Below are 57,671 nucleotides of genomic sequence, written 5' to 3'. Positions count from 1 at the left end.
GGTCCCCGTACTCAGAGTCGATCCCACTTCAGGAACCGTCTGAGGTGGGCAAACAGCATCTCAACCTTCTTGCGCTCGCGTTGCGAGGAGATCGGCCGATCCGCAGGCGCTGTCAGCGGCAACGCGATTCGCCTCGGCACCGCGGACCTGTTCCACGCAGCTCGAAAGGCGATCATCCCCCCGAGATTGGCGCCCGTTACCACTTCGAACGTGCTCGTGCGCAGGATCATCGCGATCGTTCCTTCCAGCCCCCGCGTTCGGTCATCGACGCGCAAACTGCGCAGTCACTTCGATCGAGGCCGATCAGGTCGGCCCGGTCGAGACGTCGGTTCAATGCGTCCGCGAATGTCGGAGCAAACGAGATCGTTACCTGAACCATCCGCGGACGACGAAAGTGCTCTCGTCTTCGCTGTCCGCACACGATATCTCGCCGCTTTGGCGTAACAACGATCCCTCGCGTCGGCTACATCTTGCCAATAAATCTAGAACCGAATGTGTTGTTTTCGGCGCCTTGCGATGATCTGTATTCGTGAAAAACTGCAGCAGACCGGAGATGCGCGGGAGGGAAACAAATGTTCTTGCCGGCTCGTCTGCGACTGAGCAGCCTCAAACGGCAATCACAACAACGGTAACGGACAAGGGGCTCCTCTGTCGGGATGGTGCAGATCTTCCACCCGGGGGCGGACACCGTCGCCCGCGTTGTCCTCGCGTCCATCGGTGCCGTTCCGGTTCTGGCGGTCGGCCTCGCCTACACGTTGTGGTGCTCCCCCTACGTGACGGCCCAGGACGTGACTCGTGAACAACCGGTGCCGTTCAGCCATGAGCACCATGTCGGCGGCCTCGGGATCGATTGCCGCTACTGCCACACCTCGGTGGAGAAGGCGGCATTCGCCGGCATCCCGCCGACCGAGACCTGCATGAGCTGCCACTCGCAGGAATGGACCAACGCGCCGATGCTGGCGCCGGTGCGCCAGAGCCTCGCCGAGGGACGCCCGCTGACCTGGAACCGGGTCCACAACCTGCCGGCCTACGTCTACTTCAATCACTCGGTCCACGTGGCCAAGGGCGTCGGCTGCTCGACCTGCCACGGCCCCGTCCAGACCATGAAACTGATGCGGCAGACGGCCCCGCTCACCATGGGCTGGTGCCTCGACTGCCATCGCGACCCCGCGCCGAACCTCCGTCCGCACGAGGCGGTGTTCGACATGGCTTGGAAGCCACCCGCCGATCAGGCGATGATCGGTGCCCGCTTCGTCGAGGAGCGCCACATCAAATCGCCCAAGCGGCTGAGCGAGTGCTCGATATGCCACCGCTGACGCCGCCCTCGCGCCGCGAGGCGCTGCGCCTCCTCGGCGCCGGCATCACGCTCGCCGCGGGCGGCTGCTCCAGACCGGTCGAGACCATCGTACCGTACGTGCGGGCGCCCGAGCAGCTCCTGCCCGGCGTGCCGGTGCGCTACGCCACGACCCTCTCGCTCAGCGGCTGGGCGCGCGGGGTCCACGCCATCGCCGTCGACGGGCGGCCGATCAAAATCGAAGGCAATCCGCTGCATCCGGCAAGCCTCGGCGCAACGGACGTGTTCGCGGAGGCCGCGATCCTCGACCTCTACGATCCCGACCGCTCGCGCACAGTGACCGAGCGGGTGGGCGGCATCGCCTCCTGGGACATGTTCGAGCGGGCGCTGAGCGGGCCGCTCGCGACGGTGCAGGCTGCCCGCGGGCGCGGCCTGCACCTCGTGACCGGCCGCGTCACCTCGCCGACGCTCGCCCGCCAGATCGATGCGCTGCTGCGCGCGCTGCCGGAGGCGGCGTGGCACGTTCACGAGCCGGTCGATGACGGGAATGCGGAGCGCGGAGCCGAACTTGCCTTCGGCCGACGCCTGCGCGCCCTGCCCCGGTTTGAGCGGGCCGAGACGATCCTGTGCGTTGGGGCCGACCCGCTGGGGGCCGGACCGGACCAGATCCGGCTCGCGAGCGCCTTCGCCGACCGCCGCCGTGACCGGGAGCGGTTCGGCCGCCTCTACGTCGCGGAGGCGGCGCTGACTCTGACGGGGGTCAAGGCCGACACGCGTCGGGCCGTCCATCCCCTCGATCAGCCGGGGGTGCTGGCGACGGTGGCGAACGCACTCGGCGCCGGCCTGCCCATACCTGAACTGCCCAAAGCGGCCCGGCTGTTCGCCGAGGCGGCCGCCGAGGATCTCGAAGCGCACGAGGGCCGCGCGCTCGTGCTCGCCGGGGCCGCACTCGCGCCGGAAGGCCACGCGCTTGCGCACTGGATCAACGCGCGCCTCCGGGCGCCCGTCGACTTCATCGTCCCGCCCGACGGGATCGAGGGGCGAGCGCCCGCGACCCTCGCTGATTTGGCCGGCGCGCTCGACCGCGGCGCGGTGACCTGCCTCGCGATCCTCGACGCCGATCCGGTCGCCACGGCACCACCCGAGCTCGACCTCGCCAAGCGCATCGTGCGCGCCCGCTTCAGCGTCCATGCCGGGCTTTACGGCGACGAGAGCGCGGGCGCCACTCACTGGCACCTAGCGCTGACGCACGAACTTGAGAGCTGGTCGGATCTCCGCGCGACCGACGGCACCGCGAGCCTCGTCCAGCCGCTTCTGCGTCCGCTCTACGATGGGCGCTCGCTCCACGAGATCGTGCCACTGTTCGCCGGCCGCACGGCGACGGCGGGCTACGCTCTCGTCCGGGCGACGTGGCAGCAGCGCGGGGGCGCGGACTTCGAGGGCTGGTGGCGCCGCTGCCTGCACGACGGGATCATCGAGGGGACCGCCGCACCGACCCTACAGCCCGGCGAGCCGCGCCTGATCCCGCTGCCGCAAAGCCGCCGGAGCGACAGCCTCACCGTCGAGCTGCGGCCGGATCCATGCCTCTGGGACGGGCGCTTCGCCAACAATGCGTGGCTTCAGGAATGCCCGAAGCCAATATCGAAGCAGGTCTGGGGCAACGCGCTCGCGCTCTCCCGCGCCGAGGCCGGGTGGCGCGGGCTCGAGGCCGGCGACGTGGTGCGCGCGAGCGCGGGCGGCCGCACCATCGAGGTGCCAGTGATCATCGAGTCCGGCGTCGCCAACGGCGTCGGCGTGCTGACGCTCGGCTACGGCCGCGAGCGGGCCGGCGCCATCGGCAACGGCGTCGGCACGGATGCCTACGGTCTGGCGAGCGGCGCTTCGCCCTGGCTCGTGACCGGCGTCGATCTCGCGAAGACGGACAGGACCGAGACGATCCTGCGCACGCAGAACTACGTCGAGCTCGAAGGCGAAACCCGAAAACTGTTCCGGCAGATCGACCTTGCCGCACTGGCGAGCGCCGAGCCGAAGGGGATCGGGGCAGATCAGCCGTCCCTGCTCGATGCGTGGAAGGGCGACAAGGACGGCCATGCCTGGGCGATGGTGATCGACACCGATGCCTGCATCGGCTGCAATGCCTGCGTAGTCGCCTGCCAATCCGAGAACAACGTGCCCGTGGTCGGCCCGGAAGAGATCGCGCGCGGCCGGATGATGCACTGGCTGCGGATCGACATCTACGACGAGGGCGGCCCGGAGGCGCCGCGCGCCGGGTTCCAGCCCGTGCCCTGCATGCATTGCGAGCACGCGCCTTGCGAGCCGGTCTGCCCCGTCGCGGCCTCCGTCCATGACGGCGAGGGCCTGAACCTTCAGGTCTACAATCGCTGCGTCGGCACCCGCTTCTGCGAGGCGAACTGCCCCTACAAGGTCCGCCGCTTCAACTTCTTCGGCTACGCGGACGGCCAGCCCTACGCGAACCTCGGCGCGGAATCGGTGAAGGCACAGCGCAACCCGAACGTCACGGTCCGCGCCCGCGGCGTGATGGAGAAATGCACCTACTGCATCCAGCGCATCGCCACCGAGCGGCAGGCGGCCGAGCGCGACGGCCGTGCGATGGGCCGCGTCACCACAGCCTGCCAATCCGCCTGCCCGACGCGGGCGATCCAGTTCGGCGATCTCGCCAAGCCCGGCAACGCCATCACCGAACTGCGCAAGGATCCGCGCCACTACGCGCTGATGGAGGAGCTGAACACCCGCCCACGCACGACCTACCTCGCGAACCTCCGCGCGCCGAACCCGGACCTGAAGGAGGACGATGCGTGAGCGGGAATGCCCAGCCCCATCGTTGGATCGCCCGCGAGCGCCTCGGCTATGGCGAGATCTGCGCCGCGGTCGCCGACCCGATCCAGCGGCGCGGGCCGGGCCGTGCCTGGGTGATCGCCTTACTCGGCGTGCTGCCGCTGGTGCTCGCCACCGTGATCGCCATCGGCGCGGTGCTGACCATCGGCATCGGCCTGTCGGGCGTGAACACGACGGTGGTGTGGGGCTTCTCCATCGCCAACTACGTCTGGTGGATCGGCATCGGCAATGCCGGAACGCTGATCTCCTCGATGCTGCTGCTGACCCGCCAGCATTGGCGTGCCTCGATCAACCGCTTCGCCGAGGCGATGACGCTGTTTGCGGCTGCCATCGCCGGCATCTTCCCGATCATCCATCTCGGGCGGCCGCTCTATTCCTACTGGCTGGCGCCCTACCCCAACACCATGGATCTCTGGCCGCAATGGCGCTCGGCGCTGGTCTGGGATTTCTGGGCGATCCTCAGCTACCTCCTATTTTCGTTGATCTTCTGGTTCACAGGTCTGCTGCCCGACCTCGCGACCATGCGCGACCGGGCGCAGTCGCGCCTCGGCCGGAAGATCTACGGCGCGCTGGCGCTCGGCTGGCGCGGCTCGGCCCGGCACTGGGCGGTCTACGAGACCTTCCACAAGACCATGGCGGCTTTGGCCGTCCCGCTGGTTTGCTCCGTTCACTCTATCGTCGGCCTCGACTTCGCCGCGAGCCTGATGCCCGGCTGGCAGGAATCGATCTTCCCGCCCTACTTCGTCGTCGGCGCGATGTATTCGGGTTTCGCCATGGTGGTAGTGCTGGCGATCGTCATCCGCTGGGGCCTCAACCTCCAGGCGGTGATCACCCCCGGCCATTTCGACGTCATGGCGAAGGTGATGCTGTTTGCCAGCATCGTCATGACCCTCTCCTACGCCACCGAGTGGTTCATGGGCTGGTACGGCGGCGATCACGCCGACCGGGCGGTGATCGCTTATTTTTTCACTGGCGACTACCGTTGGCTCTATTACAGCCTGCTGTTCTGCAACTGCCTCGTGCCGCAGGCGCTGTGGTTCGCACGCGTGCGGCTCAACCTGTGGGCGCTCGCGGTCATAGCGGTCGTGATCAACCTCGGGATGTGGCTGGAGCGCATCCTGATCGTCTGGAACACCCTCTCGCACGGCCACGCCGTCAGCTTGTGGCGGACCTATCACGTCAGCTTCTACGACGTGGTGATCCTGATCGCGCCGCTCGGTCTGTTCGCCTTCGGATTCCTGGTCCTAGCGCGGATCTTTCCGATCATCTCCATTCACGAGGTCAGCCAGCTCGCCCACGACGCGGGCGCGGCCAGAGGGGAGACGGCATGAGCGCCCCGCTGCTAGCCGAGTTCGACACGCCCGAGGCGCTGGTGCGGGCGATGCGGCTCGCCGCCGCCGACGGTCACCAGGCGCTCGACACCTTCACGCCCTTCCCCGTACCGGATCTCACGGACGCCTTCGCGCCGAAGCGCAACCCGGTGCGGCCGGTGATGGCGGTGGCTGGTTTCGGCGCGGCGGCGGCGATGTACGCCCTGCAATGGTATTCGTCGGTCATCGATTACCCGCTGAACGCGGGCGGACGGCCGCTGCATTCCTGGCCGGTCTTCCTGCTGGTGCCGTTCGAGTTCGGGGTGCTGATGGCCGCCATCGCCGGGCTCGTCGCAATGTTCTGGACCTGCGGCCTGCCGCGCCTGCATCATCCGCTCTTCGCGATCCCGCAATTCGAGCGGGCGAGCCAGGACCGATTTCTGCTCCTCGTCGCGCCGAAGGATGCGGACGCGACCGCCCTGCGCGCGAGCCTGGAACGGGCCGGCGCCCTGCTCGTCGCAGAGATGCATCCGTGAGGCGCCTCTTCCCGCTCCTGCTGCCGCTCCTCGCCTCGCTCGGTGCCTGCGAGGACCAGTCGATGCGCCGGCAGGCGCGCTACGAGGTCTACGGCAAGGCGCCACTCTTCCCCGACCAAGCCGAGGCCCGCCGCCCGCCCGAGGGAGCGGTCGAGGTCGGCGCGCTCAGCCGCGAGGCGTCCTTGCGCGATCCGCCGCCCTTGGATGCCGCTTTGCTGGAGCGCGGACGCCAGCGCTACGACGCGATCTGCACGCCCTGTCACGGCTATACCGGCCACGGCGACGGCATGGTGGTGCAGCGCGGCTTTCCCGCCCCGCCCTCCTATCACGAGGAACGTCTGCGGGCGGCGCCGGCCGCCTACTTCGTCGATGTTATCACCCGCGGCTACGGCGTGATGTACGCCTACGCCAACCGGGTCGAGCCGCGCGACCGCTGGGCGATCGCAGCCTATATCCGCGCTCTGCAGCTTTCGCAGGGCGCCCGCGTCGCCGAGGCTCCCGATCTCGCAGAGAAGCTGCCGTGAGCGATGCCCTGTTCCGCGGCTGGCTGCTCGCCTGGATCGTGTGGAGCGCGGTGCCGTTCGGCGCCCTGGTCCTCGCCATGATCCATATTGTGACCGGCGGGCGATGGGGCGCGGTCCTGGCGCCCGCCCTGCGGCCGGCGACCGCCCTCGTGCCGCTCGCCGCCCTCGCTTTCCTCGGTGTCGCCCTCGGGCTCCAGTCCGCCTACCCTTGGGCCGCCGGCACGGGCGCTAAGCCGGATGTCCTGCGCCTCTACCTCGACCCGACGCTGTTCCTCGTGCGCGCGACGGTCGCTCTTCTCGGCTGGTCGGTGCTCGCGGTGTTGTCCCTGTCCGGGCGCGCCGGCCCGCTCGTCGCCGGCCTCGGCCTCGGCTTCTACGGCCTGACGATCAGCCTCGTCTCCGTCGATTGGATCCTTTCGGTCGAGCCCGGCTTCAACGCCTCGGCCTTCGCCGCCGACGTCGCGCTGCACCAGATCCTGGCGGCTCTCGCCTTCGCAGCGCTGGCAAGCCCGTCGAGCCTCGACGCCCGCGGCGCCTCCGACCTCGCTGGCCTGATGCTCGCGGCTCTCCTCGGCGTGATCTACCTGGAGCTGATGTCCTACATCGTCGTGTGGTACGGCGACCTGCCGCCCAAGGCGACCTGGTACCTGAAGCGCGGTGCGAGCCCTTGGGGTGGCGTCCTCGTCGCGAGCCTCGTCCTCGGCGGTATCCTACCTTTCCTCGCCCTGCTCTTCGCGTCCGTCCGGAAGAGCCCGGCCCTGCTGCGCGGCGTCGGCCTGCTCGTGCTGATCGGCCTCGCCCTGCATTTCGCGTGGCTCGTTCTTCCAGCTTACGGGGCCCAGGCGGGCGGCGCGGCGACGGCGGCCGTGGTCGCCCTTCCCATGCTGCTACTCGTCTCGGGATTCGTGTCACGACTGATCTTGCGGCGCGCCGGGAGGCCCCGTCATGTCTGACGCGGCCCCCGGCCAGCTCCACAGGCGAGTCCACGACGACGTCGTCGGCCACGCCCCGCCCGGCACCGAGGCGCCGGATATCCGGCTCAAACCCCTGCTGCTGACCGGGTTGTTCATCGTCGTCTTTACCGCCGTCACGATCGGCGGCCTGCGATACTACTACAGCCGCCAGAACCTCGGCCCCCTGGTTCAGACGGCGCGGGTCTTCCCGGCGCCGCGGCTTCAGCAAAGCCCGCAGGCCGACCTCGCGGCGATGCTCAAGGATCAGCGGACGAAGCTCGACGGCTACGCCTGGATCGACCGCAAGAAGGGGATCGCCCGCATGCCGATCACGGAGGCGATTCGGCGCCTCGCCGAGCGCGGCAACGCGGCCTACGCGGCGCCGGTCCAACCGGAACGGACGCCCGCGCTCGGCAGCCGCGGCGGCGCCTCGAGCACCGTGTTCGCCCCCGGTGCCGGACCGGGCGCCGTCGACACACCCGCGGTCGCCGGGCCGGCGAGAGGGTCGCCCTGATGCTCGACGCCCTCATTCCCACCTTCTTGCGGCCGGAATCGGCCTCGGTTCAAGCGGCGAAGGTCGACGCGATCTTCATCGGCCTTCTCCTGATCTCCTCGGCGATCGTGCTGCTCGTGGTCGGGCTGGTCGTCACCTTCGCGATCCGGTACCGCCGCGGCTCCGCGGCCGAGCGCGGCGAGATGCCGAGCCTCGTCTCGCGGGAATTCGAGGTTGTCTGGACCGCCGCGACACTGTTCATCTTCGTCTTCATCTTCTGGTGGGCCGCCTCGGTGGAGATCGGCGCCTTCTCCCCGCCGAAGGACGCCATCGAGATCCACGTCGTCGGCAAGCAGTGGATGTGGAAGACGCAAGGGCCCAGCGGCACCCGCGAGATCAACGAGTTGCACGTCCCCGTCGGCGCGCCCGTGCGCCTGCTCCTGACCTCGCAGGACGTGATCCACTCGTTCTACGTCCCGGCTTTCCGCCTGAAGCGCGACGCCTTGCCCTATCAGCAGACGGAGACGTGGTTTCAGGCGACCAAGACCGGCACCTATCACCTGCTCTGCACCGAGTATTGCGGCACCGACCACTCGCGCATGCTCGGCCGCGTGATCGTGATGGAGCCGCAGGACTACGCCCGGTGGCTCACCAAGCAGCCGGAGCGCGACGGGCTCGCCGAACTCGGCGAGCGGCTGTTCTCCGAGCGGGGCTGCTCGGGATGCCACAATGCGGGATCGAAGGTGCACGCGCCCTCGCTCGCCGGCATCTGGGGACAGTCGGTGCCGCTGGAGGGCGGGCGCACCGCGAGTGTCGACGAGGCCTATGTCCGTGACTCGATCCTCCAGCCGCAGCGCGACGTGGTGGCCGGCTACGAGCCGATCATGCCGAGCTACGAGGGCAAGCTCTCCGACGGCGAGATCCAGGCGCTCACCGCCTATATCCGCCACGGCACCGACCGGTTCGACCTGATCGGCTCGCTCAACCTCACGCCGGCCCAGAACATCTGCGCACCGGGCCAGACGCCGCAGGATTCGTCGCCGAACCAATCCCTGCGCAGCCCGGCCCTGGTGCCCGGCGCACCCGCCTCGGGAGACACGCCGCCATGATGCGCATTCCACATCCTGCCGGGAGCCCTGCCCGATGAGCGGCGCCTCCTCCGACGCCTCGACGCTGGCCAACCCGCGCGAGCTGGATCTCGGCCTGCCGGTCAGCTACCTCGCCGAGGGGCGCAGCGTCGCGTCCTGGCTGTTCACCACCGATCACAAGCGCATCGCGATCCTCTACGCGATTTCGATCACGTTCTTCTTCTTCATTGGCGGCGCGGCGGCGACCCTGGTGCGGCTGGAGCTGTTCACGCCGCAAGGCGACGTCGTCGGCGCGGACACCTACAACAAGCTGTTCTCGCTGCACGGCATCGTCATGGTGTGGTTCTTCCTCATCCCGTCAATCCCAACGACGATGGGGAATTTCCTGCTGCCGCTAATGATCGGCGCGCGCGACCTCGCCTTCCCCAAGCTCAACCTGATCTCGTGGTATCTCAACCTCGCCGGTGGTCTGCTGACGCTGGCGGCCGTGCTGGCGGGCGGGATCGATACCGGCTGGACCTTCTACGTCCCCTACTCGACGGTGTTCTCGAACACTTTCGTCACGCTGGCCGTGCTCGGCGTGTTCGTCTCCGGCTTCTCGACCATCGCCACGGGCGTCAACTTCATCGCCACGGTCCACTTCCTGCGGGCGCCCGGCATGACGTGGTTCCGCCTGCCGCTCTTCGTCTGGGCGATGTACACGACGAGCCTGATCTTCGTGCTCGCCACGCCGGTGCTGGCCCTGACGCTCGTTCTCGTCATCGCCGAGCGCACCTTCAACCTGCCGATCTTCGATCCGGCCCGCGGCGGCGACCCGATCCTGTTCCAGCACCTGTTCTGGTTCTACTCGCACCCGGCCGTGTACATCATGATCCTGCCGGCCATGGGCGTGATCTCGGAGGTCATCACCTGCTACGCCCGGCGGCGGATCTTCGGCTACTCCTTCATGGTCTACGCCCTGGTGGCGATCGCAGTGATCGGCTTCTTCACCTGGGGCCACCACATGTTCACCTCGGGGATGTCGCCGTTCGCCGCCCTGGTGTTCTCGTTCCTGTCCTTCATCGTGGCGGTTCCCTCGGCGATCAAGGTGTTCAACTGGACCGCCACGCTCTACCGCGGCCAGATCGGCTTCGAATCGCCGATGCTCTACGCCCTCGGCTTCCTCGGCCTGTTCACCATGGGCGGGCTGACCGGCTTGTTCCTCGCCTCCGTGCCGATCGACGTGCACGTGCAGGACACCTATTTCGTCGTCGCCCACTTCCACTACATCATGGTCGGCGCCTCGGTGTCCGCCTACTTCGCCGGCCTGCACTTCTGGTGGCCGAAGGTGACGGGACGGATGTATCCGGAGAACTGGGCGCGCTTTGCCGCCCTGCTGATGTTCTTCGGCTTCAACCTGACCTTCTTCCCGCAATTTATCGCCGGCTATCTCGGAATGCCGCGGCGCTACTACAGCTATCCGCCGGAATTCCAGGTCTGGAACGTCCTTTCCTCCTCGGGCGCCGCCGTGCTCGCGGCGGCCTACCTGATGCCGCTCGGCTACCTCACCTGGTCGCTGTTCTTCGGACGCCGCGCCCTCAACGATCCGTGGAACGCCACCGGGCTCGAATGGCGCACGACCTCGCCGCCCCCGCGGCAGAACTTCTTCGGCAATCCGCAGGTCCTCGCCCCGCCCTACGACTACCACCCGGAGGCGACGCCGCCCGGCGACGAGCCGCGCATCGCCGAAGAGGGGGCGCTGACGTGAGCGCGGGCGGCGATGTCGTCGACACGGCCGCCAAGCGCCACCTGCGCGAGCCGTGGGACGAACTCCGCCTCGCGGAGGACCGCGCCTTCGCTCACCAGCGGGCTGGGGCGACCTTCGGCATCTGGGTCTTCATCGCCAGCGAGGTGCTGTTCTTCGGTGCGCTGTTCCTGCTCTACACCGCGATGCGGCTGGAGCACGCCGCGGATTTCGCCGCCGCCGCGCGCGAAACCAACATCGTCTACGGCACGCTCAACACCGCGCTCCTCCTCACCAGTGGCCTCTGCGCCGCGCTCGCCGCGCAGGCCTCTGAGCGGGAGGCATTGCGGCGCCTGACGCTCGGGTGTCTCGCCGCGACGGCCCTGCTCGGCCTTGCATTCATGGTCGTGAAGGGGCTGGAATACCGCGAGGATATCGAGAGGCACCTCGTGCCCGGCGCCGGCTTCGCCCTCGCGGCGCCCGCGACGCAGCTCTTCTTCGGCTTCTACTGGCTCTCGACCGCGATCCACGCCATCCACCTGTCGATCGGCATCGGCCTCGTCCTTCGCCTGATCTGGAAGGAGTGGCGGGCGCCGGGCTTCCTGTTCGAGAGCCCCCAGGTCGAGGTGGCGATGCTCTACTGGGGCTTCGTCGACATGATCTGGATCGTGCTCTACCCGATGCTCTACCTCGACGGACGTGGCGGATGAGATCAGGCACGCAACAATCCGTGGGGAAGATCTGGCGGCGCTGCCTCGTCGTCTGGGCCCTCTTGCTCGCGCTGACGGCTTTGAGCCTGTTCTCGGCCTACGCGGCGCCTGCTCCCTGGTCGACAGTCCTCAATTTCGGCATCGCCGCGACCCAGGCCAGCCTCGTGGCGCTGCTGTTCATGCGGCTCGACCTGGCCGACACCCTGGTACGCCTCGCCGCCGCCTCCGGCCTGTTCTGGCTCGCCATCCTGTTCGCTCTAACGCTGACCGACACGCTGAGCCGCCTCGCCAACAGCTGAGGAGATCGCACGGCGCGTCGGGCCGGATGCGTCGCGTGGTCCGGCGGCTCGCGGTGCTGCGTGACCGCTCCCGTCTCGTCCGCGGCTCCGATCCGCACGGTCTCCGACTTCGCGGCCGGCGTCTTCGAGGGCCCGTTGGGATGCTTGAAGAAAATGCGGAAAATTAGAAGCTGAAAGCGCTGAGGCAGCCGTCCGGCAGCGGGAAGGAAACAACCTTCAGCCCGAACAACGAACGCTCGACGCCGTCCTGCGCGTCGCCGACGAGAGAGACAGCCTGCCCCACCTACAGCTTCTCCGATTCGCCCTACAGAGCTGATCAACGAAGGCGACTTCGACGCTGTCGTCGATAGCCGCCTGCACGGTCTTGGCCAGCCGCTCGACCTGGGCGTGGTCATCGGCATTGGCCGGCGTGACATGCAGGGTCAGAAGATGGCCGCCGCTTACAGGTCCGCATCCTACTACTGCGCGGACTTCTGAGCCGACATGCTCGAAAGTCTGCAAGGGGTCATGAGTTCTCATGCTGATCATAAGCAAGATCCAGGCAGCGCCTTCTGAATGCCTCCGCTACTCTGCGCCGCCCGGCTCGGACATCTTCCTGTGCCGCTCCGCCTTTATCGAGTCGGGCAGGATGCGGTTCAGCACCGCAGCTTCGAACTGCGTCGCGATGCTACCAGCTACAACTTTCTCCCGGCCCTCTATCAACGCCTCGTAGCCCGCTCTGGCTACATCGGCCGGGTCGCTCTTGGGACCTGCCCCGATGCTGGTATCGTCCATGCCAGCGTGATGGAAGAAGTTGGTCTCCGTCTGACCCGGCAGGAGAGCTGTTACGGTGACGCCGGTGTCGCGCAGCTCGTTGCGAATGGCTTCGGCGAACGAGAGAACGAAGGCCTTAGATGCGCCATAGACCGCCTCGAACGGCACCGGTGTGGTGCCAGAGATCGAGGATGTGAACAGGATACGACCGCGGCCTTGGGCAACCATGCCGGGCACAATGAGCTTAGCGAGGTGGACTGTTTCGACGACGTTGATCCGCATGAGGTTCAACTCGTCCTCCCAGCGGTTCTCGACGAAAGGACCGCCGAGGCCGACACCGGCGTTGATGGCGATGGCCTCAAGGGGCTGCTCAGCAGCCAGGATCGCGGCATGGAGTGTTTCGACACCTTCAGGCGTCGACAAATCGGCTTGACAGGCCTGGACTGTGGTCCCGGCCTCTCGCATCCGACTGGCCACCTCGTGGACGTGCTCGCTGCGGGCGGCAATCAGAAGATCGTAGCTATCGGCTGCAAACAGCTTCGCCAGCTCCAACCCGATGCCGCTGGAGGCGCCCGTCACCACCGCCAGCCCCTTGCGCTCTCGCACTTCCATTGTTGGTCCCGTCTCCGATTGCCCTCGCGGGTGCGGAGGCGCAACGCTCCGGTGTTCGAGATGATCCTGCGTTGATCCATCATGCAAAGGCGGAGTGGGCCTTGAGGCTGCGTGGCGCCACTTCCAGACCTTCACCCAAAGCGAGCGGAATGGCCGCTTGTCGCCCGAGAGCTGCTATTGAAACGGAATGGTCGGTCCAGGTCTCCTTAAGATTGTCACGGTCGGCCTGCCGAGGAGGGCTGGGAAGCAGGCCGACCGCTATCGCGGACCGTGGGAAGGAACGGTCGCGCGACTTCTGCCGGGCGAGACCCGGATTTCTCGGAGCCGATCTCAGCTCGCGGGCATGCCGTGGGTGGCGGGGGCACCGGCGTGGGCCGACCCCTCCTTCGTCCCGCGGGCCTTCCGCGACCGGAAGGCCCGGGCGATCAGCACGTAGAAGAGCGGGGTGGCGAACACCGCGAGCACCGTCGCGGTGACCATGCCGCCGAACACGCCGGTGCCGATGGCCCGCTGGCTGTTCATGCTGGCGCCCGTGGCGATGGCGAGCGGCACCACGCCGAGGATGAAGGCGAACGAGGTCATCACGATGGGCCGGAAGCGCAGTTCGCACGCCTCCAGCGCCGCCTCGTGCAGGGACCGGCCTTGCGCGACGAGGTCCTTGGCCACCTCGATGATGAGGATCGCGTTCTTCGCCGTCAGGCCGATGACCGTGATCAGGCCGACCTTGAAGTAGACGTCGTTCGGCATGTCGCGCGCGAGCATCGCGAACACGGCGCCGACCACGCCGGTGGGTACCACGAGCAGCACGGCGAGCGGGATCGACCAGCTCTCGTAGAGCGCGGCCAGGCAGAGGAAGACGCAGAACAGCGCCAGCGCGAGCAGGTAGACGGCCTGCGAGCCGGAGAGCTTCTCCTGCAGCGACTGCCCGGTCCAGGCGAAGTCGAAGCCCGCGGGCAGTTGCCCGGCGAGCCGCTCCATCTCGGCCATGGCGTCGCCGCTGGCGTAGCCCGGGGCGGCGCTGCCGGAGATCTTGATGCTCGGGTAGCCGTTGAAGCCGACGACCTGCGCCGGCCCCATCGTCCAGGCGACACGCGCGAAGGACTGGAGCGGCACCATCTGACCCTTGGCGTTGCGGACGTTGATGTCGAGCAGGTCCTCGGCCCTCATGCGCCGGGACGCCTCCGCCTGGACGATCACCCGCTGCATGCGCGCTTGGTTCGGGAAGTCGTTGACGTAGGCCGAGCCGAGGCTCGTGGAGAGTGCGTCGTTGATGTCGGCGAAGGTCACACCGAGCGCGTTCGCCTTCTGCCGGTCGAGCGTGAGCTCGATCTGCGGCGCGGTCGGCAGGCCCTCGACGTAGACGCCCTGCAGGACCGGGCTCTGGCTCGCCGCCTTGAGCAACTGGTCGCGGGCGGCGGCCAGCGCCGCGTAGCCTTGCTGCGCCTTGTCCTGCAGGCGGAAGGCGAAGCCGCTGGAGTTGCCGAGCGCCTCGATGGCCGGCGGCGACAGCGCCATGGCGATGGCGTCGGGCAGGCCGCCGAGCACGGCGTTGGCCCGGGCGCTGAGCGCCTCCGCGCCGTCGTCCGGCCCACGTTCCTTCCAGTCCTTCAGGGTGACGAAGGCGATGGACGCGTTCTGTCCCTGGCCCGAGAAGCCGTAGCCGAGGAGCACGACCCGGGCCACCACCGACGGCTCGGCGCCGAAATGCTCCTCGATCCGCTTGGCCACGTCGAGGGTGCGGCCGGTGGAGGATTCCGGCGGGGTCTGCGCGTCGACGATGACGTAGCCCTGGTCCTCGATGGGCAGGAAGCTCGACGGCATGCGCAGGTAGCCCCAGCCCAGCGCCGCGACGAGCGCCGCGTAGACGAGGAGCGAGCGCACCGGCCGGCGCAGCATCCCGGCGACGCCCGTGCGGTAGGCCAGCGTGCCGGCCTGGAACCGGCGGTTGAACCAGCCGAAGAAACCGCCCTTGGCGTGGCCGTGGCCGGCCTCGACGGGCTTGAGCAGCGTGGCGCAGAGCGCCGGGGTGAGCGAGAGCGCCAGAAAGGCCGAGAACGCGATGGAGGTCGCCATGCTCACCGCGAACTGGCGGTAGATCACGCCGACCGAGCCTGGGAAGAAGGCGAGCGGCACGAACACCGCCACCAGGACCGAGGTGATGCCGACGATGGCCCCCGTGATCTGGCTCATGGCCTTGGCGGTGGCCTCCCGCGGCGGCAGCCCCTCCTCGGCCATGATGCGCTCGACGTTCTCGACCACGACGATGGCGTCGTCGACGAGAATGCCGATGGCCAGCACCATGCCGAACATCGTCAGCACGTTGATCGAGAAGCCGGCGACCAACAGCGCGCCGCAGGTCCCGAGCAGGGCCACCGGCACCACGATGGTCGGGATGATGGTGTAACGGAAGTTCTGTAGGAACAGGAACATGACCGCGAAGACGAGCGCCATCGCCTCGGCGAGCGTCATCAGCACCTTCTTGATCGAGACCTCGACGAAGGGCGTGGTGTCGTAGGGCACCGTCACGCTCACGTTGGCGGGCAACGTGCGCTGGAGTTGGGCGATCTTGGCCTTCACGCCGGTTGCGGCCGCGAGGGCGTTGCCGCCGGGCGCGAGCTGGATGCCGATGCCGGCGGCGGGGCGCCCGTCGAGGCGGGTCTGCATCGTGTAGGACTGCCCGCCGAGCTCGACCTCGGCCACGTCGCGCAGTCGGACTAGCGAGCCGTCGGGGTTGGCCCGCAGCACGATCTCCTCGAACTCCGCGACCGTGGTCAGCTGGCCCTTCACCAGGACGTTGGCGGCGATGCGCTGGCCTTCCTTGGCCGGCTGGGCGCCGACGATGCCCGAGGCCACCTGCGCGTTCTGCGCGCTGACTGCCGCCGTGACGTCGCCCGGCGTCATACTGAACCCGACGAGCTTGACCGGATCGATCCAGATGCGCAGCGCCTTCTCGGACGAGAACAGGGTCGCCCGGCCGACACCCGACACCCGCCTGAGCTCGCCCAGGATGCGTCGGGCGGCGAGGTCGCCGAGGTCCGTCTCGCTCAAGGCTCCGTCCTTGGAGGAGACGATGACGAACTGGAGGAAGCTGGTGCTGGCCTCCTCGACGATGACGCCCTGCTGGGTCACCGCCCGGGGCAGGCGCGCCTCGATGCGCTTGATGCGGTTCTGGACCGCGACGGTCGACTTCGACGGGTCCGAGCCCGGAGCGAACGAGGCCATGATCTGGGCTTGGCCCGAGGTGTCGCTGGTGCTCTCGAAGTACATCAGCCCCGGGATGCCGTTGAGCTCCTCCTCGATGATGCGGGTGACGCCGTCGTAGAGCCGTTCCGGCGGTGCGCCCGGGTAGGTCGCCGTCACCTGGATCGTGACGGGGGCCACGTCCGGGTACTGCGAGACCGGCAGGAACGCGATGGAGATCGCGCCGACCAGCATGATGAAGATGGAGACCGCCCAGGCGAAGATCGGGCGCTCGATGAAGAAGCGGGTCATGGGCTTGGGCCTGCGCGGAGGGGTCAGGGCTGCTGGGAGGCGGTGGCCGTCCGGGCGCCCTTCCAGGACACCGGGTTCACGGTCATGCCGGGCTGGATCTTCTGGAAGCCCTCGACGACGACGCTCTCGCCGGGCTTCAGCCCGTCCTCGACGATCCAGCCGGCGTCCGTGAGCGCCCCGGTGCGCAGGGGCCGCAGGGCGACCGCCTTGTCGGCGCCGACCACGAAGGCCTGGGCCTCGCCGGCGCTGGAGCGCTGGATGGCCTGCGCCGGAACGACGACGGCGCCGGGCAGCAGCCCGCGGGCGACGCGGATGCGGACGTAGGTGCCCGGCAGCAGGGCCACCTTCGGGTTCGCGAAGGTGGCGCGCAGGGAGACCTGCCCGGTGCCGGGGTCGACACTCACGTCCGAGAACAGGAGCTTGCCGGCATCGGGATGCAGGGTGCCGTCCGCGTGGACGAGCCGGACCTCGGCGCTCTCGTTGCCGCCGCGTTCGGTCAGGAGGCCGTAATCGGTGGCGGAGGCGTTGAAGTCGGCGAAGATCGGGTCGACCTGCTGGATGACCGCGAGCTTGGTGGCGTCGCCCTGACCGACGAGGGCCCCCTCTGTGACGAGGGCCCGGCCGATGCGGCCCGCGATGGGCGCCCGCACGGTGGCGAAGTCGAGGTCGATCCGGGCCCGGTCGAGCTGCGCCTTCGCGCTCGCGACGTCGGCCTCGGCTTGGCGCAGCGTCGCGGTGGCGATGTCGTGCTGGGCGGTGCTAGCCGCCTGCTTCTCCAGCAAGGTCTCGGTGCGCTCCGACTGCTTCAGCGCCTGCACGCGCGTCGCCTCGGCCCGGGCGAGGGCCGCCGCCTTGGCATCGACCTCGGCCTTGTAGACGGCCGGGTCGATACGGAAGAGCACGTCGTTCTTGCCGACGAGGCTGCCCTCCTCGAAGGCCCGCTCCCGGACGATGCCGGAGACCTGGGCCCGGACCTCGGCCAGCCGCGTCGAGGCGAGGCGCCCGGGTAGGTCGAAGGTGCGCGGCACGGTCGCCGGCTCGACCGTCGCGGTGGACACGTCCATCGGCGGCGTCTCCGCCGCGGCCGCGGCCGGGTCGTTGGCCGCGGGCTTGCAGGCGGTGAGCGTCCCGGCGAGCAGCAGCGTGACGAGGGGCAGGCGTCGGTGGTCACGCCGGGTCATGCGTGGAGTTCCTTCTCGAATCGGTGGGGGGCGACGTCGCCCTGCCGTGGGTCCGGCGGCGCCATCGCCAGAAGGCGGACGCGCAAGGCCGCCATGTCGGGGAGCGGGCCACCGGCCGCGTGAAGCAGGCAGGCCTGCCAAGCCCCGTCGGCGGCGAGGCGCACGACCTCAAGGGCCGGCGCCCCGTCAGTGGCGCGGTGCCGCTCCAGCCGTCGCGCGATCCACTCGGCTTGTAGGCGGCGGACGCCCGGGTCCGCCAGGGCGGTAAGGTGGAGGGTCGCCGTTCGGCTCTCCCGCCCGAGAACCGGATCGGAGAAGACCGCCTCGACATAGGCGCGGGTGAAGCTGCCGCTTGGCGAGGGATCCCTGGTCATCGCCGCGTCGATCTCGGCGTCGAGCCGTTCGGTCAGTGCGGCGAAGATCCCTAAGGCCAGGGCCTGCTTACTCGGGAAGTGGTGGAAGAGACCGCCCTTGGTCACGCCGGCTGCGTCCGAGACGGCCTGCATCGTGAGCCCGGCCGGCCCATGCTCCAGGACGAGGCGCGCGGCACCTTCCAGCAGGTTCCGCCGCACGAACTCGGGCTGCTTCTTGCGGGTGAGGGCGCTCGCCATGGTCAATGCCCCGTGGTGGCGGAGAACGCCTGCATCACCACGACCCCGCAGACGATCATCGCCATGCCGAACATCGCCGGCCCGTCGAGGGACTGCTTGAACACCAGGGCACCGACGACGGCGATCAGGACGATGCCGACGCCGCTCCAGATCGCGTAGACGACGCCGAGCGGCATCGCCTTGAGGGCGACCGACATCAGGAAGAACGCCGCGCCGTAGCAGGCCGCCATCCCGAGCGTGGGCCCGGCCTTCGTGAACTGCTCGGACTTCTGCAGCAGGGCCGAGCCCGCGACCTCGCAGGTGATGGCGGCGCCGAGTGCGGCGTAGCTGATGGTGGATACGGACATCCGAAGGCCTGCTCTCGTCCCCATGCCCCCGGACCCCTCGGTCCGGTTCATTCTCGATCTCGTCGGCAGCTCCGCCCCCGGGTTGGGACGCAGCTTGCCACCGCATGCATGATCGTTTAAATCCATCCATACGGAATTTAAAGAGGAAATCCCGGATGGGGCGTCCGAGAAGCATCGACCGGGACAGGGTGCTCGATGTCGCCGAGCGGATCGTGCGTGAGGAGGGCGCCACGGCGCTGACCTTCGACGCGGTCTGCAAGGCCGCGGGTATCACCAAAGGCGGGCTGCAATACTGCTTCGGCAGCAAGGACGACCTCATCGCGGCCATCGCCGAGCGTTGGCTGAGGGGCTTCGATGCGGAGGTGGCGCGCCACACCCCGCCGGACGGGACCGTTCTGGACCGGGTGCGTGGCTACGTGACTGCGTCGGCGCGCATGGACGAGCCGAGCCAGACCAAGATGTCCGGGATGCTCGTGAGCCTGCTGCAATCGCCGGAGCACATGGAGAAGGCGCGCGGCTGGTACGCCGAGTGGCTGGAGCGGCTCGACCCCGGTTCCGAGGCGGGGCGACGCGCGCGGACGGCGTTCCTCGCTGCCGAGGGGGCCTTCTTCCTACGCGGGCTCGGCCTGATCGAACTGGATCAGGCCGGCTGGGAGGACGCCTTCGACGACATCCTCAAGCTGCTCTGACCGTCCTCAAGCTGTCCCGACCGACCTGACTTCGGCGGATCCCGCCTGGTTCGCGTTGGCGCGGCCCCGATCCGTCCCCACACCCTACGCGAGCGGAATGACCCTATGAACACGGAGCCTCGCTTCTCCGCGCCCGAGACCCTGCGCGCCATCGCCGGCGCGGGGCGTGCCCTGGGCCGCCACCAGCGCCGGGACGGCCACTGGGTCTTCGAGTTGGAGGCGGACGCAACCATCCCGGCCGAGTACGTGCTCCTGGAGCACTACATGGACCGCATCACGCCGGAGCGGCAGGCCCGGGTCGGCGCCTACCTCCGGCGCATCCAGGGCGAGCATGGCGGCTGGCCCATGTTCCACGCGGGCGAGTTCAACATCTCGGCCAGCGTAAAGGCCTACTGCGCGCTGAAGGCCATCGGCGACGATCCGCAAGCGCCGCATATGGTCCGGGCCCGCCAGGCCATCCTAGGCCATGGCGGCGCGGAGCGCGCGAACGTCTTCACGCGCATCCAACTCGCCCTGTTCGGCGCCATCCCCTGGCGCGGCGTGCCGGTGATGCCGGTCGAGATCATGCACCTGCCCAAGTGGTTCTTCTTCAACATCTGGGCGGTGTCCTACTGGGCGCGCACCTGCGTGGTGCCGCTCCTCGTGCTGCAGGCGCTGAAGCCCCGTGCCCGCAACCCGCGCCGGGTAAGCTTCGAGGAGATCTTCTGGACGCCGCCGGGACAAGTGCGCGACTGGATCCGCGGTCCCTACCGATCCCGCTGGGGCGTGGTGTTTAAGCACATCGACACCGTGCTGCGCTGGACCGAGCCCCTGTTCTCGAAGGTCGCGCGCGAGAGCGCCATCGCCAAGGCTGTCGACTTCGTGGAGGAGCGACTGAACGGCGAGGACGGGCTCGGCGCGATCTACCCGGCCATGGCCTACGCGCTGATGATGTACGACGTGCTGGGCTACCCCGAGGACGACCCACGCCGCGTCACGATCTGGAAGGCCATCGACAAGCTGCTCGTCGAGACGGACGAGGAGGTTTACTGCCAGCCCTGCGTCTCGCCCGTGTGGGACACGAGCCTGTCCGGGCATGCCATGATCGAGGCGGCGCGGACTGGGGGCATCGAGGCCCAAGCGGAGCTCGACGCTGCGTGCGACTGGCTGGTGGCGCGCCAGGTCACGAACGTGCGGGGCGACTGGGCCGAGACGCGGCCGGACGCCGAGCCCGGGGGCTGGGCCTTCCAGTACCGCAACGACCACTACCCCGACGTGGACGACACGGCGGTGGTCGCCATGCTGCTCCACCGCAACGGCCGGCCCGAGCATGCCGAGGCGGTCGAGAAGGCGCGGCGCTGGATCGTGGGGATGCAGAGCCGCAACGGCGGTTGGGGCGCCTTCGACGCCGACAACGATCGCGAGTTCCTCAACCACATCCCGTTTTCGGATCACGGTGCTCTGCTCGACCCGCCGACGGCCGACGTCACCGGCCGGTGCATCTCGTTCCTGTCCCAGCTCGGCCACGAGGAGGACCGGCCGGTGATCGAGCGCGCCTTGGCCTACCTTCGGGCCGAACAGGAGCGCGACGGCAGTTGGTACGGGCGCTGGGGCACCAACTACGTCTACGGTACCTGGACGGTGCTTTGCGCTCTGAACGCGGCCGGGGTGCCGCACGACGACCCGATGGTGCGCCGGGCCGTGGACTGGCTGGTCTCGATCCAGCGCGCGGACGGCGGCTGGGGCGAGGACGAGCGCAGCTACGACGTTGGCCACTACGTCGAGAACGCCGAGAGCCTGCCTTCGCAGACGGCCTGGGCGATGCTCGGCCTGATGTCGGTCGGCCAGGCCGACCACCCCGCCGTCCTACGCGGTGCGGCCTACCTGCAGCGCACGCAAGGGCCGGACGGCGAGTGGCAGGAGCGGGCCTACAACGCCGTCGGCTTCCCGCGCGTGTTCTACCTCAAGTATCACGGCTACCGGCTGTTCTTCCCATTGTTCGCCCTCTCGCGGCTTCACAACCTACAACGGGGCAACAGCCGGGAGGTCAGCTTCGGCTTTTGACACGGGAAGGCCCATCGGGGTTCTGCCCCCCGATGTGACCGACTTGTCTGTCCCGTGGCCACCTCTGTCAGGTCCGCTTCCTCACCCCATCCGGACCTTCGGCAGGCACAGGTCGAATGACCGCAAGGGGTCAGGAGTTCGCTCGCCGTTTGCCCGGCTCTGCGCCATCTGCAGACCTCCGCCCTCGCGCGCTGGCGGGTCCGCTGTTGATGCGTGAGCAGACTTGGGTGAGCGACGATGCCGGCTGGGCGCCGGATCCAGATGCCGTAGACCGCGGCCACGATCGCCGCGACGCCGCCGACCACGGCCGTCGCGGGCCAAGTCGACCTGCTCTTGGGTGAGCCAGCCGCAGGCGACGGCGAAGCCGCCGAGGAAGGCAATGGCGAAACGCAGCGCGCTCGCGATCCGAGCTGCGTTCATGGTGTTATCACGATGTGAGGAGATGCGCGGCTGGCCCGGCCGGCTCGGGTACTTCGATCGGGGTAGGTCAGAGGCGCTACTTGAGCGACCCTGAGACAAGGAGCACGAATGAGCGCTGCTGTGGGACCGCACCACCTTCCAGCAGAGCGTCGACGGCGGGCTGGTGCAGGGAAGCACCGGCCCGCTGCTCTAGGGTCGGGCTCTGGCGTTCTGGACCAGCACCCCGATCGCGGTACGCCACAATGTTCGGCTGAGCCCTTCCAGCGCGAAGTGTATGAAGAGGTGTCGTGATACTGCGGATCGCCTTCCAACGCTGCGGCAAGCGACCGGCGGGTCGGTATTATGTCCCCTTCGATGCCGGCCCGCTGTACTCAGGCCTCGTTCGCATCCGAGCGCGCGGTACGGCTGCAGGTTTGAAGGCCTCGGATTACATTTGATGTAAGTACTTGAAACAACTTGATCTTCTTCCTAAAGCGCTGAAATAAAGCTGCTGCCGCTCTGTCTGTTGCCGGTCAGCTCCTGGACAGACGGCCTGCGGGTCGGTGCCTGGGAGGGGGCGCTGGGGGCCGGCCCGCTGCGATCACGCCTCGCTCACGCCCGAGCGAGCCCCGGCGATCGTCGCCGGCAGCGTGTGCGGCGCCGGAAGCGGCACATCCGCCGACCAGCAATAGGTGACGATTTCCGAGCGCTTGAACGCTGCTACGTTGACCGCGTCGCTCTGATTGCCGCCGAGCAAGAATACCTGAGTGACGTTCGCGCCGAACACGAGTCTGGTGTGACCCTGCCACGCGGAGCTGGTGCGCTTCTTCGTGGCGATGGCGCCGAGCGCGGGCGCCGGCAGCCCGACGCCCCAGGACTCGAACGGCCGAGCTGCGAAGCTGCGCGAGCCGCGATGCCCCGCGCGCTCCAGCACGGCATTGACGAAAGCCGCACACAAGGCGGTGCTGTCGGTCTTGATGCCGGGGATCCGGCCGGACCACGGCGGCGGGACCTCGGCGTCAATCAGCGCCTCGATCTTACCTATGCGGTAACGGCCCCTTGGCCGCCCCGACTTTCAACCGCCCCCCAGTGCAGGCAGGCTGGTCGATCCGTGCATCGGCTATTTCGGAGTATCTCGAAGGAGGTAACCCCAATTTGCGGGCCTCTCGGCTCAACCTATGTTCTAGGTTGGGACTGCGCCGCTTAGGTGATCACACCAGGAGAGTCGCTGATTGGCCTGCTGCCGGTTTGTTGGACACCGTCCTAAGCTAATTGGGTTCGGTTTTCGAACTCGACGGGGCTGAGGTAGCCCAAGGTCGAGTGCCGCCGCGCCAGGTTGTAGAAGCGCTCGATGGAATCGAACACGTCTGCACGGGCTTCATCCCGCGTCCGGTAGGTCCGTCGGGCGGTGCGCTCGGTCTTCAGCGAGGAGAAGAAGCTCTCCATTGCCGCGTTGTCCCAGACGTTGCCCGAACGGCTCATCGAGCAGGTCACGCCGTGCTCGGTCATTTGACGCTGGAAGGCTTCGCTCGTGTATTGCGAGCCCTGGTCCGAGTGATGCAGCAAGGCATCCGGCTTGCCTCTGCGCCAGATCGCCATGACGAGCGCATCTGTCACGAGTTGAGCCGTCATACTGGCCTGCATCGACCAGCCCACGACACGGCGCGAGAACAGATCGATGACGGCGGCGACGTAGAGCCAGCCCTCGGCGGTCCAGATATACGTGAAGTCGGCGATCCACTTCCGGTTCGGAGCGTCGGCCGCGAACCGCCGCTCCAGGAGATTGGGCGAGGCAGCGGCCCGCTCACCTTCGTCCTTTGGCAGGCCCCGTCGGCGCGGTCGCGCTCGCAAGGCATTCTCGCGCATGATCCGCTCGATGCGGTGCAGCCCGCATGACACGCCCTGGGCGAGCACATCGCGCCAGACGCGCCTCGCGCCGTAGGTGCGGTCGCTGGCCACGAAGCTCGCGTGGGCCTTGCTCAGGATAGCTTCGTCGTCCCGTGTGCGTCGGCTAGGCTGCCGGGTGAGCCAAGCGTGGAAGCCGGAGCGCGAGACACCCAGCGCCGCGCACATCCAGGCAACTGGCCAGACAGCACGATGCTTTGCGATGAACGCGAACTTCATATCGCGTCCCTCGCAAAGTATGCGGCGGCCTTTTTTAGGATGTCACGCTCCGCTTTTAGACGAGCGACCTCCTTGCGCAGCCGGTCGATCTCGATCTGCTCGGGCTTCATCTGCCCCTGACCGGGAAAAGCGTGTTGGGGATCGGCCGCCGCCTGCCTCACCCACCGGTGCAGCATCGTCTCGTGAACATCGAGATCGCGCGCGGCCTGCGCGACACTGACACCACGTTCCCGAATCAGTCGAACCGCCTCGATCTTGAACTCACGTCCGAACTTGCGACGCTGCATGGAGCACCTCCGGCTTCACCTTCACACCTAAACAGGGTGTCCGTGAAACCGGCAGCAGGCCAAGGCTGACATGTCCGCCACGGGCTTGCTGGAGTCGATCACGAGACGCCCGGCTGGAAGGTAGATGGTCCCCAGCATGGTGCGGGCATTGTCGCTGATGATGCGATATGTCCGCATCGGTTTGCTGGCAGCGAGTGGCGGGGGCGTCTTACCTGGCTTGAGATTGACCAATGAGGCAACACCCTCAATCACGTCTTCGAGCAAGTCTTCGAGTTGCGAGACGGGGTCGACCGGTGCTGAAACGGTCTTTTCCTCTGATATCAACAAGCCGGCCATGACGCCATTGACTGGGGCGGAAAGGCTGATCGTCGTCTTTTTGTCGAAGAGCAGGCTGCCTTTGTTCCCTGTGAAATAAAACGCCACGTCTGTGCCGGACAATGTTGCGTCATTCGCGACTATGAGGGGGCCATCCTTCATCACATAGATGCCAGGATTGAGCGTGACGACGGCCTTCTTTCTAATTTCAAGGCCGCCACAATACGTTCCAGGACTAAGAGTAATGCTCTGGTCTATTAGGTTCTTGCCAGCCTTCGGCTTTTTGGCTGCTCCATACGGCAACTCCATGCAGTTGCCGATTTCAGGCGCAGGGTGGTTGGCAAGGGGATCAGGAACGACCGGGCAGCCTGATTGCGGGTTGGGCGTGAAGTTTGCGCGTGTGGTGCTGGTCCCACCCGCCGAGCAGATCGTCTGCGCTCGGGCCAGCGCATTGTCCTTGCCGACCATGCCGGAGGCGCTTTTGGAGTTGGAATACAGCGCACAATCATAGGCCGTGACCTGCGCATTCTTTTCGAGGTTGAATGCGCCGGCCGCAGCCGGATCGAGCGCGAGCATGCACAGGCGCATCTTGCCGACCACGCTGGCCTTGGCCTTGGCCGAAACCTTCTGCGACGACATGCCGACAAACGGACCGAACGTGAGGTGGATGGTTTGCTCGACTATGGCCGACACGCTGGTTTTATCGCCAGCAACGTCAACTTGGATTGTGACAGGGTTCGTGGCGCTGTCCTTAATCTCGGCCTGGATGGTCTGGGTGGTCAGGCCAATGATCGAGTCGGTGTTGGACACCACAAGTTTGAGGGCATTGCCACCGGCCAAAACACCGGTGTCAGCCGCCTGCTGGATCTGGCTCTGCGCCGAGACCAGCCGGGTATAGTCAATGGCACCACCTACGAGACCGATCAGCGTCGTCGCGGCTAATGCGAAGATGACGGTGACTGAGGCGTCATCGTTCTGGCGAAAGCCGGCTGCGATCCGGTTGAACGGTCGGATCGTATTCCTGAGCCGTCCTTGACCGTGCGCCACGATTTCCTTCCAAGTGCCTTGCGTTCAGGCACAGTCGTAGCGTCAGTATCTTAACAGGATGCATGCGATCGACCGTCTTACAGACTTCGCCGAATTGAGAAAATATAAAGCAACATAACGTAGAGAGTGGCGATGCTACGCGCTTGAACAGCCAGTAGGGCTCATAACCTATTGCCGCCGATACAGGCCCTCGCGAACCTAGAGCTGTTCCCGGTCAGGTGGCGACGGCCAAGTCGTCTTCGTAGCCAGCTGCGGCGAGGTAATTGCGGCACTCCTGCGGAGTGAAGCGCGAGAACGCTTGGCGGATCGCACAGAGGATCGAAGCAACTCTATCAAATCTGCTTTGAGAGATGCTCCACAGGCGCCCCTCCGCTGGAGGGGCGCCTGAAAACCATCTATTCGTTCACAGTGCTCATCTTTTGCCTCAAGCTACACAGGCTACAGCCAACACGGCATAATCAAGAGCACCCTGTTGTGGATCCGCAGGTGTCGCATTTCAGGCAGGTGCCGTTGCGGACCAGCGTGAAGTTCGCGCATTCCGGGCAGGCCTCGCCGACATAGCCCTTCATCTTCGCCTCGGCCCGCCGGTCGGCGACGCTGCGCTCCGGCTTGGGCTCCGGCTTGGCGAAGGGCAGGGTCTCGACGCTGCCGAGGCTCTGCGGGGCCGCCTTGAGGGCGGTCGCACCCCGCACCGCGTGGACCGTGCCGCCGGCCGGCGTCGTCTGGCCTGTGGCGGAAGCGGCGACCCCCGTCGTGACACCCCCCGGACCGCCCTGGATCAGGGTGAGCCGGTCGGCCGAGCCGCGCAGCAGGCCGCGGGAGACGATGGCCGAGGCGGCCGGAGCGGGCTTGGCCGACTCGCGGGTGGTGTCGCCCTCGCCGCCGCCGAGCACCGTGCCGCCGATCTCGGCCGGGTTGACGTGGGCGAGATCGGTGCGACCGAGATACGAGACCGCCAGTTCGCGGAACACGTAGTCGAGCAGCGAGGTCGCGTTCTTGATCGCGTCGTTGCCCTGCACGAAGCCTGCCGGCTCGAACCGGGTGAAGGTGAAGGCCTCGACGTATTCCTCCAGCGGCACGCCGTATTGAAGGCCGAGTGAGATCGCGATGGCGAAGTTGTTCATCAAGCTCCGGAAGGTCGCGCCTTCCTTGTGCATGTCGATGAAGATCTCGCCCAGCCGTCCGTCGTCGTACTCGCCGGTACGGAGATAGACTTTGTGCCCACCGACGACGGCCTTCTGGGTGTAGCCCTTGCGCCGGTCCGGCATCTTCTCCCGCGAGCGGATGCGCTCCACGCGCTCGATCACCCGCTCGACGATCTTCTCCGCGGCGGCCGCCGCCTTGGCCGCGGCCGGGGCCTGGATGATCGCCTCGAGAGTGTCTTCCGCCTCGTCCTCGTCGTCCGAGATCAGTGCGGCGTTGAGGGGCTGCGACAGCTTGGAGCCGTCGCGGTAGAGGGCGTTGGCCTTCAGCGCGAGGCGCCAGGACAGCAGGTAGGCCGCCTTGCAATCCTCCACCGTGGCGTCGTTGGGCATGTTGATGGTCTTGGAGATCGCCCCCGAGATAAAGGGCTGCGCCGCCGCCATCATGCGGATGTGGCTCTCGACCGAGAGGTAGCGCTTGCCCGTGCGTCCGCATGGGTTGGCGCAGTCGAACACCGCGTAGTGCTCACGCTTGAGGAACGGTGCGCCCTCCAGCGTCATCGCTCCGCAGACATGGGTATTGGCGGCCTCGATGTCCTTCTTCGAGAAGCCGAGGAAGGGCAGCAGCTCGAAGGTCGGGTCGGCCAGCTTCTCGGCGGGCACCTTCAGAGTGTCCTTCAAAAAGTCGTCGCCGAGGGTCCAGCGGTTGAACACGAACTTGATGTCGAAGGCCGACTTCAAGCCTGCTTCCACCGCCGCGATCTTGTCATCCGAAAAACCCTTGGCGCGGAGCGACCCGGGGTTGATCGCGGGTGCCTGGCCCATCGAGCCGTGGCCGACAGCGTAGGCTTCGATCTCGGCGATCTCGGCCTCGCGATAGCCCAGCGCCCGCAGGGCATCGGGGGCGGCTTGGTTGATGATCTTGAAGTAGCCGCCGCCGGCGAGCTTCTTGAACTTCACCAGCGCGAAGTCGGGCTCGATGCCGGTGGTGTCGCAATCCATCACGAGGCCGATCGTGCCGGTCGGCGCGATCACGGTGGCCTGCGCATTGCGGTAGCCGTGCTGCTCGCCGAGGCGGAGCGCGCGGTCCCAGGCCGCGATGGCATGGGCGCCGATATCGGCCTGCGGGATGTTGGCGTGGTCGAGCGGCACGGGGGCGACGTTGAGGCCCTCGTAGCCGGCGGCCTCGCCATGCGCGGCGCGGCGATGGTTGCGGATCACCCGAAGCATGTGCTCGGCGTTGTCGGGATAGGCTTCGAAGGTGCCGAGTTCGGCCGCCATCTCGGCGGAGGTGGCGTAGGCAACGCCCGTCATGATCGCGGTGAGTGCACCGGCCAGCGCCCGGCCCTGATCCGAGTCGTAGGGCAGGCCCATGGTCATCAGCAGGCCGCCGATATTAGCGTAGCCGAGGCCGAGCGTGCGATACTTGTAGGAAAGCTCGGCGATCTCTTTGGATGGGAACTGCGCCATCATCACCGAGATTTCGAGCACCACCGTCCAGAGGCGGTTGAGGTGTTCGAAGGCCTCGACGTCGAAGTGCTTGGTCTCACGGTCGTACATCGTCAGCAGGTTGGCGCTGGCGAGGTTGCAGGCGGTGTCGTCGAGGAACATGTACTCGGAGCACGGGTTCGAGGCCCGGATCCGCCCGCCCTCCGGGCAGGTGTGCCAGTCGTTCATCGTGGTGTTGAAGTGCAGGCCCGGATCGGCCGAGGCCCAGGCGGCCTCGCCGATCTTCTCCCACAGCTCGCGCGCCTTCACGGTCTTGGTGACCTTGCCGGTGGTGCGCGAGGTCAGGCTCCAGTCGTCGTCGGCCTCGACGGCGCGCAGGAACGTGTCGGTCAGCGAGACCGAGTTGTTGGAGTTCTGGCCGGCCACCGTGAGGTAGGCCTCGGAATCCCAGTCGGTGTCGTAGACGGGGAACTCGATCTTGGTGAAGCCCTGGCGCGCGAACTGCACGACACGCTTGATGTAGGCGTCGGGCACCATCGCCTTGCGGGCGGCCTTGATCTCGCGCTTCAGCGCCGGGTTGCGCTCCGGGTCGAAGCAGGCGTCGCCCTCGGCCTCGCACTGGGTGCAGGCCTTCATCACCAGGGTAAGGTGCTTCGAGACGACCTTCGAGCCTGTCACCAGCGCGGCGACCTTCTGCTCCTCCTTCACCTTCCAGTCGATGAAGGCCTCGATGTCGGGGTGATTGATATCGACGATGACCATCTTGGCGGCGCGCCGCGTCGTGCCGCCCGACTTGATCGCGCCCGCCGCTCGGTCGCCGATCTTGAGGAAGGACATCAGGCCCGACGACTTGCCGCCGCCGCCGAGCTTTTCGTTTTCCGCGCGCAGCATCGAGAAGTTCGAGCCGGTGCCGGAGCCGTACTTGAACAGGCGGGCCTCCCGCACCCACAGGTCCATGATGCCGCCCTCGTTGACGAGGTCGTCCTGGACCGACTGGATGAAGCAGGCATGCGGCTGCGGGTGCTCGTAGGCGGTGGCCGACTTCGTCAGCTCACCGGTCTTCGGGTCGCAGTAGAAATGGCCCTGGCTCGGGCCGTCGATGCCGTAGGCCCAGTGCAGGCCGGTGTTGAACCATTGCGGAGAGTTCGGCGCCACCATCTGGCGGGCGAGCATGAAGCGCAGCTCGTCCATGAAGGCCGAGGCGTCTTCTTCCGAGGAGAAGTAACCGCCCTTCCAGCCCCAATAGGTCCAGCAGCCGGCGAGCCGGTCGAACACCTGGGTCGAGGAGATCTCTGAGACGAAGCGCTCCTCCTCGGGCAGCGCGGCGAGCGCGGCTTCGTCCGGCACCGAGCGCCACAGGAAGGAGGGAACGCTGTTCTCCTCGACCTTCTTCAGGCGGGCGGGGACGCCGGCCTTGCGGAAATACTTCTGGGCCAGAACGTCGGCGGCGACTTGGCTCCAGCTCTCGGGCACGGAGATGCCGTCGAGCCGGAAGACGATCGAGCCGTCCGGGTTGCGGATCTCGCTCACCGCCTTGCGGAAGGCGATGGACGCATAGGGAGACTGGCCTGCCGTGGTGTAGCGCCGCTCGAACCGCATGAATCCCTCTCCCTCGGAGTCAAGCGACCCCGTGCCGCGGCGCGGGCCGCGGTTCATGGATGAAAAGCCGGAATGCCCTCGGCCGGTTCGTCGACCCGCGTCAGATGAAGTGCGAGCCTGTCCGTCATGCGGAAACGGGGTTTTGGAGAAACCCCGCCGAGCCGTCCGAAGCGATGCCCGAAGCTTACGTCCGGGTGGCCATCTGCGTCAACAACTAGTGCCGGCTACCCGTGTTCCGCGCTAGATGTTGTGTTCTGCGCTATAAATCTGTGGATATCCGGGGCGTCGCGCTAAGTGGCCTTTCGGCCTGGATGAATCATGCGGGAAATTTTTTCGATTCACAGGCGTGACCGAGGGCCGGGCGCTGACCCAAGGATTTGGTAGGGTTAACGACCGCGCCGGGCGGGGGCGGGCGTGCCGAAAATGCGACACCGCCGTAGGGCGCTGGACTCGCGCGCGCGTGACGACCATAACGGCGCGGCGACGGCGCCCGCCGAGCCGTCGCCTGCCGGAGGAACCATGGCCCTCAAGGACACGCTGCTGCGCATCTTCACGTGGTGGAACGGGCAGACCCTATCGCTCGCGCTCTACACCGCGCGCAGCGGCACGTTCGTCGGTTCGGACGAACTCGGCAACAAGTACTACAAGGCGCAAGGCCCGCTGATCGACCGCTCGGTCGGCTCGGAGCGGCGCTGGGTGGTCTATAACGGTTACGCCGACGCCTCCCGCGTGCCGCCGGGCTGGCGCGCGTGGCTGTGCCACAACGGCGACACGGCTCCGAGCGAGGAAGACTACCGCCCGCGCGAGTGGCAGAAGCCCCACGAGGAGAACCTCACCGGCACGGCGGCCGCCTACCGGCCGAAGGGCTCGCAGCTCTCCTGGGGCCAGCGCCCCGCTGCCACCGGCGACTACGTGCCGTGGACGCCGGGCGAGTAGCCGGTCTCTCCCTCGCTCGTTGATCGCTTCGCCGGCTTGCCGGTGAACGGATCGGCGCGTCGGGCCTTGTCCCTCCATCGGAAGATGGAGCGGGACAATCCATGCGAGCGACGATGTTGGCCCTGTTGCTGTGCCTCGGCGCGAGCGCGGTGCGGGCGCAGGAGGCCGATGCCGGGGCCCAGGCCGAGCTGACGCCGGTCCTGAAATCGGAGAACCTCGTCTTCAACGGCATCACCCGCTCGAAGGACGGGCGGCTGTTCTCGCCGTTCCAGCGGCAGCAGAAGGACAAGGGCCTCCAACTCGGCGAGTGGATCGACGGCAAGCCCGTGCCCTATCCGGACACCGCCTGGAACGGCTGGAAGACCGGCGAGGATGCCTCTAAGGCCTTCGTCGGCGCCAACACGATCCGCATCGGCCCGGATAGCGACCTGTGGGTGGTCGACAAGGGTGCGGCCGAACTCGGCGGGGCGCCGCTGCCCGGCGGGCCGAAGCTCGTACAGATCGACCTCTCGACCAATACCGTCCGCAAGGTCTTCCCCCTGGAGAAGGGCACCACCGACAAGAGCTTCATCGACGATTTCCGCTTCCATGGCCGCAAGGTCTACCTGACCGATGCCGGCCAGCCCGGCATCATCGTGCTCGACCTCGACGACGGCGCGCTGCGGCGCGTCCTCGACGGGCATCCCTCGACCGTGGCGCAGCGCCCGCTCACCGGCGAGAACAAGGTGCTGCTCGACGCGAAGGACAAACCCATCGCGATCCACGCCGACCAGCTCGAAGTCTCGCCGGACGGCAAGTGGTTCTACTTCCAAGCCTGCACCGGCCCGCTCTACCGGATCGAGACGCAATGGCTCGACGATGCAGGGCTCAGCGATGCGGAGCGGGCCAAGCATGTCGAGCTGTTCGCGGCCACCGTCTCGACCGGCGGCACGGCGATCGATGCGGACGGCAACATCTACGCCTCCGACACCGACAATCTGCGTATCCTGAAATTCGCCCCGGACGGTAGCCAGAGCACGCTGGTGCAGGACCCGCGGTTGGTCTGGGGCGACGCGATGTGGATCGACGAGGAGGGCGGCCTGTGGATTCCGGCCGCGCAGATGAACCGCAGCAAGGGCATGAACGGCGGCACGTCGAAGATCGTCTTCCCGACCACGATCTTCCGCATGTCGATCGGCGCCAAGCCGGTGCGGAACTAGGGAACACGGTCCGGCCGCCCTTTTTCGACCACTCGCCCTTTTTCGACCACCCTTGCGGTGTTGGAACGGCCGGATCGTTTGCCGGCCGTAGTGGCCGGAGCCAGACTCAAGAGGGCGCCTTGAGCCGCAACCCCGCAACCGTTCTGCGCCGGACCGCGCTCGGCACGCTGGCGCTGATCCTGTCCGCGCTGCCGGCCTCCGCCGACAAGATCAAGAACCCGACTGCGGTGTTCTCCGGCCTCGACAAGATCACCGGCCGGATCGTGACCTTCGAGGTCGCCATCGACGAGACGGTGCAGTTCGGCGCCCTGCAGATGACGCCGCGGGTCTGCTACTCGCGCCCGCCCACCGAGACGCCGAAGACGACGGCCTTCCTCGAAGTCGACGAGGTGACGCTCGACAGCAAGTACCGGCGCATCTTCACGGGCTGGATGTTCGCGTCGAGCCCAGGGCTCCACGCCATCGAGCACCCGATCTACGACGTGTGGCTGACCGATTGTAAGGGCGGCACCGACGTGATCGCCGAGGCGAAGGAGCAGGAGGACGTGCCGGCGCTCGCCTCCCGCCAGGAGAAGCCGAAGAAGAAGGGCGCGGACCCGACCAAGACGGCTCAACAGGTCAACCAGAACGGTCAGGTCGATGTCGAGGGTCCGCGCGGCGTGCCGGTGCAGCCCAAGCAGAAGCCCTCGCGAAAGTTCTTCCCGAACAACGAGGGCCCCGCACCGGCCCCGCCGCCCCCGCGCGAGCCGCAATCGCTGTTCGACGCGCTCTTCCGGTAGAGCATCGTCCCGAAAGGTGGCCGTCGGCTTGTCTGATACGGTCGCCGCTTGATCAAAGCGGAGTTCGGATCAGCAAGCCCGCGCGGGGCTTGAGCGACGGCCAAATCCGCCATCCCGAAGGGATCATCCGGATTTGGTATGACGAGGCTCCGGGGGGCTCCTACGAAGCCAGCCGCTGCCGCGAGGTCATGAACGGACCCTCCGGCTGGCGAGCGGCGGCAAAGGTGCCGAGCCCGACCGGGTGGGGCATGCCGACATAGATCGCCTCCATCCCGCCGGAGAGGCGATAGGCCTCGTGCCAGAAGCCGTTGCCGGCCGGATCGCGGCCGAACTCCCGCCACCACGTCTTGTGCGGGTCCGAGCGGGTGAAGGCCTCCAGGCTTTCCAGATCGCGCCAGTACTGCCGCATGCCGATATGGTTGAGGCCGTAGACGAGGTTCTCGTGCGCGAGCAGCCCGTCCGGCATCGCCCGCTGCACCTGCGCGAGGCCGCGTCCGATGCCGAGCAACGCCCTCAGGCCCCGCAACCGGCCGACCCGAAAGCCGAGATAGACCACCACGAGGCTGGGATAGGCCGAGAGATCGACCGAGTCCCGCCGGGGTCGACCGCTCGCACCCGCTTGCTCGTCCACCGTTCGCATGGCATCCCCTCCATGTTTACGGTGTCATCATAGGTGTGCTGCTTACAGTGTCAACATCAAGGGGTGAGTCGGGATCGGGTAGGGGCGCATACCACCACGGCGAGTTGCGCGAGGCTTTGGTCGCGGCCGGCCTGTCGATCCTGGAGGAGGGAGGGGATCCCTCCGCTCTCGGCTTGCGCGAGGCGGCGCGCCGGGCCGGTGTCTCGGCCATGGCGCCCTATCGGCACTTCCCCGACAAGGAAGCTCTGCTCGCAGCGGTGGCGACGGTCGGGTTCGAGCGACTGAGTGCGGCCTTGGAATTGGCTGACAGGAGAGGGGAGGGCGAAGAGGCGAAGCGGGAGGCGCTGTACGCTCAAGGGGAGGCCTACGTCGCCTTCGCCTGCGCCCAGCCCGGCCTGTTTCGCCTGATGTTTGCGGCCCGCGCCGGCGGGTCACGCCCTCAGGACTTGTGTGATGCCTCGGCTGCCGCCTACGCGGTGCTGTCCGACCGCGTCGCCACTCTGGTGCCGCCCGCGACCGCGGCCGAGGAAGCCCTGCGATCCTGGGCGCTGGTCCACGGGATTGCCTCGCTCGTCGTCGACGGCATGGTCGGAGACGCCGTGCAGGCCGATCCGAGGGCGGCGGCAGCCCTGGCTGGCCGGCTCCTGCGGCTCGAACCGATTCCCGGATAAAGAAAAGTCGGTTCCCAAAGGGATCATCCCTTTGGCGGGGCGCCGGGGTAGAGCCCCGGCTTCTCTCTTCAGCCAGGGCTCCGCCCTGGACCCAATGACAAGGACTCGCCCTTTCGAAACCCCGACTATGCGGGAGCGCTGCCGATTCCGAGGGCGGCCAGAGCCTCGCTTCCGCAGAAACTCCGGTTGGGCGGGCCCCACTCGGCGCGCTCGGTGATCGCGGCGGCGAGCTGGCGCTTGTAGATGTGGCGCGGCACCTCCTCGACGCCGAACTGGCTCAGGTGCTCCGTGAGGAACTGCGTGTCGGCGAGCCGGTAGCCGCCCGCCCGCAGCCGGGCGACGAGGTGGACCAGGGCGACCTTCGAGGCGTCGCGCACCTCGTGGAACATGCTCTCGCCGAAGAAGGCGGCGCCGAGCGAGACGCCGTAGAGGCCGCCCGCGAGGCGTCCCTCGTGGTAGACCTCAATCGTGTGGCAATGCCCGAGATCGAACAGGGCACCGTAGAGATCGCGGATGCGGGCGTTGATCCAGGTCCGGGCCGTGTCCCGCCGCGGCGCGGCGCAGCCGTCGATCACCGCGTCGAAGTCCCGGTCGCTGACGACCTCGAACAGGTCAGAGCGCACGGTGCGGGCGAGCCGCTTCGGCACGTGGAAGCGGTCGAGGGGCAGCACGCCGCGAACTCGGGGCTCGACCCAGTAGATCGTCGGATCGTCGGCATCCTCGGCCATCGGGAAGATCCCGGCGGCATAGGCCTTGAGCAGGATGTCAGGCGTGATGTCCACGGGATGCCTGTCGTGCATCGGAGCGTTGTCGCGCGCTCCCGGCCCGAACGCCAGCCGGCACGGGGGCGCAGGCGTGACGAGGAAGCGAAGGTGACAGGGCACGAAGCCCTGTCCCTCAGCGCCGCAGCTCGACGCCGGCGGCCTCCTCGCGGGCGAGGAAGCTCTCCAGCCAGTGGATGTCATACTGGCCGTTCTGGACGTCGGCGTTGCGCACCAGCGTCCGGAACAGGGGCAGCGTGGTGTCGATGCCGTCGACCACGAACTCGTCCAGTGCCCGGCGCAGACGCATCAGGCACTCGTTGCGGGTGCGCCCGTGCACGATCAGCTTGCCGATCAGCGAGTCGTAGTGCGGCGGGATGCGGTAGCCCTGGAAGGCGGCCGAATCGACCCGAACGCCGAGGCCGCCCGGCGGGTGGAAGTAGGTGATCAGCCCCGGCGAGGGGCGGAAGGTCGCCGGATGCTCGGCGTTGATCCGGCACTCGATGGCGTGGCCCTCGACCTTGATGTCTTCCTGTGCCACCGACAGACCGCCGCCGGCCGCGACCCGGATCTGCTCGTTCACGAGATCGATCCCGGTGATCATCTCCGTGACGGGGTGCTCCACCTGAATCCGGGTGTTCATCTCGATGAAGTAGAACCGCCCGTCCTCGTAGAGGAACTCGATGGTGCCGGCACCGATATAGCCGAGCTCGCGCATGGCGTTGGCGCAGATACCGCCGATCTCGGCGCGCATCTCGGCATTGAGCGCGGGCGAGCCGCCTTCCTCCCAGACCTTCTGGTGGCGGCGCTGGAGCGAGCAGTCGCGCTCGGCCAGATGCACGGCCCCGCCGCGCCCGTCGCCGAGGATCTGCACCTCGATATGGCGCGGCTTGGTCAGGTATTTTTCCAGGTAGACCGCGTCGTCGCCGAAAGCGGCCTTGGCCTCGGTGCGGGCCATGTCGAGGGCCTGTTCCAGCTCGGCTTCCGAGCGGGCGACCTTCATGCCGCGCCCGCCGCCGCCGGAGGCCGCCTTGACCAGCACGGGATAGCCGATCTCGGCGGCGACCCGCTTGGCCTCGTCCGGATCGGTGACGCCGCCCTCGGAACCCGGCACGCAGGGGATGCCGAGGCGCTTGGCGGTGCGCTTGGCCTCGATCTTGTCGCCCATCACCCGGATATGCTCGGCCTTGGGGCCGATGAAGCCGATATTGTGGTGGGCCAGAACCTCGGCGAAGCGGGCGTTCTCCGAGAGGAAGCCGTAGCCGGGATGCACGGCGTCCGCCCCGGTGATCTCGCAAGCGGCGATGATCGAGGGGATGTTGAGGTAGCTGTCGCGGGCGGCCGGCGGGCCGATGCAGACGCTCTCGTCGGCCAGCCGCACATGCATGGCGTCGGCGTCCGCCGTCGAGTGGACCGCCACGGTGGCGATACCGAGCTCCTTCGCCGCCCGCAGGATGCGGAGCGCGATCTCGCCGCGGTTGGCGATCAGGATCTTGTCGAACATCGCGGGGAGGCTACTCGAGAACGAGGAGGGCTTCGCCGTACTCGACCGGCATCCCGTCCTCGACGAAGATCGCGGTCACCGTACCGGCGCGGGGCGCGACGATTTCGTTGAAGGTCTTCATGGCCTCGACCAGCAGCAACTTGTCGCCGGCCTGGACCTTCGTGCCGATCTCGATGAACGGCTTGGCGTCCGGCGAGGGGCGCAGATAGGCGGTGCCAACCATCGGGGAGGGCACGGCGCCGGGATGGCCCGCGCCGGACTTGGCCGGAGCCGGCGCCAGGGCGGCGGGCGGCGCCGCGGCCGGTGCCGCCGCGACCAGGGCCGGGGCAGGGGGCGCGACCTGAACCGAGACCGCCTCGATCTTGCGGGCGACGCGGATGCGCAAGTCACCCTTCTCGACCTCGATCTCGCTCAGGTCGGTCTCGGCGACCATCCGGGCGAGTTCGCGCACCAGTTCGGGATCGAAGGGTTCGTTCTTGGCCATCGGCTCTTGGTTCACGTCAGGAGGCGGACAGGAACTGTCCACGCAGGAGATGGGCGAGGGCATCGAGCCCGACAACGTAACTGTGGGGTCCGAAGCCCGAAATCACACCGGCACAGACCGGGGCGATCCGCGACACGTGCCGGAATTCCTCGCGGGCATGGACGTTCGAGAGGTGGATCTCCACCGCCGTCACCCCCGCTCCCTTGATCGCGTCGCGCAGCGCGATCGAGGTGTGCGTGTAGGCGGCGGCGTTGATGAGAACGCCGGCCCCGGCAGCACCCGCCTCCTGCACGAACGTCACGAGTTCGCCCTCGTGATTCGTCTGACGGAAGGTCAGGGCGATATCGAGGCGAACCGCGTGATCCCGCAGGTTTCGCTCGATGTCGGCGAGCGTGGCGGCACCGTAGATGCCCGGCTCACGCTGGCCCAGAAGGTTGAGGTTCGGCCCGTTGAGGCAGTGAATCGCGATCATGCCGTCCGGCTATCGTCGGCCGGAGGCTTCGCGAACCGCCCGGCAAGAGGGGCGGTCTTAGACGAGGGAGTCGGGGCGCGACAAGGGTAGTCGTGAAGGACGTTGCGGCCAAGCTTTCAGTAAGTCCAGCGCTGCGCCTTGTTCACGAGGAAATCACGGAATGCCTGGACGCGGGCGACCGAGCGCATTTCCTCGGCATAGACGAGATAGCTTTCCATCGTCGGCATCTCACTCTCGCGCAGCACCTGGACGAGGCTCTCGTTCCCGTCGACGGCGTAGTCCGGCAGGATGCCGACACCGACGCCCGCCTCCATCGCCTTGTGGAGCGCCGTGATGTTGTTGACCGTGAAATGGACCGGACGGCGCTCGTCGCCCTCGCGGCCGATGCTGGCGAGGTAGTGGGTGGCGAGCAGGTAGGACGGCTCGTTGCCGCCGAAGGAGACGAGGCGGTGTTCGTCGAGATCGGCAATGGTCTTGGGCTCGCCGAAGCGCTTGACGTAATCGGGGCTCGCGAAGGCGTGGTAGTGCACCGTGAACAGCCGCCGCTGGATCAGGTCGGGCTGGGCCGGACGGCGCATGCGGATGGCGATGTCGGCCTCGCGCATGGCGAGATCGAGTTCCTCGTTGGTGAGCACCAACTCGATCCGCACGTCCGGGTAGAGATCGAGAAACTCGGAGACACGCTGTGACAGCCAAGAGGTGCCCAGCCCCACGGTCGTCGTCACCCGCAGGTCGCCGGAGGGGCGCTCACTGGTCTCGACGAGGCGGGCGCGGGTGTTCTCCAGCCGAAGCTTCATGTCGCGGGCGGCGCGGAACAGCAGGTCGCCCTGCTCGGTCAGGATCAGGCCGCGGGCGTGCCGGTGGAACAGGGGGGCCTTCAACTCGCGCTCGAGCGCACTGATCTGCCGGCTCACCGCCGACTGGCTGAGGCCGATGTCGTCGCCTGCCCGCGTGAAGCTCCCGGCCTCCGCGACGTTGAGGAAAATCCGGATCTTATCCCAATCCAAGGCCGTCACTCCCGCCCGTCGAGGTCGGCCCGTCGCGGTCAGCCCGTCACGGGGACCACGACCTTCGGGCGTTGCACGACGCCAGTCTGCTACTCCGCCGTGCCCAGCGGAAGGCTCCTTTGCGAAACCTGCCGGCTCCCGCAGCCTTCAGGTTAGGGCGGCAAGCTTGCGATTTCGTTGCGTCTTTTTCGCCATCAACAGGGAAATGCGTATCGAACAACGTCTTGAATGCTTCGACAGCGTCGGTTCCCGCTCGGTCTGCGCGTCCGACACGACGGTGGGGCGGGCCTTCTTTTGAGCAGTACTTGAAACGCGCACACAAGACCCAACGCGCGCGGGCCACCGGCCCGGTGGTTCGGTGTCCTCGCAAAACGCCCGCCGGACCGCTGCCGGTGCGACGACGGCCGGTGATCGGGCGTTTCGAGAGGTCTTTTACTCGGCCGCGGCCTTGGCCGGGCTCTCTCCGACATCGAGATTGGCGAGGAACTTCTCCGCCTCCAGCGCGGCCATGCAGCCCATGCCGGCCGCGGTGATCGCCTGGCGGTAGACGTCGTCGGTGACGTCGCCGGCCGCGAACACGCCCGGAATCTCGGTCGCCGTGGTGCCCGGCGTCACGTTGATGTAGCCGCCGTGCCGCATCGGCAACTGGCCCTCGAAGATCGCGGTAGCCGGCTGGTGGCCGATGGCGACGAACAGGCCGTCGGTGGGCTGCTCGACGATCTCGCCGGTGCGCAGGTCCTTGAGGCGCAGATGCGTGACGGAGGGCGGCGCGTCGGAGCCGCAGATCTCCTCCACCGCGTGGTGCCACTTCACCGTGACGTTGGCGTGCTTGAACAGGCGCTCCTGCAGGATGCGCTCGGCGCGGAACTCGCCGCGGCGGTGGATGACGGTGACCGACTTGGCGAGGTTGGCCAGATAGAGTGCTTCCTCGACCGCGGTGTTGCCGCCGCCGACCACGGTGACGTCCTTGCCGCGGAAGAAGAAGCCGTCGCAGGTGGCGCAGGCCGAGACGCCGAAGCCCTGGAACTTCGCCTCCGAGGGAAGGCCGAGCCATTTCGCCTGGGCGCCGGTGGCGATGATCAGCGCGTCGCAGGTGTAGGTCTCGCCGGAATCGGCCTCGAGCCGGAACGGGCGGACGTTGAGATCGACGCTCGTGATGTACTCCGAAACGATCTTGGTGCCGACATGCTCGGCCTGGAGGCGCATCTGCTCCATCAGCCAGGGGCCCTGGATCGCCTCGGCAAAGCCCGGATAGTTCTCCACGTCGGTGGTGATCATCAACTGCCCGCCGGGCTGGAAGCCCGAGATCAGCAGGGGCTCGACCATGGCGCGGGCAGCGTAGATCGCGGCGGTGTAGCCGGCCGGCCCCGAGCCGATGATCACGAGCCTCGCATGAGTGTGCGCCATCTGTGCCGTCTCCTGTCAGGGGCGGGCACGGTCTTCTGAAAGGCCGGCCGTCCACTCGTCCTATGTTGCGTCCCGCCCGATCCTGCACGGCACGAGCAAACATTTCCTTCCGAAGATCGGGACGCGTGGAAACGTCCCGTCTTGTCTAGCCGCAGCCTTAGAGCGACCTGCGCGCTGACGAGGCGAGCGCGGGACGATCGTCCCCCGGTGACCCCGGCGCGAAGCGCCGTCGATGCTGCCCATACGCCTCGGCCAGGGCTGCGGCGATCTCCGGCGTCGCGTCGATCGGGGCGTAGCGCAGGGCCTCCAGGCGGCCGATGAAGGGCTTCAGCGCACCAGCCATGGCCAGGCCCGCGAACATCCGCCTGTGTCGGATATAGGTGCGCGGCAGGTCGAACAGCAGGAGGGGCACGCCGGTGCTCGCAGCCTCGCCGACCATGTTGGCGGAATCGGAGGTGACGACGATGTGGTCGGCGATCGCCAGCATGCCGACGTAAGGGTTATCGCCGCTGCCGTCCCAGAAGAACCCGCCCTTGTCCCTCACCAAATTTTCCAGCGCGGTGCGCAGCTCCGGCGGCGTGCGCCGCGAGACCGTCAGCATCAGCGAGCAGCCGCCCTCGGCGAGCTTGGTGAGGTCCCGCACGAGCCGCTGCATGTCGGCCTTGCGGTAGCGCAGGTGCCGGCTATCGCCGCCGATCAGCACGGCGATGCGCGGCCAGGGCAGGCGCGCGAGCCGCGGGTCGGGCGTTGTGCGGGCCGCGTCGAGCCGGGCGCGGGAGACAGGGTGCGGCGCGGTGAGCGTGGTGAAGACGTTCGGCCCGCGCAGGTCGTCGTAGTCAGGAACCCAGATGAAGTCCGCGGTGTCGTGGCCGGTGCGCGGATCCTTGAGAAAGGCGGTGAATGTCTTGCCGCCGGAGGCCCGGCGCAGGGCGCGCAGATAGGGCACGGCGCGCCGCCCCGAGGCGATCAGCACGTCGGGCAGCGGGCCTTGCAGCAGGCCCCCGGCCCGGCCCGGCGCGTCCCGCGGATCGATCGGTCCCCAGGGGGCCATCCAAGTCAGGGGGCGTCCGTCCGGAATCCGCCGCGTCTCGTAGGTGAGGCCGAGCGCCTCGGCGATGCCGAGGCACTGGTTCTCGTCGCCGGCCTTGCCGTCGGTGAGAATCCAAGTGCGGGCCCGCGCGAGTTCCGGCGGTCCGCTGCGGTCGGCCTTTGCCGGCCTTTGTTCGTTCACGCGACGCAAACCCTTGGTCCCACGAAACCCGGCCTACTGCGCCGGGAATCTCCGCCGCAGCCACTGCGCGTAGTGCTCGGCGAGCGCTGCGACCCGCCGCCGCTCGGAGGCCGGATCATACCACGCACCGCCGGAACTCGCGGGCAAAGCCGAGAGCTGCGGGTGGCGCGCGAGGATCTCGCCTCCGCGCCCGACCAGCAGGGCCTCGCCGTCGAGGTAATCGGTCGCGCCGCCGCCGCCGAGGCTGCCGCCGCGGCCGAAGCCCTCGCTGCCGGCATAGGGTGTGAGCGACAGGCCGCTCACGCGCACCACCAGCGTGGGGCCGCCGCGCATGATGCGGTCACTGAAGCTGCGCCGCAGGGCCTCCGTCAGGTCTGCCCGCAGCGCTTCGGTCTGCGGGCCCCTGGCATAGGCCTGCAACGGTCGCACATCGACGGCAATGCCGCCGAAACGGCCGAAATCCTGCGCCGCGGCCGGGACGGTGAGCATGGCTCCGGCCGAGAGGCCAAGCGTGGCCAAGAGGCCGAGCGCGGCCGCGAGGCCGAGGACGCGCACGGGGCTCAGGCTCCCCATTCGACGGCGACGACCTCGTAGGACTTGCCGCCGCCCGGCGTCGTGACCTCCACCGTGTCGCCGACCGTCTTGCCGATCAGGGCGCGGGCAATGGGCGAGGAGATCGAGACGCGGCCCTCGCGAACATCCGCCTCCGGCTCCCCGACGAGCTGGTAGGTCTTCTCCTCCTCGGTGTCCTCGTCCACGAGCTTCACGCGGGCGCCGAACTTGATCTTCGAGCCCGACAGCTTCGAGGTGTCGATGATCTCGGCGCGCGCGATCATGCTCTCGAGTTCGAGCACCCGGCCCTCGTTGTGCGACTGGGCCTCCTTGGCGGCGTGGTACTCGGCGTTCTCGGAGAGGTCGCCAAGCGCGCGGGCCTCGGAAATCGCCTGGATGATCCGGGGACGTTCCACCTGCTGGCGCTGCTTCAGCTCTTCCTCGAGGGCTGCGTAGCCGCGTGCCGTGATGGGAAGCTTGTCGATGCTCATGGTCTCGCGCCACAATGAAGAGGCCCGGCCGGAGCGAAACACTCCTTCCGGGCCGGGATAACGGCTCTCGATGTGTGGTCCCAGGCCGCCCGCCTCCGCGCGGCGGGCCACCCGGCACACGAACGTCTATTTAGGCCGCGAAGTATTCCTGCAAGGCACGCACCTGGAGATCGCCTTCGAGATAGGCCTTGATCCCCTCGGCCGCCGCCATCGCGCCGGCGAGAGTGGTGTAGTACGGCACTTTATGCAAGAGGGCCGCCCGGCGCAGCGAGCGCGAGTCGGAGAGCGCACCGGCCCCCTCGGTCGTGTTGATCACGAGCGCGATGTCGCCGTTCTTGATCGAATCGACGATGTGGGGCCGGCCCTCCAGCACCTTGTTGATGCGCTGGGTCGGGATGCCCTCGTCCGCCAGGTAGCGCTGGGTGCCGCCGGTCGCGAGGATGGTGAAGCCGAGCTCCGACAACAGCCGGATCGTCGGCAGCACGCGGGGCTTGTCGTCGTCGCGCACGGAGACGAACACCGTGCCGGTGCGCGGCACCGCCGTGCCGGAGCCGAGCTGGCTCTTGGCGAACGCCACGCCGAAGCCGGCATCCAGCCCGATCACCTCGCCGGTGGAGCGCATCTCTGGCCCGAGCAGCACGTCGACGCCGGGGAAGCGGGCGAAGGGGAACACCGCCTCCTTCACCGCGATGTGGTCGAGCTGCTTCGGCTTGAGGCCGAAGCTGTCGAGCCGCTCGCCGGCCATGATCCGCGCGGCGATCTTGGCGATCGGCTCGCCGATCACCTTGGCGACGAAGGGGACCGTACGCGAGGCGCGCGGGTTCACTTCCAGCACGTAGATCGCGCCGTCCTTGATCGCGTACTGCACGTTCATCAGGCCGCCGACCTTGAGGGCCAGCGCCATCGCCTTCGTCTGGCGCTCCAGTTCCGCGATGATCTCGGGCGACAGGGTGCGTGGCGGTAGCGAGCAGGCGGAATCGCCCGAATGGATGCCCGCCTCCTCGATGTGCTCCATGATGCCGGCGATGAACACGCTCGACCCGTCGCAGACCGCATCGACATCGACCTCGGTCGCGTCTGAGAGGTAGCGGTCGAACAGGAGCGGGTTCTTGCCCAGCACCGTGTTGATCTGCCCCGTCTTGTCGTTGGGGTAGCGCGCCTTGATGTCGGACGGGATCAGGCTCGGGAGGGTGCCCAGCAGGTACTCGGCGAACTGCGTCTCGTCGCGGATGATCGCCATGGCGCGCCCGCCGAGCACGTAGCTCGGGCGCACGACGAAGGGCAGGCCGAGTTCGGCCGCCACCAGCCGGCTCTGCTCCACCGAGTAGGCGATGCCGTTCTTGGGCTGCTTGAGACCGAGCTTGTCCAGCAGGCGCTTGAACTGGTCGCGGTCCTCGGCGAGGTCGATCGCGTCCGGCGAAGTGCCGAGGATCGGCACGCCGGCGCCTTCCAGGGCGCGGGCGAGCTTGAGCGGGGTCTGCCCGCCGAACTGCACGATCACGCCGTGGAGCTGGCCCGCCTGCCGCTCGGTCTCGATGATCTCGAGCACGTCCTCCGCCGTCAGCGGCTCGAAATAGAGCCGGTCGGAGGTGTCGTAGTCGGTCGAGACCGTCTCCGGATTGCAGTTGACCATGATGGTCTCGTAGCCGGCCTCAGTCAGCGCGAAGCAGGCGTGGCAGCAGCAATAATCGAACTCGATGCCCTGACCGATCCGATTCGGGCCGCCCCCGAGGATGATGACCTTCTTCTTGTCGGACGGGTACGCCTCGTCGGCGGTCTGGCCGGCGAAGGGGGCGACGTAGGTCGAGTACATGTAGGCGGTCGGCGCCTTGAACTCGGCGGCGCAGGTGTCGATCCGCTTGAAGACCGGGCGCACGCCGAGGGCCCGGCGGGCGGCGCGCACCGCGTCCTCGTCGGTATCCGCCAGCACGGCGAGCCGTGCGTCGGAGAAGCCGGCGGCCTTGAGCTGGCGGAAGGCGCCTGCAGTTATCGGCAGGCCATGCGCCTTCACCCGGTTCTCCAGATCGACGATGGCCTGGAGCTGCTCCAGGAACCACGGATCGATCGCGCAGGAGGCGTAGATCTCCTCGTGGCTGATTCCGAGGCGCATCGCCTGGGCGACCTTGAGCAGGCGGTCGGGCGTCGGCGTGCCGAGGGCCGCCTTGATCGCGTTGTGGTCGTCGCCCTTGCCGAGGCCCTCGATCTCGATCTCGTCGAGGCCGGTCAGCCCCGTCTCCAGCGAGCGCAGGGCCTTCTGCAAGGATTCCGCGAAGCAGCGGCCGATCGCCATCGCCTCACCCACCGACTTCATCGCGGTGGTCAGGGTCGGCTCGGCGCCGGGGAATTTCTCGAAGGCGAAGCGCGGGATCTTGGTGACGACGTAGTCGATCGTCGGCTCGAACGAGGCCGGGGTCGCGCCGCCGGTGATGTCGTTGGCGATCTCGTCGAGCGTGTAGCCGACGGCGAGCTTGGCCGCGACCTTGGCGATCGGGAAGCCGGTGGCCTTCGAGGCGAGCGCGGAGGAGCGCGACACGCGCGGGTTCATCTCGATCACGATCATCCGGCCCGTCTTCGGGTCGATCGCGAACTGCACGTTCGAGCCGCCGGTCTCGACGCCGATCTCGCGCAGCACGGCGAGCGAGGCGTCGCGCATCACCTGATATTCTTTGTCGGTGAGCGTCAGCGCCGGGGCGACGGTGATGGAATCGCCGGTATGGACGCCCATCGGATCGACGTTCTCGATCGAGCAGACGATGATGCAGTTGTCCGCCTTGTCGCGGACGACCTCCATCTCGTACTCCTTCCAGCCGAGCACGCTCTCCTCGATCAGCACCTCGTTGGTCGGCGAGGCGTCGATGCCGCGCTCGACGATCTCGAGGAATTCCTCGCGGTTGTAGGCGATGCCGCCGCCGGTGCCGCCCATGGTGAAGGACGGGCGGATGATTGCCGGCAGGCCGACTTCGGCCAGCGCGATCAGGGCCTGGCCGAGCGCGTGCTCGATGTAGCGGCGGCGCCGGTCGCCCTCGCCCCCGCTCCACTGCCGCTCGAACTCGGCGAGCGCCGCTTCGCGGGAAGCCGCATCCGACTGCGCCGCCTCGATGCGAGCCTTCTCGGCGAGGTAGCGGTCGCGGTCGGCCTTCTTGGCGGCGGAGGCGTTGGCGAGCGCCGATTTTGGCGTCTCCAGGCCAATCTTGGTCATTGCATCGCGGAAGAGGTTGCGGTCTTCCGCCTTGTCAATCGCTTCGGCCGTGGCGCCGATCATCTGCACGCCGAACTTTTCCAGCACGCCCATGCGCTTCAAGGACAGCGCGCAGTTCAGCGCGGTCTGTCCGCCCATGGTCGGCAGCAACGCGTCCGGCCGCTCCTTCTCGATGATCTTGGCGACGATCTCCGGGGTGATCGGCTCGACATAGGTGGCGTCGGCCATGTCCGGGTCGGTCATGATCGTCGCCGGGTTCGAATTCACCAGGACGATCCGATAGCCCTCTTCCCGCAGGGCCTTGCAGGCCTGGGTGCCGGAATAATCGAATTCGCAGGCCTGCCCGATGATGATGGGGCCCGCACCGATGATGAGAATGGAGGAGATGTCGGTGCGTTTCGGCATTGAGCGCCTTGAATCGAGTTCGCGCGCGCTCGCCCTCGCGCACCGCCGTTTCGAAGGCGGCGCCAAGGGGGCGCAGGCGCTGGGATGATCGTCAAGCCCCGCGTTTACACGCAGCCGCGCGGGTTTGAAAGGGCCGCCCGGCCTATGCCGCGCAGGGCCGCCGCAGTGGTGCATATCGAAGTATAACTAATCAATTTCGCAATAAAATATCGATTTGATGGATCGGTATGGATTCTATATTTCGTGTATATCGACGGGTTTGTCGATGATAGTAAGAATTATTATGAGGAAACAGGCAATGATCTTCAGGGCTTTGGTGGCCGCCGCCGCTCTCGCCGTGACCTTGCCGGCGATGGCTGACGAGGTCTCGGTCAAGATGCTGAACAGCGGGCCGGGCGGAATGATGGTGTTCGATCCCGCCTTCGTCCGGTTGAAGCCCGGCGACAGCATCAAGTTCGTGCCCACCGACAAGGGGCACAACGTCGAGACCATCAAGGGCATGGCGCCGGAGGGCGCGGAGTACGTGAAGTCGGCCGTGGGGCAGGAGGCCGTGGTCAAGTTCGACAAGGAAGGCGTCTACGGCTTCAAATGCTCGCCGCATTACATGATGGGCATGGTCGCCCTGGTCGTGGTCGGCGACAAGCGCGACAACCTCGAAGCGGCCAAGAGCGTCCAGCACAACAAGCTGACGCAGAAGCGCATGGAACCGCTGCTCGCCCAGGTTCAGTGATGTCGGCGGCCCGGTCCCCTCGGGCCCGGGCCGTTCGCCTCACTCGCCCGCCATCACGAGCGCCCAGTAGCGCTTGTAGCGCGTCGCCGGAGCATCGACCCGGGCGATGCCGACCCGGCGCAACTGCGGCATCAGCATGTTGCGGTTGTGCTCGGGCGAGGCCTTCCAGCGGGCGAGCACTTGCTCGAAGGTCTCCGAGCCCGCGCTGAGGTTCTCCGAGGCGTAGCGCTTGCCGAGCCCGGCGCTCGCCATACGGCTGTCGAAGCTGCCGGCAATCTCGTGGCTGAGCCGCCCCGCGCTCGCGTTGGCTCTCGCCTGGAACGAGGCTGCGGTGATCAGGCTGCGATCGAGGGTGACCGGACCGAGACCATGCTGCGCCCGGTAGCGGGAGATCGCGGCGGCGGCCGCCTGCTCGTCGAGGATCACGGGCAATGTCGGCGTCCCTGCATCGAGCACAGGGGAGCCGCCGCAGCCGGCGAGCATGAGGATAGTCAGAGTCGCAACGACGGAGAGGCGCAGGTTCGGCATCGAGGTGAATGGGATTGCCACAGGAGGCGCCCGCTTCCGCGGACGGTGCGGCGAAACCGCGGCGGCCAGCTGCCGGTGTCTGATGAGGCAGGCCTCTGTGACATCGCGGACACGCTCGAGCGAGGTGTGACGGCGCCCACCAACAAGCGTTGGCGCAAGGCGATCATCGGGCGACCTTCTGGAAGGAGATGTTCCGGCTTGAAGCTGGGAACATGGCGCGGGCGACGGGGCTCGAACCCGCGACCTCCGGCGTGACAGGCCGGCACTCTAACCGACTGAGCTACGCCCGCGTTCTGCGTCGCCGGCCGGCTGGGCTCGTGTCGGCGACGAGGCGGGGTTTAGGTGGGCCGCTCTGGGCTGTCAAGCCGCAGAATCGCGGAATGCGACGGTTCGACGACGGGGCATGGATGCGACGTCTCGGAAGACCGCGTCGGAGCACATGGGTCCTCGATACGGCGGCAGCGCTTCGGCCTGCATGGGAACGGAGGTGTAGCGAGCGCTCTTGTGGCGACCCCTCTTGGTATGCCAAATGCCAGGCCGCGTGTCAGGAGTAAAAGCCGATGAGACGGCAGGGATGAAACGGCAAAGCTCAAGCGTGGCAGGGCATGCGCCGATCCGTCTCGCCGTCCGAGGCACGGATACCCCCATCTGTCAGGCAAAGAGGTGATTGTGCGACGCGCAATGCCCTTGTTTCGCCGGGGGGGCTCGTCTAAGCCTCGCCCGCGCTCAGTCTGGCATTGGAGGAATTCCATCCGAGGGATTCTGCATGCCGGAAACCGTCGCGAGGGCCGTCGCTCATGATCCTCACGCGCAACCATATGAGAGGTGCGGCATGACCGGCCTGCTGGCAGACTACCTGCCGCTCATCATTTTCCTCGGCGTGTCGCTGTTCATCGCGGTGGCGCTGCTGATCGCGCCTTTCGTCGTGGCCTATTCGAGCCCCGACCCCGAAAAACTCTCCGCCTACGAGTGTGGTTTCAACGCGTTCGATGACGCGCGCATGAAATTCGACGTGCGCTTCTACCTCGTGGCGATCCTGTTCATCATCTTCGACCTTGAGGTCGCCTTCCTGTTTCCCTGGGCGATCACCTTCGGGGAACTTGGCTGGTTCGGCTTCTGGTCGATGATGGTCTTCCTCGGCGTCCTCACCGTCGGCTTCGTCTACGAGTGGCGCAAGGGCGCCCTCGAATGGGACTAGCGGCGCGGCTGCTCTCGCGTCGTTTCCCTTCCGCTCTCGCTCAGAGGCAGAGATGGCCCTGACTCCGACCTTTTCCCGCGCGCCCGATATCGCGCCGGCGCCCAAAGGGATCATCGATCCCTCGACCGGCCGCCCGATCGGCGCGAACGATCCGACCTTCCTGTCGATCAACAACGAGTTGGCCGACCGCGGCTTCCTCGTCACCTCCGCCGACGAACTCATCAACTGGGCCCGCACCGGCTCGCTGATGTGGATGACGTTCGGTCTCGCCTGCTGCGCGGTCGAGATGATGCAGATGTCGATGCCGCGCTACGATTGCGAGCGCTTCGGCTTCGCGCCGCGCGGCTCGCCGCGTCAGTCCGACGTGATGATCGTCGCCGGCACGCTGACCAACAAGATGGCCCCGGCTTTGCGCAAGGTCTACGACCAGATGCCGGAGCCGCGCTACGTCATCTCCATGGGCTCCTGCGCCAATGGCGGCGGCTACTATCACTATTCCTACTCGGTGGTGCGCGGCTGCGACCGGGTGGTGCCGGTGGACATCTACGTGCCAGGCTGCCCGCCGAGCGCCGAGGCGCTGCTCTACGGCGTGCTGCTGCTGCAGCGGAAAATCCGCCGCACCGGCACGATTGAGCGGTGAGGGAGGGCACGATGGAGGCCATCACCACCAACGGCATCACGCTCCGCCGCACCGTCGCGGCGGCCCAGGGCGAGGATGCGCTCCGCGCCATGGGCGAGCGCATCGCCGGGGCGCTCGGTCCCGCGGTCACGGGTTGGACCATCGCCTTCGGCGAGCTGACGCTGATCGTCCAGGGCAGCGACATCGTCTACGCGCTGACCTATCTGCGCGACGATCCGAATTGCGCCTTCCGCTGCTTCATCGACATCTGCGGCGCCGACTACCCGCAGCGGGCACGCCGCTTCGACGTCGTCTATCACCTGCTCAGTCTGCGCCATAACATGCGCGTGCGGGTGAAGGTGCAGACCGACGCCGCGACGCCGGTTCCCTCGGCCATTCCGGTCTTCCCGGCGGCGAACTGGTTCGAGCGCGAGACCTACGATCTCTACGGCATCCTGTTCTCGGGCCATCCCGATCTGCGCCGGCTGCTGACCGATTACGGCTTCGAGGGCCACCCGCTGCGCAAGGACTTTCCGCTCACCGGGTTCGTCGAGGTCCGCTACGATCAGGACGAGGCGCGGGTCGTCTACGAGCCGGTCAAGCTCACCCAGGAATTCCGCAACTTCGACTTCCTGTCGCCGTGGGAGGGTACGGACTACGTGCTGCCGGGCGATGAGAAGAAGTCGAGCTGAGGGCTGCGGTCATGTCTGAGCACAACATCCGCAATTTCTCGATCAATTTCGGGCCGCAGCACCCGGCTGCGCACGGCGTGCTGCGCCTCGTGCTGGAGCTCGACGGCGAGGTGGTCGAGCGGGTCGATCCGCATATCGGCCTGCTCCATCGCGGCACCGAGAAGCTGATCGAGCACAAGACCTACCTCCAGGCGACGCCCTATTTCGATCGGCTCGACTACGTGTCGCCGATGAATCAGGAGCATGCCTTCTGCCTCGCGATCGAGAAGCTCGCCGGCATCGAGGTGCCGCGCCGGGCTCAGCTCATCCGCACCCTGTTCTGCGAGATCGGGCGACTGCTCTCTCACCTCCTCAACGTCACCACGCAGGCGATGGACGTCGGCGCGCTGACGCCGCCGCTGTGGGGCTTCGAGGAGCGTGAGAAGCTGATGATCTTCTACGAGCGCGCATCCGGCGCTCGTCTTCACGCCAACTACTTCCGCCCCGGCGGCGTGCATCAGGACCTGCCGCCCGCGCTGATCGACGACATCGAGGCGTTCTGCGATCCGTTCCTGCAGGTGGTCGATGACCTCGACAACCTCGTCATGGCCAACCGCATCTTCAAGCAGCGCAACGTCGACATCGGCATCGTCTCGGTGGACGAGGCGATGGCCTGGGGTTTCTCCGGCGTGATGGTGCGCGGCTCCGGCATCCCGTGGGACCTGCGCAAGTCGCAGCCCTACGAACTCTACGAGGAGATGGAGTTCGACATCCCCGTGGGGAAGAACGGCGACACCTACGACCGCCAGGTGATCCGCATGGAAGAGATGCGGGAATCCGTGAAGATCATGAAGCAGTGCTGCGCCAAGCTGCGCGAGCCCGCCGGGCAGGGGCCGATCGCCTCCCTCGACGGCAAGTTCGCGCCGCCGCCGCGCCGGGAGATGAAGCGCTCGATGGAAGCGCTCATCCACCACTTCAAGCTCTATACCGAGGGTTTCCACGTGCCCGAGGGTGAGGTGTATGCGGCTGTCGAAGCGCCCAAGGGCGAGTTCGGCGTCTACCTCGTCTCCGACGGCACCAACAAACCCTACCGCTGCAAGATCCGCGCTCCGGGCTTCGCCCATCTTCAGGCGATGGATTGGATGTGCCGCGGCCACCTGCTCGCCGACGTGTCCTGCGTGCTCGGCACGCTCGACATCGTGTTCGGCGAAGTGGACCGCTGAGGAGACGGGTCGAAACGCCATGGCGAACCGCAGGCTAGCCCCCGCCGCCGAGCAGCCCCAAGACTTCGCGTTCACTCCGGAGAACGCCGACTGGGCCCGCGGCCAAATCGAAAAGTATCCGGAAGGTCGGCAGGCCTCGGCCGTGATTCCGCTCCTGTGGAAGGCGCAGGAGCAGAATGGCGGCTGGCTGCCGCAAAAGGCGATCGAGGCGGTCGCCGATCAGCTCGGCATGCCGCATATCCGCGTGCTGGAGGTTGCGACCTTCTACACGATGTTCGCTCTGGAGCCGGTCGGCCGGTTCTGGATTCAGGTTTGCGGCACCGTGCCCTGCGATTGCTGCGGGGCCAAGGAGCTGAAAGCTGCGCTCCACGAGCGTCTCGGCCCCTCCGGCCACGTCTCGGCGGACGGCAATTTCTCCTGGCTCGAAGTCGAGTGCCTCGGCGCCTGCTGCAACGCGCCGATGGTGCAGATCAACCAGGACTATTACGAGGATCTCACCCCTGAGAGCCTGAACAAGCTCATGGACGATCTCGCCGCCGGCCGCCCCGTCAAGGTCGGCTCGCAGATCGGCCGGATCTCCTCCGAGCCCAAGGACGCGGTCCACACCCTGACTGACGAGAGCCTGTTCGACGGCTCCCGCGTCGGCGCGTGGCGCAAGCGCTTCGAGCAGACGGAAGGCGCCGGCGAGGAAGGCATCAAGAAGGATGAGGCTGCCTCGACCGAGGCCCGCGTCAAGGACGAGACTAAGCCGGCTCGCCCGCAGGCCGGGCGCGCCAACGAGTCGAACGCCGTCGATGCCCCCGCCGAGCGGGCGAGTGCCGGGGAGGTGCCGGTGAAGCCGGAGGATCGCGCGCAGGCGCGCGATGCCGCGCCGCCGCCTGCCCAGAATCCGGCCGTCGAGGAAGACAGGGTCCTGCGCACCGAGCCGCCGCATCATCCGGCGACGGTCGGCGCCGGCGACGACGTGCCCGAGGGCGAAAGCCCGGAGGCCCGCGCCGACGCGGCCGGAACCCGTCCGAGGGGACTCGACGCGCCCCGCGACGACCGCCCCGACGACCTGACCAAGATCAAGGGCATCGGCCCGATCAACCAGCGCCGCCTCAACGACCTCGGCGTCTGGCATTACGATCAAGTCGCGGCTTGGTCGCCGCAGGAAGTCGCCTGGGTTGGCGCCTACCTCGCCTTCCCCGGCCGGATCGACCGGGAGAACTGGGTCGGACAGGCGTCCGACCTTAGCGGCAGCAAGGGTTGAGGAGCGGATCATGCTCTCCGATCAGGATCGCATCTTCACCAATCTCTACGGCCAGCACTCGCCGGGGCTCGATGCCGCGAAGAAGCGCGGCGCGTGGGACGGCACCAAGTTCCTGCTCGACATGGGCCGGGATTGGATCATCGACGAGATGAAGGGCTCAGGGCTCCGCGGTCGCGGCGGCGCCGGCTTCCCCACCGGCCTCAAATGGTCGTTCATGCCCAAAAAGTCCGACGGGCGCCCGCACTACCTCGTCGTCAACGCCGACGAGTCGGAGCCGGGCACCTGCAAGGACCGGGAGATCATGCGGCATGACCCGCATCTCCTGATCGAAGGCTGCATGCTGGCCTCCTTCGCCATGGGGGCGCATGCCTGCTACATCTATATCCGCGGCGAGTACGTGGCGGAGAAGTTCGCGCTTCAGCGCGCGGTGGACGAGGCCTACGAGGCGCGCCTCGTCGGCAAGTCCAACGTCCACGACTACCCCTTCGACATCTACGTTCACCACGGCGCGGGCGCCTATATCTGCGGCGAAGAAACGGCGCTGATCGAGAGCCTCGAGGGCAAGAAGGGGATGCCGCGGCTCAAGCCGCCCTTCCCGGCCAATATGGGCCTCTATGGCTGCCCCACGACGGTGAACAACGTCGAGTCGATCGCGGTGGCCGGCACGATCCTGCGCCGCGGCGGCGCGTGGTTCGCTGGCCTCGGCGGCAAGAACAACACCGGCACGAAGCTGTTCTGCGTGTCAGGCCACGTCAACAAGCCGTGCAACGTCGAGGAAGAACTCGGCATCACCTTCCGCGAACTGATCGACAAGCATTGCGGCGGCATGCGCGGCGGCTGGGACAACCTGCTCTGTTCCATCCCCGGCGGCTCGTCGGTGCCGCTGGTGCCAGCCGAGCAGATCATCGACGCCAAGATGGACTTCGACACCCTGCGCAATCTCGGCTCGGGGCTGGGCACCGCGGCGGTGATCGTGCTCGATAAGTCGACCGATATCGTCGGCGCGATCGCCCGCATCTCGTACTTCTACAAGCACGAGTCCTGCGGCCAGTGCACGCCCTGTCGCGAGGGCACCGGCTGGATGTGGCGCGTGCTGACGCGCATGGCCGCGGGCCGGGCGCAGAAGCGCGAGATCGACATGCTGCTCGAAGTCACCAAGCAGGTCGAGGGCCACACGATCTGCGCGCTCGGCGATGCCGCTGCTTGGCCGATCCAGGGCCTGATCCGGCACTTCCGGCCCGAGATCGAGAAGCGGATCGACCAGTACAGCGCGAACCCGCACATGGATGCGGTGCCGATGGCGGCGGAGTGAGCGCCGCCCCGATGCTCACCTTCGAGATGACCCGATGACCAAAATCCTCATCGACGGCACCGAGGTCGATGTTCCGGCCGATTACACGCTGCTGCAGGCCTGCGAGATCGCGGGCGCGGAGATCCCGCGCTTCTGCTTCCACGAGCGGCTGTCGATCGCCGGCAATTGCCGCATGTGCCTCGTCGAGCTGAAGGGCGCGCCGAAGCCCGTGGCGTCCTGCGCCTACGCGGTGAAGGATTGCCGTCCCGGCCCGAACGGCGAGCCGCCGGAGGTGCTGACGCGCTCCGGCACGACGAAGAAGGCGCGCGAGGGGGTGATGGAGTTCCTCCTCATCAACCACCCGCTCGATTGCCCGATCTGCGACCAGGGCGGCCATTGCGATCTGCAGGATCAGGCGATGGCCTACGGCGTCGACTCGACCCGCTACAGCGAGAACAAGCGGGCGGTCGAGGAGAAGTATATCGGCCCGCTGGTGCGCACGGCGATGAACCGCTGCATCCACTGCACCCGCTGCGTCCGCTTCCTGGCGGAAGTGGCCGGCGTGCCGGATCTCGGCGCCATCGGCCGCGGCGAGGACATGGAAATCACGAGCTACCTCGAACAGGCGATGGGCTCGGAGCTTCAGGGCAACGTCGCCGATCTCTGCCCGGTCGGCGCTCTCGTCCACCTGCCGCAGAGCTACAACGTGCGCCCGTGGGAGCTGCACAAGACCGAATCCGTCGACGTGATGGACGCGGTGGGCTCGGCGATCCGTATCGATGCCCGCGGCCGCGAGGTGATGCAGATCGAGCCGCGCATCAGCGAGGAGATCAACGAGGAGTGGATCTCCGACAAGACGCGCCACGTCGTCGACGGCTTGCGCCTCCAGCGCCTCGATCGCCCGTTCCTGCGCGAGAACGGCCGCCTGCGCCCCGCTTCCTGGGGGGAGGCCTTTTCGGCGATTGCCGCCAAGGTAAAAGGCGCCGATCCCAAGCGCGTCGGCGCCCTCGTCGGCGACCTTGCCGGTGCGGAAGAGATCTTCGCCCTCAAGGCGCTGATGGGCTCGCTCGGCGTCATCAACCTCGACGCGCGCCAGACGGCCGAGGCGATCGATCCGGCCTGGGGCCGGGCCGCCTACACGCTCGGCGCGACCATCCCCGGCATCGAGCAGGCGGACGCGATCCTGATCGTCGGCGCCAACCCGCGCACGGAAGCCTCGCTCCTCAACGTGCGCATCCGCAAGCGCTGGCGCATGGCCCCGGTCTCCATCGGCCTGATCCTCGACGAGCAGCCGGACCTGACCTACCCCTACACCTATCTCGGCGCCGGCACCGACACGCTCGGCTCCATCGCCAAGGGCGAGCACAGCTTCCTCGACGTGCTGAGGAAGGCCGAGCGTCCGCTCGTCATGGTCGGCGAAGGCGGCCTCGGCGCGCTCGCCGCTGCCGCGGCTTTGGCCAAGGATGTCGGGGCGGTGACCGAGGGCTGGAACGGCTTCGGCGTGCTCAATACGGCGGCCGCCCGCGTCGGTGCCCTCGATCTCGGCTTCGTACCGGGGGAGGGCGGCTTGAGCTTCACGCAGATGCTGGAGCCGGGTGCGCTCGACGTCGTATTCAACCTCGGCGCCGACGAGCGGGTGATCGGGCCGGGCGCCTTCGTGATCTACCAGGGCACTCACGGCGATGCCGGCGCGAGCCGCGCTGACGTGATCCTGCCGGGCGCGGCCTACACCGAGAAGAGCGCGACCTACGTCAACCTCGAGGGCCGGGTGCAGATGGCCAACCGCGCCGGCTTCCCGCCGGGCGACGCCCGCGAGGATTGGGCGATCCTGCGCGCGCTCTCCGACGTGCTCGGCAAGCGCCTGCCCTACGATTCGCTCGCCGCACTCCGCAAGGCGATGTATGCGGCGTATCCGCATCTCGCGGCGGTCGGCCAGGTCGGAGCCTGCGACGCGGCGGCCACCCTCGATCGGCTCGCCGCCCTTCCGGGCACGGCGGAGAAGGCGGCCTTCTCCACGCCGATCGCCGACTTCTACCTGACCAACCCGATCGCCCGCGCCTCGCGGGTGCTCGCCGAGTGCTCCGGCCTCGCCCGGGGCCGCGCCCTCGAAGCGGCGGAATAAGGGACGCCCGCGATGACCTTCTGGGAAGTGCTCGGCACCGTCCTCCTGATCGCATTGAAGAGCTTCGTGCTGCTGGCAGCACTCCTCGTCTTCATCGCCTACGCGCTGCTCGCCGACCGCAAGATCTGGGCGGCGGTGCAGCTGCGCCGCGGTCCGAACGTGGTCGGGCCCTGGGGCCTGTTCCAGTCGTTCGCCGACCTCTTGAAGTTCGTGCTGAAGGAGCCGGTGATCCCGGCGGGCGCCAACAAGGCGATCTTCCTGCTGGCGCCGCTGGTCTTCGCGATGCTGGCGCTGGCGTCCTGGGCGGTGATCCCGCTCGCCGACGGCTGGGCGATCGCCGACATCAATGTCGGCATCACCTACATCTTCGCGATCTCCTCGCTCGGCGTCTACGGCGTCATCATGGGCGGCTGGGCCTCGAACTCGAAATACGCCTTCCTCGGCGCGCTCCGCTCGGCGGCGCAGATGATCTCCTACGAAGTCTCTCTCGGCTTCGTCATCATCTGCGTGCTGCTCTGCGCCGGCTCGCTCAACCTCTCGCGCATCGTCATGGCGCAGGACACCGCGCTCGGCCTGTTCGGCTGGTACTGGCTCTGGCTGTTCCCGATGTTCGGCGTGTTCTTCGTCTCGGCGCTCGCCGAGACCAACCGCCCGCCCTTCGACCTGCCGGAGGCCGAGTCGGAACTCGTGGCGGGCTACATGGTCGAGTATTCCTCGACGCCGTACCTGCTGTTCATGCTCGGCGAGTACGTGGCGATCATGACCATGTGCGCGCTCGGCACGGTCCTGTTCCTCGGCGGCTGGCTCTCGCCGATCCCGTTCGCGCCCTTCACCTGGGTGCCCGGCGTGATCTGGTTCACGCTGAAAGCCAGCTTCCTGTTCTTCATGATCGCCATGGTGAAGGCCATGGTGCCACGCTACCGCTACGACCAGCTCATGCGGCTCGGCTGGAAGGTGTTCCTTCCGCTCTCGCTGATCTCGGTCATCGTCGTCGCCTTCGTCCTCAAGCTGACCGGCCTCGCGCCGGGAGCCTGATCGCAACCCTTCTGATGTCGCATTTCCCGCGCGCGAGCCGGTAACCACCTTGCTCGGGAATGCTTCCAGAGAATCGGAGATCGCGCCGTGAAGCTCGATCAGGTCGCCAGAAGCCTCCTCCTGAAGGAGTTCGTGTCGGGGTTCTTCCTCGCCATGAAGTACTTCTTCAAGCCGAAGGCCACGATCAACTATCCCTTCGAGATGGGACACCGCGGACCGCGCTTCCGCGGTGAGCATGCGCTCCGCCGCTATCCCAACGGCGAGGAGCGCTGCATCGCCTGCAAGCTTTGCGAGGCGATCTGCCCGGCCCAGGCCATCACCATCGAGGCCGGCCCGCGCCGCAACGACGGCACGCGGCGCACTACGCGCTACGACATCGACATGGTGAAGTGCATCTATTGCGGCATGTGCCAGGAGGCCTGCCCGGTGGATGCCATCGTCGAGGGGCCGAACTTCGAGTTCTCGGTCGAGACCCGCGAGGAGCTGCTCTACGACAAGCAGAAGCTGCTCGAGAACGGTGATCGCTGGGAGCGCGAGATCGCCCGCAATATCGCGATGGATGCGCCCTACCGCTAGTCCGCCGCCGGTTGTGCCTCGCACAGCCCAGTTCTATAGAGCATCGTCCCGAAAGGCGGCTTCCGGCTTTCGAAAAAGACGATGCGGAAACAGGAGCCTAGCGCGTCATCCTGGACGCGCTAGACGGGCCGCCGCCTGCGGCCGAGGGTCCACCGAGGCAGAAGGGAGCCGCTCGCTGGAGCGGCCGATGCTGAAAATCGCATGACCGCAGCCGCCGCCTTCTTCTATCTCTTCGCAGGCTTCGCCGTAGCCTCGGGCTTCATGGTGATTGCTGCCAGGAATCCCGTCACCTCGGTGTTGTTCCTGATCCTCGCCTTCGTGAACGCCGCCGGGCTGTTCGTGCTGATGGGCGCCGAGTTCCTGGCGATGATCCTCGTCGTCGTCTATGTCGGCGCCGTCGCGGTCTTGTTCCTCTTCGTCGTGATGATGCTCGACGTGGACTTCGCCGCGCTCCGCCAAGGTTTCCAGCGCTACCTGCCGATCGGCGGCCTGATCGGCGCGATCTTCCTGATCGAGCTGCTGCTGGTGGTGGGCACCTGGACGATCGATCCGGGCCTCGTGCAGGCGCCGCTGGGACGGGCCGCCCACGGTGAGACTGCCACGAACACCGAAGCGCTGGGCCGCGTGCTCTACACGGACTACGTCTATGCCTTCCAGATCGCCGGCCTGATCCTGCTGGTGGCGATGATCGGTGCCATCGTGCTGACCCTGCGCGAGCGCACCGGCGTGAAGCGCCAGGACATCACCGTGCAGAACGCCCGCACGCAGGCGATGGCGGTCGATACCATCAAGGTGCCCTCGCGGCAGGGCGT

General features: G+C 67.4%; 49 protein-coding genes, 1 tRNA gene and 2 pseudogenes (2 of these 52 running past the window's edge). 28 read left to right on the top strand and 24 right to left on the bottom strand.

Annotated elements, in window-relative coordinates:
* Positions 1-95, bottom strand: a pseudogene (locus LPC10_RS05480) (IS5/IS1182 family transposase); its annotated part reaches 97 nt to the left of the window's first position; the annotation flags it as partial.
* A 561-nt stretch (positions 96-656) separates the two neighbouring features.
* Here LPC10_RS05480 and LPC10_RS05475 point away from each other — a divergent pair.
* Genes LPC10_RS05475 through LPC10_RS05425 form a run of 11 tightly spaced genes read left to right on the top strand, consistent with a single transcriptional unit; the run spans position 657 to position 11,786 of the window.
* Positions 657-1,316 (top strand): cytochrome c3 family protein, encoded by a 660-nt coding sequence (locus LPC10_RS05475; RefSeq protein ID WP_231345795.1) that lies wholly within the window; start codon positions 657-659, stop codon positions 1,314-1,316.
* The gene (locus tag LPC10_RS05470) at positions 1,304-4,114 is read left to right on the top strand and encodes a 4Fe-4S dicluster domain-containing protein (RefSeq protein WP_231345794.1); all 2,811 of its coding nucleotides are present in this window, start codon (positions 1,304-1,306) and stop codon (positions 4,112-4,114) included. Before LPC10_RS05475 ends, LPC10_RS05470 begins: the two co-directional genes overlap by 13 nt.
* A complete protein-coding gene (nrfD, locus tag LPC10_RS05465; protein ID WP_231345793.1) occupies positions 4,111-5,481 on the top strand; it encodes an NrfD/PsrC family molybdoenzyme membrane anchor subunit in 1,371 nt (456 codons plus the stop codon). Before LPC10_RS05470 ends, nrfD begins: the two co-directional genes overlap by 4 nt.
* Complete coding sequence (locus LPC10_RS05460; protein ID WP_108938308.1) at positions 5,478-5,996, top strand: DUF3341 domain-containing protein; 519 nt, start codon at positions 5,478-5,480, stop codon at positions 5,994-5,996. Before nrfD ends, LPC10_RS05460 begins: the two co-directional genes overlap by 4 nt.
* Positions 5,993-6,520: a cytochrome c gene (locus LPC10_RS05455; RefSeq protein ID WP_108938307.1), complete on the top strand. Its 528-nt coding sequence runs from the start codon at positions 5,993-5,995 to the stop codon at positions 6,518-6,520. Before LPC10_RS05460 ends, LPC10_RS05455 begins: the two co-directional genes overlap by 4 nt.
* Positions 6,517-7,473 carry a hypothetical protein gene (locus tag LPC10_RS05450; RefSeq protein WP_108938306.1) on the top strand — a complete coding sequence of 319 codons (957 nt, stop codon included), beginning with the start codon at positions 6,517-6,519 and terminating at the stop codon, positions 7,471-7,473. The genes LPC10_RS05455 and LPC10_RS05450 overlap by 4 nt, the downstream gene beginning before the upstream one ends.
* A complete protein-coding gene (locus LPC10_RS05445) occupies positions 7,466-7,987 on the top strand; it encodes a hypothetical protein (protein ID WP_231345792.1) in 522 nt (173 codons plus the stop codon). Before LPC10_RS05450 ends, LPC10_RS05445 begins: the two co-directional genes overlap by 8 nt.
* Positions 7,987-9,075, top strand: a complete 1,089-nt coding sequence (gene coxB, locus LPC10_RS05440; RefSeq protein WP_231345791.1) for a cytochrome c oxidase subunit II — start codon at positions 7,987-7,989, stop codon at positions 9,073-9,075. The genes LPC10_RS05445 and coxB overlap by 1 nt, the downstream gene beginning before the upstream one ends.
* A gap of 34 nt (positions 9,076-9,109) precedes the next feature.
* Entirely contained in the window at positions 9,110-10,801 is a 1,692-nt protein-coding gene (gene ctaD / locus LPC10_RS05435) for a cytochrome c oxidase subunit I (protein ID WP_231345790.1), read from the top strand.
* Positions 10,798-11,487, top strand: a complete 690-nt coding sequence (locus LPC10_RS05430; protein ID WP_231345789.1) for a cytochrome c oxidase subunit 3 — start codon at positions 10,798-10,800, stop codon at positions 11,485-11,487. Before ctaD ends, LPC10_RS05430 begins: the two co-directional genes overlap by 4 nt.
* On the top strand, positions 11,484-11,786 hold the full coding sequence (locus LPC10_RS05425) for a cytochrome C oxidase subunit IV family protein (protein ID WP_231345788.1): 303 nt from the start codon (positions 11,484-11,486) through the stop codon (positions 11,784-11,786). Before LPC10_RS05430 ends, LPC10_RS05425 begins: the two co-directional genes overlap by 4 nt.
* 312 nt (positions 11,787-12,098) lie before the next feature.
* On the opposite strand, the pseudogene LPC10_RS05420 reads toward LPC10_RS05425, so the two are convergent.
* The 6 genes and pseudogenes from LPC10_RS05420 to LPC10_RS05395 form a co-directional block, all read right to left on the bottom strand.
* Positions 12,099-12,221: pseudogene (locus LPC10_RS05420) on the bottom strand (IS5/IS1182 family transposase); the annotation flags it as partial.
* Positions 12,222-12,350: 129 nt separating this feature from the next.
* Positions 12,351-13,151: an SDR family oxidoreductase gene (locus tag LPC10_RS05415; protein ID WP_231345787.1), complete on the bottom strand. Its 801-nt coding sequence runs from the start codon at positions 13,149-13,151 to the stop codon at positions 12,351-12,353.
* Between the two features lie 330 nt (positions 13,152-13,481).
* Positions 13,482-16,643, bottom strand: coding sequence for an efflux RND transporter permease subunit (locus LPC10_RS05410; RefSeq protein ID WP_231345786.1), 3,162 nt, complete (start codon positions 16,641-16,643; stop codon positions 13,482-13,484).
* Between the two features lie 23 nt (positions 16,644-16,666).
* Positions 16,667-17,824, bottom strand: coding sequence for an efflux RND transporter periplasmic adaptor subunit (locus tag LPC10_RS05405; RefSeq protein WP_231345785.1), 1,158 nt, complete (start codon positions 17,822-17,824; stop codon positions 16,667-16,669).
* Positions 17,821-18,435 (bottom strand): TetR/AcrR family transcriptional regulator, encoded by a 615-nt coding sequence (locus tag LPC10_RS05400; RefSeq protein ID WP_231345784.1) that lies wholly within the window; start codon positions 18,433-18,435, stop codon positions 17,821-17,823. Before LPC10_RS05400 ends, LPC10_RS05405 begins: the two co-directional genes overlap by 4 nt.
* A gap of 2 nt (positions 18,436-18,437) precedes the next feature.
* Positions 18,438-18,782, bottom strand: a complete 345-nt coding sequence (locus LPC10_RS05395; RefSeq protein WP_231345783.1) for a multidrug efflux SMR transporter — start codon at positions 18,780-18,782, stop codon at positions 18,438-18,440.
* A 155-nt stretch (positions 18,783-18,937) separates the two neighbouring features.
* Here LPC10_RS05395 and LPC10_RS05390 point away from each other — a divergent pair, with 155 nt between their 5' ends.
* Both LPC10_RS05390 and shc read left to right on the top strand, forming a co-directional pair.
* Positions 18,938-19,471, top strand: a complete 534-nt coding sequence (locus LPC10_RS05390) for a TetR/AcrR family transcriptional regulator (protein ID WP_012606135.1) — start codon at positions 18,938-18,940, stop codon at positions 19,469-19,471.
* Between the two features lie 105 nt (positions 19,472-19,576).
* Positions 19,577-21,514: a squalene--hopene cyclase gene (gene shc / locus LPC10_RS05385; RefSeq protein WP_231345782.1), complete on the top strand. Its 1,938-nt coding sequence runs from the start codon at positions 19,577-19,579 to the stop codon at positions 21,512-21,514.
* 1,000 nt (positions 21,515-22,514) lie between these two features.
* Here shc and LPC10_RS05380 read toward each other — a convergent pair.
* From LPC10_RS05380 to LPC10_RS05365, 4 genes are all read right to left on the bottom strand, one after another.
* Entirely contained in the window at positions 22,515-22,871 is a 357-nt protein-coding gene (locus LPC10_RS05380; protein ID WP_231345781.1) for a TIGR02594 family protein, read from the bottom strand.
* Positions 22,872-23,176: 305 nt separating this feature from the next.
* Positions 23,177-24,324, bottom strand: a protein-coding gene (locus tag LPC10_RS05375; protein ID WP_231343685.1) for an IS3-like element ISMch5 family transposase whose coding sequence is annotated in 2 segments (ribosomal slippage) — positions 23,177-24,075 and positions 24,075-24,324 — 1,149 coding nt in all. Because the reading frame shifts where the segments join, the coding sequence is not laid out codon by codon here.
* 27 nt (positions 24,325-24,351) lie between these two features.
* Entirely contained in the window at positions 24,352-25,689 is a 1,338-nt protein-coding gene (locus tag LPC10_RS05370; protein ID WP_370644714.1) for a TadE/TadG family type IV pilus assembly protein, read from the bottom strand.
* A gap of 455 nt (positions 25,690-26,144) precedes the next feature.
* Positions 26,145-29,876: a vitamin B12-dependent ribonucleotide reductase gene (locus LPC10_RS05365; protein WP_231345779.1), complete on the bottom strand. Its 3,732-nt coding sequence runs from the start codon at positions 29,874-29,876 to the stop codon at positions 26,145-26,147.
* Positions 29,877-30,395: 519 nt separating this feature from the next.
* Here LPC10_RS05365 and LPC10_RS05360 point away from each other — a divergent pair.
* From LPC10_RS05360 to LPC10_RS05350, 3 genes are all read left to right on the top strand, one after another.
* Positions 30,396-30,812, top strand: coding sequence for an NADH:ubiquinone oxidoreductase subunit NDUFA12 (locus tag LPC10_RS05360; protein ID WP_231345778.1), 417 nt, complete (start codon positions 30,396-30,398; stop codon positions 30,810-30,812).
* 101 nt (positions 30,813-30,913) lie between these two features.
* On the top strand, positions 30,914-32,011 hold the full coding sequence (locus LPC10_RS05355; RefSeq protein ID WP_231345777.1) for an SMP-30/gluconolactonase/LRE family protein: 1,098 nt from the start codon (positions 30,914-30,916) through the stop codon (positions 32,009-32,011).
* A gap of 119 nt (positions 32,012-32,130) precedes the next feature.
* Positions 32,131-32,790 carry a DUF2155 domain-containing protein gene (locus tag LPC10_RS05350; RefSeq protein ID WP_231345776.1) on the top strand — a complete coding sequence of 220 codons (660 nt, stop codon included), beginning with the start codon at positions 32,131-32,133 and terminating at the stop codon, positions 32,788-32,790.
* A gap of 160 nt (positions 32,791-32,950) precedes the next feature.
* On the opposite strand, the gene LPC10_RS05345 is transcribed toward LPC10_RS05350, so the two are convergent.
* Positions 32,951-33,430: a monooxygenase family protein gene (locus LPC10_RS05345; protein ID WP_231345775.1), complete on the bottom strand. Its 480-nt coding sequence runs from the start codon at positions 33,428-33,430 to the stop codon at positions 32,951-32,953.
* Between the two features lie 47 nt (positions 33,431-33,477).
* On the opposite strand from LPC10_RS05345, the gene LPC10_RS05340 reads away from it, so the two are divergent.
* Positions 33,478-34,101, top strand: coding sequence for a TetR/AcrR family transcriptional regulator (locus tag LPC10_RS05340; protein ID WP_370644658.1), 624 nt, complete (start codon positions 33,478-33,480; stop codon positions 34,099-34,101).
* Positions 34,102-34,226: 125 nt separating this feature from the next.
* Here LPC10_RS05340 and aat read toward each other — a convergent pair whose 3' ends face one another.
* From aat to carB, 10 genes are all read right to left on the bottom strand, one after another.
* Positions 34,227-34,901: a leucyl/phenylalanyl-tRNA--protein transferase gene (aat, locus tag LPC10_RS05335; protein ID WP_231345773.1), complete on the bottom strand. Its 675-nt coding sequence runs from the start codon at positions 34,899-34,901 to the stop codon at positions 34,227-34,229.
* A 97-nt stretch (positions 34,902-34,998) separates the two neighbouring features.
* The gene (gene accC / locus LPC10_RS05330; protein ID WP_231345772.1) at positions 34,999-36,366 is read right to left on the bottom strand and encodes an acetyl-CoA carboxylase biotin carboxylase subunit; all 1,368 of its coding nucleotides are present in this window, start codon (positions 36,364-36,366) and stop codon (positions 34,999-35,001) included.
* Between the two features lie 10 nt (positions 36,367-36,376).
* Positions 36,377-36,850: an acetyl-CoA carboxylase biotin carboxyl carrier protein gene (gene accB / locus LPC10_RS05325; protein ID WP_108939016.1), complete on the bottom strand. Its 474-nt coding sequence runs from the start codon at positions 36,848-36,850 to the stop codon at positions 36,377-36,379.
* A gap of 16 nt (positions 36,851-36,866) precedes the next feature.
* The gene (gene aroQ / locus LPC10_RS05320; RefSeq protein ID WP_231345771.1) at positions 36,867-37,322 is read right to left on the bottom strand and encodes a type II 3-dehydroquinate dehydratase; all 456 of its coding nucleotides are present in this window, start codon (positions 37,320-37,322) and stop codon (positions 36,867-36,869) included.
* Positions 37,323-37,438: 116 nt separating this feature from the next.
* Positions 37,439-38,329: a LysR family transcriptional regulator gene (locus LPC10_RS05315; RefSeq protein WP_060772152.1), complete on the bottom strand. Its 891-nt coding sequence runs from the start codon at positions 38,327-38,329 to the stop codon at positions 37,439-37,441.
* Positions 38,330-38,761: 432 nt separating this feature from the next.
* Positions 38,762-39,736: a thioredoxin-disulfide reductase gene (trxB, locus tag LPC10_RS05310; protein WP_231345770.1), complete on the bottom strand. Its 975-nt coding sequence runs from the start codon at positions 39,734-39,736 to the stop codon at positions 38,762-38,764.
* A 157-nt stretch (positions 39,737-39,893) separates the two neighbouring features.
* Positions 39,894-40,967 carry a mitochondrial fission ELM1 family protein gene (locus tag LPC10_RS05305; RefSeq protein WP_231345769.1) on the bottom strand — a complete coding sequence of 358 codons (1,074 nt, stop codon included), beginning with the start codon at positions 40,965-40,967 and terminating at the stop codon, positions 39,894-39,896.
* A 33-nt stretch (positions 40,968-41,000) separates the two neighbouring features.
* On the bottom strand, positions 41,001-41,522 hold the full coding sequence (locus LPC10_RS05300) for a hypothetical protein (RefSeq protein ID WP_231345768.1): 522 nt from the start codon (positions 41,520-41,522) through the stop codon (positions 41,001-41,003).
* A 5-nt stretch (positions 41,523-41,527) separates the two neighbouring features.
* Positions 41,528-42,004, bottom strand: coding sequence for a transcription elongation factor GreA (greA, locus tag LPC10_RS05295; protein ID WP_197711636.1), 477 nt, complete (start codon positions 42,002-42,004; stop codon positions 41,528-41,530).
* A 136-nt stretch (positions 42,005-42,140) separates the two neighbouring features.
* A complete protein-coding gene (gene carB, locus LPC10_RS05290; RefSeq protein WP_231345767.1) occupies positions 42,141-45,614 on the bottom strand; it encodes a carbamoyl-phosphate synthase large subunit in 3,474 nt (1,157 codons plus the stop codon).
* A 298-nt stretch (positions 45,615-45,912) separates the two neighbouring features.
* On the opposite strand from carB, the gene LPC10_RS05285 reads away from it, so the two are divergent.
* On the top strand, positions 45,913-46,344 hold the full coding sequence (locus LPC10_RS05285) for a pseudoazurin (protein WP_231345766.1): 432 nt from the start codon (positions 45,913-45,915) through the stop codon (positions 46,342-46,344).
* Positions 46,345-46,383: 39 nt separating this feature from the next.
* Here the strand turns inward: LPC10_RS05285 and LPC10_RS05280 are convergent, their stop codons facing one another.
* Both LPC10_RS05280 and LPC10_RS05275 read right to left on the bottom strand, forming a co-directional pair.
* The gene (locus LPC10_RS05280; RefSeq protein WP_231346971.1) at positions 46,384-46,872 is read right to left on the bottom strand and encodes a CAP domain-containing protein; all 489 of its coding nucleotides are present in this window, start codon (positions 46,870-46,872) and stop codon (positions 46,384-46,386) included.
* 213 nt (positions 46,873-47,085) lie between these two features.
* Positions 47,086-47,162, bottom strand: a tRNA-Asp gene (locus LPC10_RS05275).
* A gap of 542 nt (positions 47,163-47,704) precedes the next feature.
* Here LPC10_RS05275 and LPC10_RS05270 point away from each other — a divergent pair.
* The 10 genes from LPC10_RS05270 to LPC10_RS05225 all read left to right on the top strand — a co-directional run.
* Complete coding sequence (locus LPC10_RS05270; RefSeq protein ID WP_108939010.1) at positions 47,705-48,070, top strand: NADH-quinone oxidoreductase subunit A; 366 nt, start codon at positions 47,705-47,707, stop codon at positions 48,068-48,070.
* Between the two features lie 52 nt (positions 48,071-48,122).
* Entirely contained in the window at positions 48,123-48,710 is a 588-nt protein-coding gene (locus tag LPC10_RS05265; RefSeq protein WP_231345765.1) for an NADH-quinone oxidoreductase subunit B family protein, read from the top strand.
* An 11-nt stretch (positions 48,711-48,721) separates the two neighbouring features.
* On the top strand, positions 48,722-49,381 hold the full coding sequence (locus tag LPC10_RS05260; protein WP_231346970.1) for an NADH-quinone oxidoreductase subunit C: 660 nt from the start codon (positions 48,722-48,724) through the stop codon (positions 49,379-49,381).
* Positions 49,382-49,392: 11 nt separating this feature from the next.
* A complete protein-coding gene (locus LPC10_RS05255) occupies positions 49,393-50,583 on the top strand; it encodes an NADH-quinone oxidoreductase subunit D (RefSeq protein ID WP_108939007.1) in 1,191 nt (396 codons plus the stop codon).
* A 19-nt stretch (positions 50,584-50,602) separates the two neighbouring features.
* Complete coding sequence (gene nuoE, locus LPC10_RS05250; RefSeq protein ID WP_231345764.1) at positions 50,603-51,835, top strand: NADH-quinone oxidoreductase subunit NuoE; 1,233 nt, start codon at positions 50,603-50,605, stop codon at positions 51,833-51,835.
* Between the two features lie 10 nt (positions 51,836-51,845).
* Entirely contained in the window at positions 51,846-53,147 is a 1,302-nt protein-coding gene (gene nuoF, locus LPC10_RS05245) for an NADH-quinone oxidoreductase subunit NuoF (RefSeq protein ID WP_231345763.1), read from the top strand.
* A gap of 34 nt (positions 53,148-53,181) precedes the next feature.
* Positions 53,182-55,248 (top strand): NADH-quinone oxidoreductase subunit NuoG, encoded by a 2,067-nt coding sequence (nuoG, locus tag LPC10_RS05240; protein WP_231345762.1) that lies wholly within the window; start codon positions 53,182-53,184, stop codon positions 55,246-55,248.
* Positions 55,249-55,260: 12 nt separating this feature from the next.
* The gene (gene nuoH / locus LPC10_RS05235; RefSeq protein WP_108939003.1) at positions 55,261-56,283 is read left to right on the top strand and encodes an NADH-quinone oxidoreductase subunit NuoH; all 1,023 of its coding nucleotides are present in this window, start codon (positions 55,261-55,263) and stop codon (positions 56,281-56,283) included.
* Between the two features lie 87 nt (positions 56,284-56,370).
* Positions 56,371-56,859, top strand: a complete 489-nt coding sequence (gene nuoI, locus LPC10_RS05230; RefSeq protein ID WP_108939002.1) for an NADH-quinone oxidoreductase subunit NuoI — start codon at positions 56,371-56,373, stop codon at positions 56,857-56,859.
* Between the two features lie 201 nt (positions 56,860-57,060).
* Positions 57,061-57,671: the 5' portion of an NADH-quinone oxidoreductase subunit J gene (locus tag LPC10_RS05225; RefSeq protein WP_231345761.1), read on the top strand. The gene runs 10 nt beyond the window's last position; 611 of the gene's 621 nt are visible here — the first part of the coding sequence; the start codon lies at positions 57,061-57,063; its stop codon lies beyond the right edge, outside the window.

It is taken from the genome of Methylorubrum sp. B1-46 (assembly GCF_021117295.1).
GTDB lineage: Bacteria > Pseudomonadota > Alphaproteobacteria > Rhizobiales > Beijerinckiaceae > Methylobacterium.
Note: the sequence above shows the minus strand (reverse complement) of the source record. Positions and strands in the feature narration are given on the sequence as shown.

Excerpts from the sequence above, each read along its gene's own strand:
- accB (WP_108939016.1), bottom strand. The coding sequence starts at position 36,850 with ATGGCCAAGAACGAACCCTTCGATCCCGAACTGGTGCGCGAACTCGCC.
- LPC10_RS05270 (WP_108939010.1), top strand. The coding sequence starts at position 47,705 with ATGACCGGCCTGCTGGCAGACTACCTGCCGCTCATCATTTTCCTCGGC.
- nuoF (WP_231345763.1), top strand. The coding sequence starts at position 51,846 with ATGCTCTCCGATCAGGATCGCATCTTCACCAATCTCTACGGCCAGCAC.
- LPC10_RS05415 (WP_231345787.1), bottom strand. The coding sequence starts at position 13,151 with ATGGAAGTGCGAGAGCGCAAGGGGCTGGCGGTGGTGACGGGCGCCTCC.
- LPC10_RS05255 (WP_108939007.1), top strand. The coding sequence starts at position 49,393 with ATGTCTGAGCACAACATCCGCAATTTCTCGATCAATTTCGGGCCGCAG.
- aat (WP_231345773.1), bottom strand. The coding sequence starts at position 34,901 with ATGCACGACAGGCATCCCGTGGACATCACGCCTGACATCCTGCTCAAG.
- LPC10_RS05365 (WP_231345779.1), bottom strand. The coding sequence starts at position 29,876 with ATGCGGTTCGAGCGGCGCTACACCACGGCAGGCCAGTCTCCCTATGCG.
- LPC10_RS05405 (WP_231345785.1), bottom strand. The coding sequence starts at position 17,824 with ATGACCCGGCGTGACCACCGACGCCTGCCCCTCGTCACGCTGCTGCTC.
- LPC10_RS05400 (WP_231345784.1), bottom strand. The coding sequence starts at position 18,435 with ATGGCGAGCGCCCTCACCCGCAAGAAGCAGCCCGAGTTCGTGCGGCGG.
- LPC10_RS05285 (WP_231345766.1), top strand. The coding sequence starts at position 45,913 with ATGATCTTCAGGGCTTTGGTGGCCGCCGCCGCTCTCGCCGTGACCTTG.
- LPC10_RS05425 (WP_231345788.1), top strand. The coding sequence starts at position 11,484 with ATGAGATCAGGCACGCAACAATCCGTGGGGAAGATCTGGCGGCGCTGC.
- LPC10_RS05265 (WP_231345765.1), top strand. The coding sequence starts at position 48,123 with ATGGCCCTGACTCCGACCTTTTCCCGCGCGCCCGATATCGCGCCGGCG.
- LPC10_RS05445 (WP_231345792.1), top strand. The coding sequence starts at position 7,466 with ATGTCTGACGCGGCCCCCGGCCAGCTCCACAGGCGAGTCCACGACGAC.
- nuoH (WP_108939003.1), top strand. The coding sequence starts at position 55,261 with ATGACCTTCTGGGAAGTGCTCGGCACCGTCCTCCTGATCGCATTGAAG.
- aroQ (WP_231345771.1), bottom strand. The coding sequence starts at position 37,322 with ATGATCGCGATTCACTGCCTCAACGGGCCGAACCTCAACCTTCTGGGC.
- trxB (WP_231345770.1), bottom strand. The coding sequence starts at position 39,736 with ATGGCGCACACTCATGCGAGGCTCGTGATCATCGGCTCGGGGCCGGCC.
- ctaD (WP_231345790.1), top strand. The coding sequence starts at position 9,110 with ATGAGCGGCGCCTCCTCCGACGCCTCGACGCTGGCCAACCCGCGCGAG.
- LPC10_RS05475 (WP_231345795.1), top strand. The coding sequence starts at position 657 with ATGGTGCAGATCTTCCACCCGGGGGCGGACACCGTCGCCCGCGTTGTC.
- LPC10_RS05280 (WP_231346971.1), bottom strand. The coding sequence starts at position 46,872 with ATGCCGAACCTGCGCCTCTCCGTCGTTGCGACTCTGACTATCCTCATG.
- accC (WP_231345772.1), bottom strand. The coding sequence starts at position 36,366 with ATGTTCGACAAGATCCTGATCGCCAACCGCGGCGAGATCGCGCTCCGC.
- LPC10_RS05460 (WP_108938308.1), top strand. The coding sequence starts at position 5,478 with ATGAGCGCCCCGCTGCTAGCCGAGTTCGACACGCCCGAGGCGCTGGTG.
- coxB (WP_231345791.1), top strand. The coding sequence starts at position 7,987 with ATGCTCGACGCCCTCATTCCCACCTTCTTGCGGCCGGAATCGGCCTCG.
- LPC10_RS05355 (WP_231345777.1), top strand. The coding sequence starts at position 30,914 with ATGCGAGCGACGATGTTGGCCCTGTTGCTGTGCCTCGGCGCGAGCGCG.
- LPC10_RS05470 (WP_231345794.1), top strand. The coding sequence starts at position 1,304 with ATGCCACCGCTGACGCCGCCCTCGCGCCGCGAGGCGCTGCGCCTCCTC.
- LPC10_RS05260 (WP_231346970.1), top strand. The coding sequence starts at position 48,722 with ATGGAGGCCATCACCACCAACGGCATCACGCTCCGCCGCACCGTCGCG.
- LPC10_RS05410 (WP_231345786.1), bottom strand. The coding sequence starts at position 16,643 with ATGACCCGCTTCTTCATCGAGCGCCCGATCTTCGCCTGGGCGGTCTCC.
- LPC10_RS05360 (WP_231345778.1), top strand. The coding sequence starts at position 30,396 with ATGGCCCTCAAGGACACGCTGCTGCGCATCTTCACGTGGTGGAACGGG.
- LPC10_RS05345 (WP_231345775.1), bottom strand. The coding sequence starts at position 33,430 with ATGCGAACGGTGGACGAGCAAGCGGGTGCGAGCGGTCGACCCCGGCGG.
- nuoG (WP_231345762.1), top strand. The coding sequence starts at position 53,182 with ATGACCAAAATCCTCATCGACGGCACCGAGGTCGATGTTCCGGCCGAT.
- shc (WP_231345782.1), top strand. The coding sequence starts at position 19,577 with ATGAACACGGAGCCTCGCTTCTCCGCGCCCGAGACCCTGCGCGCCATC.
- nuoE (WP_231345764.1), top strand. The coding sequence starts at position 50,603 with ATGGCGAACCGCAGGCTAGCCCCCGCCGCCGAGCAGCCCCAAGACTTC.
- carB (WP_231345767.1), bottom strand. The coding sequence starts at position 45,614 with ATGCCGAAACGCACCGACATCTCCTCCATTCTCATCATCGGTGCGGGC.
- LPC10_RS05395 (WP_231345783.1), bottom strand. The coding sequence starts at position 18,782 with ATGTCCGTATCCACCATCAGCTACGCCGCACTCGGCGCCGCCATCACC.
- LPC10_RS05390 (WP_012606135.1), top strand. The coding sequence starts at position 18,938 with ATGGGGCGTCCGAGAAGCATCGACCGGGACAGGGTGCTCGATGTCGCC.